At 68.3% G+C, this 57671-nt stretch carries 44 protein-coding genes (1 of these 44 running past the window's edge); 33 read left to right on the top strand and 11 right to left on the bottom strand.

The annotated features are described in order from the left end of the window. Positions 1-219: part of a prepilin-type N-terminal cleavage/methylation domain-containing protein coding region (locus DN387_RS19105; protein ID WP_254506166.1), annotated on the bottom strand (this coding region is incomplete at its 3' end). The annotated region extends 136 nt beyond the left edge of the window; the window shows 219 of its 355 annotated nt. 118 nt (positions 220-337) lie between these two features. On the opposite strand from DN387_RS19105, the gene DN387_RS19100 reads away from it, so the two are divergent. Beyond that, positions 338-769 (top strand): type II secretion system protein N, encoded by a 432-nt coding sequence (locus DN387_RS19100; RefSeq protein WP_054916091.1) that lies wholly within the window; start codon positions 338-340, stop codon positions 767-769. On the opposite strand, the gene gspI is transcribed toward DN387_RS19100, so the two are convergent. Then, complete coding sequence (gspI, locus tag DN387_RS19095) at positions 756-1139, bottom strand: type II secretion system minor pseudopilin GspI (protein ID WP_043860346.1); 384 nt, start codon at positions 1137-1139, stop codon at positions 756-758. The genes DN387_RS19100 and gspI overlap by 14 nt on opposite strands. 139 nt (positions 1140-1278) lie before the next feature. On the opposite strand from gspI, the gene gspG reads away from it, so the two are divergent. The 9 genes from gspG (at position 1279) to DN387_RS19050 (ending at position 23426) form a co-directional block, all read left to right on the top strand. Then, positions 1279-1722 (top strand): type II secretion system major pseudopilin GspG, encoded by a 444-nt coding sequence (gspG, locus tag DN387_RS19090; protein WP_054916090.1) that lies wholly within the window; start codon positions 1279-1281, stop codon positions 1720-1722. An 8-nt stretch (positions 1723-1730) separates the two neighbouring features. After that, positions 1731-2690 (top strand): type II secretion system minor pseudopilin GspK, encoded by a 960-nt coding sequence (gene gspK, locus DN387_RS19085; protein WP_054916089.1) that lies wholly within the window; start codon positions 1731-1733, stop codon positions 2688-2690. Then, entirely contained in the window at positions 2687-3634 is a 948-nt protein-coding gene (gene gspL, locus DN387_RS19080; RefSeq protein ID WP_054916088.1) for a type II secretion system protein GspL, read from the top strand. The genes gspK and gspL overlap by 4 nt, the downstream gene beginning before the upstream one ends. Next, positions 3624-4142 (top strand): type II secretion system protein GspM, encoded by a 519-nt coding sequence (gene gspM / locus DN387_RS19075; protein ID WP_054916087.1) that lies wholly within the window; start codon positions 3624-3626, stop codon positions 4140-4142. Before gspL ends, gspM begins: the two co-directional genes overlap by 11 nt. Further along, on the top strand, positions 4139-6490 hold the full coding sequence (gene gspD, locus DN387_RS19070; protein WP_054916086.1) for a type II secretion system secretin GspD: 2352 nt from the start codon (positions 4139-4141) through the stop codon (positions 6488-6490). The genes gspM and gspD overlap by 4 nt, the downstream gene beginning before the upstream one ends. Continuing rightward, complete coding sequence (gspE, locus tag DN387_RS19065; RefSeq protein WP_043860340.1) at positions 6487-7905, top strand: type II secretion system ATPase GspE; 1419 nt, start codon at positions 6487-6489, stop codon at positions 7903-7905. The genes gspD and gspE overlap by 4 nt, the downstream gene beginning before the upstream one ends. Then, positions 7905-9110: a type II secretion system inner membrane protein GspF gene (gene gspF, locus DN387_RS19060; RefSeq protein ID WP_054916085.1), complete on the top strand. Its 1206-nt coding sequence runs from the start codon at positions 7905-7907 to the stop codon at positions 9108-9110. The genes gspE and gspF overlap by 1 nt, the downstream gene beginning before the upstream one ends. A 335-nt stretch (positions 9111-9445) precedes the next feature. Beyond that, positions 9446-10588, top strand: coding sequence for a substrate-binding domain-containing protein (locus DN387_RS19055; protein WP_054916084.1), 1143 nt, complete (start codon positions 9446-9448; stop codon positions 10586-10588). 205 nt (positions 10589-10793) lie between these two features. Next, a complete protein-coding gene (locus DN387_RS19050) occupies positions 10794-23426 on the top strand; it encodes a filamentous hemagglutinin family protein (RefSeq protein WP_254506165.1) in 12633 nt (4210 codons plus the stop codon). A gap of 48 nt (positions 23427-23474) precedes the next feature. Here the strand turns inward: DN387_RS19050 and DN387_RS19045 are convergent, their stop codons facing one another. Next, positions 23475-23972, bottom strand: a complete 498-nt coding sequence (locus DN387_RS19045) for an Lrp/AsnC family transcriptional regulator (protein WP_054916082.1) — start codon at positions 23970-23972, stop codon at positions 23475-23477. Positions 23973-24107: 135 nt separating this feature from the next. Between DN387_RS19045 and DN387_RS19040 the strand changes: the two genes are divergently transcribed. The 11 genes from DN387_RS19040 to DN387_RS18990 all read left to right on the top strand — a co-directional run bounded on the left by DN387_RS19040 (position 24108) and on the right by DN387_RS18990 (position 35054). Next, on the top strand, positions 24108-24734 hold the full coding sequence (locus DN387_RS19040; RefSeq protein WP_054916081.1) for a LysE family translocator: 627 nt from the start codon (positions 24108-24110) through the stop codon (positions 24732-24734). 231 nt (positions 24735-24965) lie between these two features. Beyond that, on the top strand, positions 24966-25583 hold the full coding sequence (locus DN387_RS19035; RefSeq protein WP_173925066.1) for a transposase: 618 nt from the start codon (positions 24966-24968) through the stop codon (positions 25581-25583). A gap of 87 nt (positions 25584-25670) precedes the next feature. After that, a complete protein-coding gene (locus DN387_RS19030) occupies positions 25671-27209 on the top strand; it encodes a ShlB/FhaC/HecB family hemolysin secretion/activation protein (RefSeq protein WP_088515468.1) in 1539 nt (512 codons plus the stop codon). Positions 27210-27239: 30 nt separating this feature from the next. Beyond that, the gene (locus DN387_RS19025; RefSeq protein WP_054916079.1) at positions 27240-29045 is read left to right on the top strand and encodes a DUF2341 domain-containing protein; all 1806 of its coding nucleotides are present in this window, start codon (positions 27240-27242) and stop codon (positions 29043-29045) included. 10 nt (positions 29046-29055) lie between these two features. Continuing rightward, entirely contained in the window at positions 29056-29481 is a 426-nt protein-coding gene (locus DN387_RS19020) for a biopolymer transporter ExbD (RefSeq protein WP_043860333.1), read from the top strand. A gap of 8 nt (positions 29482-29489) precedes the next feature. Further along, positions 29490-30164 (top strand): energy transducer TonB, encoded by a 675-nt coding sequence (locus tag DN387_RS19015; protein WP_240619904.1) that lies wholly within the window; start codon positions 29490-29492, stop codon positions 30162-30164. Between the two features lie 53 nt (positions 30165-30217). Then, complete coding sequence (locus DN387_RS19010) at positions 30218-31900, top strand: putative porin (RefSeq protein ID WP_054916077.1); 1683 nt, start codon at positions 30218-30220, stop codon at positions 31898-31900. A 24-nt stretch (positions 31901-31924) separates the two neighbouring features. Continuing rightward, complete coding sequence (locus DN387_RS19005; protein ID WP_043860179.1) at positions 31925-32584, top strand: hypothetical protein; 660 nt, start codon at positions 31925-31927, stop codon at positions 32582-32584. A gap of 17 nt (positions 32585-32601) precedes the next feature. After that, complete coding sequence (locus DN387_RS19000) at positions 32602-33078, top strand: YbjN domain-containing protein (protein ID WP_043860180.1); 477 nt, start codon at positions 32602-32604, stop codon at positions 33076-33078. Then, a complete protein-coding gene (locus tag DN387_RS18995; protein ID WP_054916076.1) occupies positions 33075-34031 on the top strand; it encodes a peptidylprolyl isomerase in 957 nt (318 codons plus the stop codon). The genes DN387_RS19000 and DN387_RS18995 overlap by 4 nt, the downstream gene beginning before the upstream one ends. Before the next feature lie 54 nt (positions 34032-34085). After that, positions 34086-35054: a LysR family transcriptional regulator gene (locus tag DN387_RS18990; RefSeq protein WP_054916075.1), complete on the top strand. Its 969-nt coding sequence runs from the start codon at positions 34086-34088 to the stop codon at positions 35052-35054. A 53-nt stretch (positions 35055-35107) separates the two neighbouring features. On the opposite strand, the gene DN387_RS18985 is transcribed toward DN387_RS18990, so the two are convergent. Then, positions 35108-36733, bottom strand: coding sequence for a methyl-accepting chemotaxis protein (locus tag DN387_RS18985; RefSeq protein ID WP_043860182.1), 1626 nt, complete (start codon positions 36731-36733; stop codon positions 35108-35110). 127 nt (positions 36734-36860) lie between these two features. Continuing rightward, complete coding sequence (locus DN387_RS18980; RefSeq protein ID WP_043860183.1) at positions 36861-37772, bottom strand: AraC family transcriptional regulator; 912 nt, start codon at positions 37770-37772, stop codon at positions 36861-36863. Positions 37773-37878: 106 nt separating this feature from the next. Between DN387_RS18980 and DN387_RS18975 the strand changes: the two genes are divergently transcribed. The 5 genes from DN387_RS18975 to DN387_RS18955 are packed head-to-tail and all read left to right on the top strand — an operon-like array spanning position 37879 to position 42320. Beyond that, positions 37879-38439, top strand: a complete 561-nt coding sequence (locus DN387_RS18975; protein ID WP_043860184.1) for a carboxymuconolactone decarboxylase family protein — start codon at positions 37879-37881, stop codon at positions 38437-38439. A 51-nt stretch (positions 38440-38490) separates the two neighbouring features. Continuing rightward, positions 38491-39558 carry an acyl-CoA dehydrogenase family protein gene (locus DN387_RS18970; protein WP_054916074.1) on the top strand — a complete coding sequence of 356 codons (1068 nt, stop codon included), beginning with the start codon at positions 38491-38493 and terminating at the stop codon, positions 39556-39558. Then, the gene (locus DN387_RS18965; protein ID WP_043860186.1) at positions 39555-40403 is read left to right on the top strand and encodes an ABC transporter ATP-binding protein; all 849 of its coding nucleotides are present in this window, start codon (positions 39555-39557) and stop codon (positions 40401-40403) included. The genes DN387_RS18970 and DN387_RS18965 overlap by 4 nt, the downstream gene beginning before the upstream one ends. Then, positions 40369-41568: an ABC transporter substrate-binding protein gene (locus DN387_RS18960; RefSeq protein ID WP_054916073.1), complete on the top strand. Its 1200-nt coding sequence runs from the start codon at positions 40369-40371 to the stop codon at positions 41566-41568. Before DN387_RS18965 ends, DN387_RS18960 begins: the two co-directional genes overlap by 35 nt. Then, positions 41568-42320, top strand: coding sequence for an ABC transporter permease (locus DN387_RS18955; protein ID WP_054916072.1), 753 nt, complete (start codon positions 41568-41570; stop codon positions 42318-42320). Before DN387_RS18960 ends, DN387_RS18955 begins: the two co-directional genes overlap by 1 nt. Before the next feature lie 69 nt (positions 42321-42389). Here DN387_RS18955 and DN387_RS18950 read toward each other — a convergent pair whose 3' ends face one another. The 5 genes from DN387_RS18950 to DN387_RS18930 all read right to left on the bottom strand — a co-directional run bounded on the left by DN387_RS18950 (position 42390) and on the right by DN387_RS18930 (position 45995). Beyond that, a complete protein-coding gene (locus DN387_RS18950) occupies positions 42390-43220 on the bottom strand; it encodes an AraC family transcriptional regulator (protein WP_054916071.1) in 831 nt (276 codons plus the stop codon). After that, complete coding sequence (locus DN387_RS18945; protein WP_054916070.1) at positions 43217-43540, bottom strand: AzlD domain-containing protein; 324 nt, start codon at positions 43538-43540, stop codon at positions 43217-43219. The genes DN387_RS18950 and DN387_RS18945 overlap by 4 nt, the downstream gene beginning before the upstream one ends. Next, positions 43537-44235, bottom strand: a complete 699-nt coding sequence (locus tag DN387_RS18940) for an AzlC family ABC transporter permease (protein ID WP_043860191.1) — start codon at positions 44233-44235, stop codon at positions 43537-43539. The genes DN387_RS18945 and DN387_RS18940 overlap by 4 nt, the downstream gene beginning before the upstream one ends. Positions 44236-44318: 83 nt before the next feature. Then, positions 44319-45005, bottom strand: a complete 687-nt coding sequence (locus DN387_RS18935) for a hypothetical protein (RefSeq protein WP_043860192.1) — start codon at positions 45003-45005, stop codon at positions 44319-44321. Between the two features lie 36 nt (positions 45006-45041). Then, the gene (locus DN387_RS18930) at positions 45042-45995 is read right to left on the bottom strand and encodes a LysR family transcriptional regulator (RefSeq protein ID WP_080922829.1); all 954 of its coding nucleotides are present in this window, start codon (positions 45993-45995) and stop codon (positions 45042-45044) included. 117 nt (positions 45996-46112) lie between these two features. Between DN387_RS18930 and DN387_RS18925 the strand changes: the two genes are divergently transcribed. The 3 genes from DN387_RS18925 (at position 46113) to DN387_RS18915 (ending at position 50537) form a co-directional block, all read left to right on the top strand. Then, entirely contained in the window at positions 46113-47327 is a 1215-nt protein-coding gene (locus DN387_RS18925; protein ID WP_054916069.1) for an MFS transporter, read from the top strand. Positions 47328-47381: 54 nt separating this feature from the next. Then, the gene (locus DN387_RS18920) at positions 47382-49742 is read left to right on the top strand and encodes a DNA polymerase II (protein ID WP_054916068.1); all 2361 of its coding nucleotides are present in this window, start codon (positions 47382-47384) and stop codon (positions 49740-49742) included. A 243-nt stretch (positions 49743-49985) separates the two neighbouring features. Beyond that, entirely contained in the window at positions 49986-50537 is a 552-nt protein-coding gene (locus DN387_RS18915) for a DUF4174 domain-containing protein (protein WP_043860195.1), read from the top strand. Between the two features lie 79 nt (positions 50538-50616). On the opposite strand, the gene DN387_RS18910 is transcribed toward DN387_RS18915, so the two are convergent. Further along, on the bottom strand, positions 50617-51063 hold the full coding sequence (locus tag DN387_RS18910) for a GNAT family N-acetyltransferase (protein ID WP_043860196.1): 447 nt from the start codon (positions 51061-51063) through the stop codon (positions 50617-50619). A 132-nt stretch (positions 51064-51195) separates the two neighbouring features. Between DN387_RS18910 and DN387_RS18905 the strand changes: the two genes are divergently transcribed. From DN387_RS18905 to DN387_RS18890, 4 genes are all read left to right on the top strand, one after another. Beyond that, the gene (locus tag DN387_RS18905; RefSeq protein ID WP_043860201.1) at positions 51196-51702 is read left to right on the top strand and encodes a sigma-70 family RNA polymerase sigma factor; all 507 of its coding nucleotides are present in this window, start codon (positions 51196-51198) and stop codon (positions 51700-51702) included. Continuing rightward, positions 51699-52673, top strand: a complete 975-nt coding sequence (locus tag DN387_RS18900) for a FecR domain-containing protein (RefSeq protein WP_054916066.1) — start codon at positions 51699-51701, stop codon at positions 52671-52673. Before DN387_RS18905 ends, DN387_RS18900 begins: the two co-directional genes overlap by 4 nt. Positions 52674-52757: 84 nt before the next feature. Then, positions 52758-55196 (top strand): TonB-dependent siderophore receptor, encoded by a 2439-nt coding sequence (locus DN387_RS18895; protein ID WP_054916132.1) that lies wholly within the window; start codon positions 52758-52760, stop codon positions 55194-55196. A 240-nt stretch (positions 55197-55436) separates the two neighbouring features. Further along, entirely contained in the window at positions 55437-57659 is a 2223-nt protein-coding gene (locus DN387_RS18890; RefSeq protein ID WP_236171662.1) for a TonB-dependent receptor, read from the top strand. The last annotated feature ends 12 nt before the right edge of the window (positions 57660-57671 follow it).

Below are 57671 nucleotides of genomic sequence, written 5' to 3'. Positions count from 1 at the left end.
GTCGCGGTCGGCCTGCCAGAGCAGGGCGCGGCCATCGGCCTGCACCTCGCTCTGGGCCACCAGCAGCAATTGCGCCAGGCGCTCGGCGTCTTCGCGCAAGGCCCTGGCCGGGTCGGGGCGGATGTTCAGGCTGATGGCGGCGCTGGCGATGCCGACGATCACCAGCACCACCATCAGTTCGATCAGGGTAAAGCCCTGTTGTGGATGGCTGCGTTGCATGGGGCGATGCCTCCTTGGCTGGTGACAGCGTGCACGGCGAAGATGATCGTCGTGTGAAACAAAAGCGTGAGAATCGGCGCGTATGCTCGGGCCAGGAACCACACGGAGACCGTTCCCCATGGCACTAGCATTCAAACCCGTGGCTGCCCCGCAACTGGTCCAGGGCGCGGCGCTGCTCGCGGCGCTGGCCGGGCTCGCGACCTGGGGCACGTTGCTCTGGACGCCCACCCCCCAACCGGTGCCGGCTGCCATGGAGCAGACCCTATCGGCCCCCCCGGCCCCCGCCGGGCTGTGGTTCGCCAACCTGCCGGCGCAGGTCGACATCAGCCTCAGCGGGCTGCTGGCCGGCAGTGCCGGTGCGGTGGCCATCGTCTCGCTCAACGGCGGCGCGCCACAGGCCGTGCGGGTGGGCGAGCAACTGGCGCAGGGGGTGCAACTGGTGGCCATAGAAGCCGATGCGCTGGTGATCGAGCGCGCCGGGGAGCGCAGCCGCATCGGCATCGCGCGACTGCCCGAAGGCCCCGCGCTGCCGCGCCTCATTCGCCCCTAGGCGCCTGGCCCAGCCAGCTCTCCAGGCGCGCCAGCGGCGGGCCTTCACGGTCACGCTCGAACACCTCCAGGCGCACCTGCAGCAGCCCACCGGGGCGGCTGTCGACCTGCTGCTCGCAGCGCAGGCGCAGGCGCCCCTGGTCGCACTCCAAGCGGCGCAGGCCCGGGGTTGCCTGGCCTTCCAGGCGCAGTTCGGCAAGGCGCGCCTGGGCCGAGAGCAGGGCCAGCGACTTGTCGCGCAGCAGGCCATTGCCCTGGGTCATCAGCCCGGCCGCGCGCACTGCAGCGGCCATCGCCACGGCCACGATGGCCAGCGCCACCAGCACTTCGATCAGGGTAAAACCGGCCTGTTGCGGGCGGCGTCTGCGCATGGGCATCTCGGTGTGGGCAAAGCTGCATCCTAGGGGGTCTGTCTGACCGATTGGCGACCGGAACTCCCGAGGATTTTCAATACCACTGACATATGCCCTTGCCACAATCGGCCCCCGAATCCCGCCAAGGAATGCCGAGATGTCGCTTACCTGCCCACGCCGTTCTGCCCCCCGTCGCCAACGCGGCTTCACCCTGATCGAGATCATGGTGGTGGTGGTCATCCTCGGGATCCTGGCAGCGATGGTGGTGCCCAAGGTGCTCGACCGCCCCGACCAGGCGCGTGCCACCGCCGCCCGCCAGGACATCGCCGGGCTGATGCAGGCGCTCAAGCTCTACCGCCTGGACAACGGCAGCTACCCCAGCGCCGCCCAGGGCCTCAAGGTACTGGTGGAAAAACCCGCCTCGGCCAAGCCCGGCACCTGGCGCGCCTACCTGGAGCGCCTGCCCAACGACCCCTGGGGCCGCCCCTACCACTACCTCAACCCCGGTGCCAACGGCGAGATCGACGTGTTCTCGCTGGGCGCCGATGGCGAGCCTGACGGCGACGGCGTGAACGCCGATATCGGCTCCTGGCAGCTGTAGGCGCCGTGATGAGACCGTCCGCGCAGCAACGCGGAATGGCGATCATCAGTGCCTTGCTGATAGCCGCCGTGGTGGCGGTGATCGCAGCGGGCATGATCAGCCGCCAGAGCGTATTCACCCGTGAGCTGGAAAGCCTGCAGCAGCGTGCCCAGGGGCAGGGCGTGCTGCAGGCGGGCCTGGCCTGGAGCCGTGAGGTACTGGCCGAGCAGCGCCGCGTCGACCCGCTGGTACGCCTCGACCAGGGCTGGGCGCGCCCCATCGCCGGCCTGCCGGTGGGCGAGCACGGCGCGGTGTTTCAGGGCCGGCTGGAAGACGAGCAGGGCAAGTTCAACCTGCGCAACCTGGTGGTCGAGGAGCAACCCGACGCGCAGGCCCTGGCCACCTTCGAGCGCCTGTGTGCACTGATCGGCCTGGCCGCGCCGGTGGCGCAGGCGATCGCGGCGCGGGTGGTCGACGGCTACCCGCGCCGGCAGGCGCCCGTGGCCGAGGCGGTGCACGGCTTCGACAGTGGTCGCGCAACCTCGCCGGGTGCCGCTTCGCGCCCGGTGCCGGCACGCCGGCCGATGCTGCGCAGCCTCGACCAGCTGGCCGTGCCGGGGCTGGATGCCGAAGGGCTGGCGCGCCTGCGCCGAGTGGCCACAGTGCTGCCGGCCAACACCTGGATCAATGGCAACACCGCGTCGGCCGAGGTGCTGGCGGCGCAGGTGCCGGGCTTGAGCGTAGACAAGGCGCGCCAGCTGATCGCCGAGCGCGACGGCGGGCGCTGGTTCGTCAACCGCGGGGATTTCGTCAACCGCCTGCAGATGCCCCACGTGGTGCTCGAAAGCGTGCCGGTGGGCATTACCAGCGACTGGTTTCGCCTGCACGGCGTGGCCCGCAGCGGCTCGCGCGAGGTGCGCCTGGAGGCGCTGCTGCTGCGCGGGCAGGCGCCCCTGGCACAGGTTGTCTGGGCACGGGTGGGCGCATGAAGGCACAACTGCACATGGCATTGCCGCGGCTCGCGGCGCTTGAGGGCGGGGCGCGGGTCGGCTATCGGCAACTGGACCGCCAGGGCCGGACCGAGGCCGAGGGCGAGGCGGCGCAGGCGCAGCTCAAGAGCCTGGCGCGCGGCCGCGAGGTGCTGGCGTGGCTGCACCCGGACGACAGCCTGTGCACCGAGCTGGTACTGCCGCCGTTGCCGGCGGCGCGCCTGGGGGCGGCGGTGCAGTGCGCGGCGCAGGGCCTGATACTGGGCGATGTGCGCGCCGTGCATATCGCCCACGGGCCACGGGCAGCGGACGGGAAGGTGGCGGTGGCATGGCTGGGGCAGGCGGCATTGCAGAGCCTGGCGCAGTGGCTGTCGAATGCCGGCCTCAAACCCAGGGGCCTGTACCCGACCCCGGCAAGGGCCGGCGCATGCCCGGTGGCGAGCCTGCACAGCGGCCTGCGCGCCCCTGCCGCCGCACAGCACGGCTGGCCACGGGCACTCGCCCTGTGCGCCAGCGCCGCCATGATCTGGACCCTGGGCCTGAACCTCTACGCCGCGCGGCTGGCCGACACCGGCCAGCAACTGCGCCAGCACATGCACCAGCAGGTACGCGCTGCCTACCCGCAGTTGCAGGTGATCCTCAACCCGCTGCAACAGGTACGCCAGCAGCTCGCCGCCGGCGACAATGGCGCGGTCGCACCCTTCAACCACCTGCTGCAGGCCGCCGGCAGCGCCATGCCGTTTCTGGCCGGCGCAGTCGAGCAACTGACCTACCACGACGGCGTGCTCGACCTGCAGCCACTGCCCGGCGCCGCGCGGCCCCCGGCTGACAATGCCTGGCAAACACGGCTGGCGGCACAGGGCATCGAGGCCAGCAGCAGCGACCACGGCTGGACCCTGCGCCCGGCGACCGCCACGGGCGAGGAGGTGGCCAATGTTGAATAAGGCACGGCACCCCCTGCGCCGCCTGCGCCCCTGGTGGCACGGCCTGAGTGCGCGCGAGCGCCGCGCCGTGGCCCTGACCGCACTGCTGCTGGGCACCACGCTGTGGTGGCTGGTGCTGGTGCAGCCGGCACTGGCGCGCATCGCCCACTGGGAGGCCGAAACGCCCAGGCTGCGCAGCCAGGCGCAGACCCTCGACGGCCTGCTCGCCCACGCCCCCTCACTGCCGGGCGCCGCGCAACAGGCGCCGGCCCTGCGCCAGAGCCTGGAGCACGCCGGGCTGAGCGGCCATTACCAGCTTCAGGCGGTGGAGGGCGGCTGGCAGCTCGATCTTGCCCAGGCCCCCGCCGAGGCCGCCACCGCCTGGCTGCTGCAGGCCCCCGCACAACTGGGCCTGACGGTGGTGCACAGCCGCCTGCAACGCGACCCGCTGGCCGACCCCTCGGCCACGGCGTCGTTCTCCGGAATCGTTCGCTTGGACCAGGCGCAAGGCGCTAAGGAATCGTCATGATGTGCACCCAACTGCCGCGCCGACTGGCCGGCCTGGCTCCCCTGGTGCTGGCACTGGCCCTGGCCGGTTGCAGCCAGCAGCCTGCGCAGCCACTGGCCAGCAGCGAGCTGGGCCGACCGCTGGCCAACGTGCAGCCCGGGCCGACCAGCCTGGAACGCCACGGCCTGCAGGCGCGGGTCGAGCCACAGCGCCCGACCCCGCGTGCCCCCGCCCACCGCGCCAGGCCCCACAGCGATGGCAGCGCCAGTGCTGCACCGGGCAACCCGCTGGGCGACCAGCCGGTGCAGCTGAACTTCGTCGACGCCGACATCCAGGCCGTGGTGCGCGCACTGTCGCGGGCCACCGGGCGCCAGTTTCTGGTCGACCCGCGGGTCAAGGGCCAGCTGACCCTGGTGTCCGAAGGCGAGGTGCCGGCCACACGTGCCTATGCCATGCTGCTGGCGGCCCTGCGCATGCAGGGCTTCAGCGTGGTCGACGTGGGTGGCGTCAGCCAGGTGGTGCCCGAGGCCGACGCCAAGCTGCTGGGCGGGCCGATCAACAGCAAGGATGCCAGCACCGGCATGCTCACCCGCACCTTCCGCCTGCAATACGAGAACGCGGTCAACGTGATCCCGGTGCTGCGCCCCATCGTGTCGCCCAACAACCCGATCAACGCCTACCCCGGCAACAACACCGTGGTGGTCACCGACTATGCCGAGAACCTCGAGCGTGTGGCCCGGCTGCTCGACAGCATCGACATCCCCAGCGCCATCGACACCGACGTGGTGGCGATCCAGAACGGCATCGCCAGCGACATCGCGGCCATGGTCTCGGAGCTGCTCGAAACCCAGGGCAACGACCCCACCCAGAAGATCAGCGTGATCGGCGACCCACGCTCCAACAGCGTGGTGATCCGCGCCGGCAGCCCCGAGCGCACGCAACTGGCCCGCGACCTGATCTACAAGCTCGACAACGCACAGAACAATCCCAGCAACCTGCACGTGGTGTACCTGCGCAACGCCCAGGCCGGCAAGCTGGCCCAGGCCCTGCGCGGGCTGCTCACCGGCGAGAGCGACAGTAGCAGCGGTGACGACGCCCGCGCCAGGCTCAGCGGCGGTGGCCTGCTGGCAGGCAAGCAGAACGGCAGCGGCGCGGCGGCGAACACCGCGCAGACCACCAGCGCCACCCCGCCAGCCGCCACCTACGGGGCCAGCCTCGGCCAGGCCGGCAACGCCTATGGCAACGGTTCGCAGGGCAGCGAGCAGAACACCGCGTTTTCCGCCGGCGGGGTGACCATCCAGGCCGACGCCACCACCAACACCCTGCTGATTTCGGCACCCGACCCGCTGTACCGCAACCTGCGCGAGGTGATCGACCTGCTCGACCAGCGCCGCGCCCAGGTGGTGATCGAAAGCCTGATCGTCGAGGTCAGCGAAGACGACGCCAACGAATTCGGCATCCAGTGGCAGGCCGGCAACCTGGGCAAGAACGGCGTGTTCGGCGGCGCCAACCTGGGCGGTGCCGGGTTCAATCGCGGTGCCAGGAACAGCATCGACGCGCTGCCCCCCGGCCTGAGCGTGGGCGTGGTGGACGGCACGGTGAACATCCCCGGCATCGGCGAGGTGCTCGACCTCAAGGTGCTGGCCCGCGCCCTGACCAGCAAGGGCGGCAGCAACGTGCTGTCCACGCCCAACCTGCTGACCCTGGACAACGAGGCGGCGAGCATCTTCGTCGGCCAGACCATCCCCTTTGTCAGCGGCCAGTACGTCACCGATGGCGGCGGCACCAGCAACAACCCGTTCCAGACCATCCAGCGCGAAGAGGTGGGGCTCAAGCTCAACGTGCGGCCGCAGATCTCCGAAGGCGGCACGGTCAAGCTCGACATCTACCAGGAGGTCAGCAGCGTCGACGAACGCGCCTCCAGTGCCGCCGGCACGGTCACCAACAAGCGTGCCATCGACACCAGCATCCTGCTCGACGACGGCCAGATCATGGTGCTCGGCGGCCTGCTGCAGGACGGCTACACCCAGGCCAACGACGGCATTCCGTTTCTTTCCAGCCTGCCGGGGGTGGGCGTGCTGTTTCGCAACGAGCGCCGCGCCACCAGCAAGACCAACCTGATGGTGTTCCTGCGCCCCTACATCATTCGCGATGCCGAGGTGGGGCGCAGCATCACCCTCAACCGCTACGATTTCATCCGCCGTGCCCAGGGCGGGCTCAAGCCGGCCCATTCCTGGGCACTGCCGGACGCGCAGATGCCGCTGCTGCCCAGCGCCGAGCAGGGCGTACCGCGCGCGGGCGCGGCCATCGGCACCCCGCGTGCGGCGATCCGCGCCGTGCCGCTGGATGAAGTCGGGGTTGCCCGGTGAGCCGCCTGCCGTACGCCTGGGCCAAGGCCCAGCGCGTGGTGCTGCTGGCCGGCGAGCACGCCGCGCCGCTGCGCCTGTGCCCCTCGACCCCGGCCTGGGCGTTGGGCGAGGTGCGCCGCCAGTTCGGCGAGCAGGCCGCCGAGCAGGTCAGCGAAGACGAGCTCGACCGCCTGCTGACCAGCGCCTACAGCGACAACGGCGGCGCCGCAGCGGCGGTCGGCGCGGCCGAGAACGACGTCGACCTCGACCGCCTGATGCAGGACATGCCCGAGATCACCGACCTGCTCGACACCCAGGACGGCGCGCCGGTGATCCGCATGATCAACGCGCTGCTGACCCAGGCTGCCGGCGACGAGGCCAGCGACATCCACATCGAACCCTTCGAGACCCACTCGGTGGTGCGCTACCGGGTCGACGGCACCCTGCGCGACGTGGTCTCGCCGCGCAAGGCGCTGCACGCGGCGCTGGTGTCGCGGATCAAGATCATGGCGCAGCTGGACATCGCCGAAAAGCGCCTGCCCCAGGACGGGCGCATCGCCCTGCGCGTGGCTGGCCGGCCCATCGATATCCGTGTGTCCACCGTGCCCACCGGGCATGGCGAGCGGGTGGTGATGCGCCTGCTGGACAAGCAGGCCGGGCGTCTGCAACTGGAAACCCTGGGCATGGCCCCGGCGCTGCTGGCCCGCCTGGACGTGCTGATTCGCCAGCCCCACGGCATCGTGCTGGTCACCGGGCCCACCGGCAGCGGCAAGACCACCAGCCTGTACGCGGCGCTGGCGCGGCTCGATGCCAGCGTCAGCAACATCCTCACCGTCGAGGACCCGGTGGAATACGACCTGCCGGGCATCAGCCAGATCCAGGTGAATGCGCGCATCGACATGACCTTTGCGGTGGCCCTGCGCGCGATCCTGCGCCAGGACCCGGACATCATCATGATCGGCGAGATCCGCGACCTGGAGACTGCGCAGATCGCGGTGCAGGCCTCGCTCACCGGGCACCTGGTGCTGGCCACGCTGCACACCAACGACGCCGTGTCGGCGGTCAACCGCCTGCTCGACATGGGCGTGGAACCCTTTCTGCTGGCCTCGGCGCTGCTCGGCGTGCTGGCCCAGCGCCTGGTACGGCGGCTGTGCCCGCACTGCCGTCAGCCCGACCCGAACGCCCCCGGCCAGTTTCGCCCCCATGGCTGCGCCAGCTGCAACCACACCGGCTACAGCGGGCGTACCGGGATCCACGAGCTGTTCTGCATCGATGACCCGATTCGCGGCCTGATCCACCAGGGCGCCGACGAACAGGCCCTGCGCGCCGCAGCGCGCCAGGCCGGCATGCTGAGCATGCGCGAGGACGGCCAGCGCTGGGTCGACAGCGGCAGTACCGCCGTGGAAGAAATCCTGCGTGTGACCCGGGACGCCTGATGAGCCGATACCGTTATGAAGCCGCCGATGCCCAGGGGCGCATCAGCCGTGGCCAGCTGGAGGCCGACAGCCCGGCGGCGGTGATCGGGCAATTGCGCGGGCTGGGCCTGAGCGCCTTGCAGGTCGAGCCGGAGCCTGCCGCCAGTGCCGGCGGCGGGTTGTTCGCCAGCAAGCTGTCGGATGCGGACCTGGCCTGGACCACGCGCCAGCTGGCCAGCCTGCTGGCCGCCGGGCTGCCGCTGGAGGGCGCCCTGAGCGCGACCCTGGAGCAGGCCGAACGCAAGCACATCGCCCAGGTGCTGGGCGCGGTGCGCGGCGACGTGCGCAGCGGCATGCGCCTGGCCGACGCACTGGCGGCGCGCCCGCGGGACTTTCCCGAGATCTACCGCGCACTGATCGCGGCGGGGGAGGAGTCCGGCGACCTGGCCCAGGTGATGGAGCGCCTGGCCGACTACATCGAAGACCGCAACACCCTGCGCGGCAAGATCCTCACCGCGTTCATCTACCCCGGCGTGGTCGGGCTGGTGTCGATCGGCATCGTGATCTTTCTGCTCAGCTACGTGGTGCCGCAGGTGGTCAGCGCCTTCACCCAGGCGCGCCAGGACCTGCCGGGGCTGACCCTGGCGATGCTTAACGCCAGCGACTTCATCCGGGCCTGGGGCTGGCTGTGTTTCATCGTGCTGGTGGCCGGGGCATGGGGCTGGCGTGTGTACCTGCGCGGCGCGTCGGCACGCCTGGCCTGGCACAGCCGGGTGCTGCGCCTGCCGTTGCTGGGGCGCTTCGTGCTGGGCCTGAACACCGCACGCTTCGCCTCGACCCTGGCGATTCTGGGCAGTGCCGGGGTGCCGTTGCTGCGGGCCCTGGAGGCGGCGCGCCAGACCCTGGCCAACGACCGCCTCGACCAGTGCGTGAGCGAGGCCACGGCGCGGGTGCGCGAAGGCGTGGGGCTGGCGTCGGCGCTGGCGGTGGAGAAGGTGTTCCCGCCCTTGCTGATCCACCTGATCGCCAGCGGCGAGAAGACCGGCAACCTGCCGCCGATGCTCGACCGCGCGGCGCAGAGCCTGGCCAAGGACATCGAGCGCCGAGCGATGGGCATGACCGCATTGCTGGAGCCGCTGATGATCGTGGTGATGGGTGCGGTGGTGCTGCTGATCGTGATGGCGGTGCTGCTGCCGATCATCGAGATCAACCAGCTGGTGCAGTGATTTTTTTTGGGGGGGTGGGCAACACCCGAGTGGGTTGCCGGGGAATCCGGGACCTCGAGGGGCCGCCCCATCGGTGGTGAAGCCATCGCGGGTCAAGCCCGCTCCCACACTGACCTGTGTGGGAGCGGCTTGACCCGCGATGAGGCCACCCGAAACACCCGAGAAATTACCCGCCAAGCTCCCGATGTTTTTTCCTCTGACTGTCACCGCGCACTGCCAACCTAAGCCTCGTGGATCGGCCAGCAAGCCCTCTGGATCAAGGCGCTGCGCCACGCCACCGTGACATGCAAGCGCGACTCACCTCAACGTACGAACACGACGAAAGGAGCTTCTTCATGTTTAAGCGCACTATGATCGCAGCCTCGCTGGCTGTTGCCGCACTGGCTTCGGCTCAATCGATGGCAGCGGTTGTCGGTGGCGGTGCCACCCTGCCACAAGGCCTGTACACCACCCCAGGCGTACTGGGCGCCGGTTTCGACACCTACACCGGTGTTGGCAGCGGTAAAGGCAAGTCGGCTTTCCTGTTCAACCGTGCCGCCGATATCAACAAGCCCGCCGGTGTGACCGTCGATTTCGCAGGCAGCGACTCGATCCTTTCCGATGCGGAAATCAACACCTACAACCTGGACCACAACAGCGCCGGCAACGACGTCGCCAACAAGTGGGGCCCGCTGATCCAGGTTCCGTCGGCAGCCACCTCGGTCACCATCCCGTACAACCTCAAGCTGGCCAACGGCACTGCCGTCAACGACCTGAACCTGACCAGCGCCCAGCTGTGCGGGATCTTCTCGGGTTCGATCAGCAACTGGAACCAGATCGACGCCAGCTACCCGAACAAGGCCATCAAGGTGTTCTACCGCAGCGGCAGCAGCGGCACCTCCGAGATCTTCACCCGTCACCTGAACAGCCAGTGCCCGACCCAGTTCGGCGTCAGCAGCACCTTCACCACCGCTCAGGTCGGTGCAGAGCCTGCCACGTTCCAGGGTGTTGCCCTGAGCGGCGATATCGTGACCTCGGTGTACGGCACCGAAGACGCCATCGGCTATGTAGGCCCTGAAGACGTGGATGCCACCAACAACGCCAAGGTCGCTCGCGTCAACAACCTGCTGCCAACCGTCGGCAACGTGCAGACTGCACTGGCCAACGCCGCGCCACCGGCCACCGCCGCCGCACGCGCGATTCCGCAGAACTGGGCCCCGGTGCTGGCCAACCCGGCCACCGGCTACTCCATCGTTGCCTACACCAACCTGATCTTCGGTCAGTGCTACAAGGACGCCGCAGACGGCACCGCCGTCGTCGCCTTCCTGAACCGTCATTACGGCGCCACCACCAACAACGATGCGGCCATCATCGCGCAGAAGCTGATCCCGTTGAGCTCAGCCTGGAAAAACGCCGTTCGCCTGCAGTTCGCCAACCAGTCCGGCGCACTGGGCGTGAACAACCTCAGCGTGTGCAACACCCAGGGCCGCCCGGCCTAAGCCGCGTCGACGCCTGTCGCTGTACCCCGTCGGTAACGGCTCGCGCCGTTACCGGCTTTTGCGTTTCAGAACGCCACCGATCACATGAACTTTGCGTGACAAAGGTTCGGTCTGCCGCCCGTGCAACCGCCTATGTCATAGGTCACCGGCCGCACCGGCGTGTGGCATCCCATTACCGCGATGGACCAGAAAAGGATTGATTGCAATGCGCCTTGGCACTGCTGCTTCGCCCTCCCACCGTACCCACCGTCAGGCCGATATGCCCCTGCTGCGGCTCAAGCCGCTGGCCCAGGTGATTGCGCTGCTGGCCCTGGCCGGCAGCGTGCAGGCGGCGCCTGCGGCGTTCAGTTCGGCCTGGTTCGCGGCCAAGGGCAGCGCGCCGCAGGCCGGCGGTACGGGCGGGCAGGGCGGTGCGGTGCAGTTGCCGGGGCTGCCACCGCCGCTGGCCCAGCAGCAGCGTGCCAATGCCCAGTTGCAGCGTTCGCTGCAAAACCTCAACAACACCGTGGCCGCCATCGCCGCGCAACAGGCTGCCCAGGCGGCCGGCCGCGCCGCCGCGCTGGCGGCGCCCTCGAGCATCCACAACGGCCTGGGCGGCAATGGCCTGAACCCGCTGCTCGATGCCAATGGCAAGCCGTTGTTCACCAACGCCGAGGCTCCGGTACAGACGCAGAAGGGCGGCACCACCCAGGTGACGATCAAGCAGACCGCCGACAAGGCGATTCTCAACTGGGAAACCTTCAACGTCGGCCGCGACACCCAGCTGACCTTCCAGCAGGACGCCAACTGGGCACTGCTCAACCGCGTCGGCAACAGCGTCGCGCCCAGCCAGATCCAGGGCACGATCAAGGCCGACGGTACGCTGATGATCGTCAACCGCAACGGCATCGTGTTCAGCGGCAGCAGCCAGATCAACGTGCGCAACCTGACGGCGGCCGCCGCCACCATCAGCGACCAGCAGTTCACCGAGCGCGGCCTGTACGTGGACAGCCTGGGCAGCCAGCCGACCTTCACCGATGCCGCCGGCAAGGTCATGGTCGAGCGCGGCGCGCTGATCCAGACCCACGCCCCGGCCAGCTCCACCCAGGGCGGTGGCTACACCCTGCTGCTGGGCCACGAGGTGGAGAACGCCGGCCAGTTGATCAACGCCAAGGGCCAGGCGACCCTGGCGGCGGGCGATACCTTCTACATCCGCAAGGGCGTCGGCACGGCGGGCAACCCGTACTCCACCACCCGCGGCAACGAGGTGGCCACCACGCTGAAGGCCGGCAGCACGGCCGGCACGGTGAGCAACAGCGGGCTGATCCAGGCCAGCCAGGGCGACATCACCCTGACCGGGCATCAGGTGCGCCAGCAGGGCGTGGCCGTGGCCACCAGCTCGATCGACAACCGCGGCACCATCCACCTGCTCAACGCGGCCAGCGACCGCACCGGCAACGTGACCCTGGCCGCCGGCAGCACCACTGCCATCGTCATCGACGCCAACCCCGGCAGCGCACTGGACAGCCAGCGCGAGGCGGTGCGCAAGGACCTGGGCGGGCAGGTCAACCAGCGCAACGGCGCGTTCGACAACCTCAGCGCGGTGGCCGATGACCGCAGCCTGTCGCGGGTGGAGATCGTCAGTGGCGGCACGGTGGACTTCCAGGGCGGCTCGCTGACCCTGGCCACCGGCGGCCAGGTGGCGGTGAGTGCCGGCCAGCGCAGCCTGCTGCGCGACGGCGCGGTGCTGGACGTGGCGGGCGCGGTCGGGGTCAAGCTGGCCATGGACAGCAACAGCATCAAGGTCAACATCCAGGGCAACGAGCAGCGCGACGCGGCGGGCAACCGCGACAGCGGCGCGCTCAACAGCACCGATGTGTGGGTCGACATCCGCGAGCTGGTGCACGTGGCCGCCGGCACCAACGGCTACGAGGGTGAGCGCTGGTACACCGCCGGCGGCCTGCTGGAAGTGGGCGGCTACCTCGGCACGCGCAGCCACGGGCTGGGCGAGTGGCTGGCCCAGGGCGGCACGGTGAGCTTCACCGGGGGCGACCTGGTGACCCAGGCCGGCTCGCTGGTCAACCTCTCGGGCGGCACGCTGGACGTGGCCACCGGCTACCTCAAGCAAACCTGGCTCAAGGGCGCCGACGGGCGCCTGTACAACCTCTCGCGTGCCCCTGGCGATGTGCTGTACCAGGGCGTGTACAAGGGCTACGAGCAGCACAGCGCACGCTGGGGCCAGACCCGCTACTTCTACAGCCCGCTGTTCGCCCCGCGCGAGCGCCTGGAGAACGGCTACACCGTTGGCCGCGATGCCGGGCGGCTGGTGGTCGGCACCGCCAATGCGCAGCTGGGCGGTGAGATCCTGGGTGAAACCTTCAAGGGCGACCACCAGCTGCAGGCCCCGCAGGCCGGCCTCGACGGCTACCGGCAAAGCCAGCTGAGCCAGGCCCGCGGCGCGCAGCTGATCGTTGGCGACTACCGGCCCACCGCCACGGGCAGCGTGCTCAACGCCGGCGCGGGCAACCTGCACCAGGTGGTGATCGGCTCGCAGGTGCAGGGCGGCTCACTGACCCTCGACGCCCCGGTCGAGGCCGAGCGCGAAGGCGTCCTGCGCCTGGAAGCCGAGCGCCTGCGCGAGCTTGGCGGCCTGCAGGTGGCCGCGTATGAGGGCATCCGCCTGGAGCAGGCGCTGAACCTGGCCGACGGCGCCGGCCTGAGCCTGCTGGCGCCACAGGTGCAGATAAACGCCGACCTGGTCAGCCACGGCGGCGACCTGCTGCTGGGCAACCTGCAACGCGGCTCGGACAGCCTGCGGGTCGGCAATGCCGGCCTGGCCGCGCGTATCGAGGTGGCCGACGGGGTTCGCGTGGAGGCCAGCGGCCGGCGCCAGGACGGCGTCAATGCGCAGCCCGCCGACCTGTCGGCCTGGCTGGACGGCGGTTCGCTGGCCCTGCGTGGCACCGGCGACATTCGCCTGGGCCAGGGCAGTGTGCTGAGTGTGGAAAGCGGCGCGGCGCGCACCCCCGACGGCAACTGGCGCGGGGGTGCCGGTGGCGACCTGAGCCTGGCCAGCCTGACCTCGGGCGGGGCCGGTGGGCAGTTGCTGCTGGGCGGCGAGCTGCGCGGGTACGGCACCACGGGCGCCGGCACGCTGGCCCTGCGCGGCGACACCGTGAGCATCGGCGCCGACACCCCGGCGGCCAGCCTGAACCTGGGCAGCGATTTCTTCGCCAAGGGCTTTGCCCGCTACGAGGTGGTGGGCAACCAGCGCCTGGAGGTGGCGGCCGACAGCCAGGTGCAGGTGACGCGGCCGGTGTATCGCCTGCGTGGCGATGCCCGTTCGGCGGCCGAGGCGCTGGAGCTGTGGACGCCACCGCAGTACCTGGAGAACGCCGCCAAGGGCGTCCTGACCCAGCGCGCCGGTGCCAGCCTGCTGCTGCAGGCGGGCAGCGAGTTGGACCAGTCGGCCCAGCAGGTGGCGTCACGCTGGCTGCAGGTAGCCAGCGGCAGCCGTATCCAGGTCGATGACGGGCAGTCCATCACGTTGCGCAGCCCCGGTGGCCTGCAGGTTGACGGCAGCCTGGTGGCACACGGCGGGCAGATCACCCTGGCTGACACTGTTGTGCAGGAGGCCTTGACCAGTGCGGTGCGGTTCGAGCCGCATCAACGGGCGATCCGGGTCGGCGCCGGGGCGCTGCTCGACGTATCGGCCCGTGCCGTCACCGCCGTGGACGCGCGTGGCGAGCGCTATGGCGAGCTGCGCCAGGGCGGCAGTATCGTCATCGGCAGCACCTTCGACCCCAACCTGGGTGGCGCGCTGGCCCCCGACCTGTTCGTGGTGGTCGAGCGTGGCGCTGTACTGGATGCGTCCGGCAGCCAGATGAGCGTCGATGTACCCGGGGTTGGCGCGACTCGGCTGGCCAGCCAGGGCGGCAGCATCAGCCTGAGTTCGATCAATGGCTTGTACGTGGACGGCGAGTTGCGTGCAGCGGCGGGTGGCGCTGGCGTGGCGGGCGGCAGCCTGACCCTTGCGCTGGAGAGCGGTACCTACCCGATCACCCCGGCCTATGCCGAGGCCATCCGCCAGCGCGAGCTGCGTATCAGCCCGCGCGGGGAAGCCTTCGCCAACCAGGCCGGTAAGCTGGAACATGGCCATGGCCACCTCAGCGTGGCCCAGGTGGCGCAGGGCGGGTTCGATGCACTGACGCTGTTCAGCCGCGGCGTGATCAGCTTTACCGACGACGTGACGCTGCAACCGGCGCGCAGCCTGCACCTGTATGCCGGTGCACTGGGGCTGGCCGAAGGGGCTCGCGCCGATACCCGGGTGCGCCTGTCGGCTGCGCATGTGCGTCTGGCCGGGTACACCAGCCTGCCGCCGGCCGGGCCGGGCCTCACCAACAATCAGATCGGTATCGCGCTTTCGTCGCAAGCCGATCAGGCCATGCTGCAGGTGGATGCGGCGCTGATCGACGTACGCAATACCCTGAAGTTCGGCACGGGGGTGAGTGAAGCGCTGAGCATCGATCGACGCGGCTTCCATCAGGTCAGCCTGAACAGCAGCGGCGATCTGCGCCTGCTCAAGACACTGGGCGGTAACGACACGCGGCTGGTGGCGCCGGGCACGCTGACCCTGAGCGCGGCGCAGATCTACCCTGGCACCAATGCCGTGGCAGTGATCAAGGCCGAGCATGTGAAGATTGCGCGCAGCAGCGCGGCCACGCCTGCCCAGCCCTATTCGCTGTTTGGCGCGCTGTCGATACAGGCCGACACCATCGACCAGCAGGGCGTGCTGCGCGCGCCCCTCGGCGCCCTGGTACTGGGCACCGCCAGCACCCGCGAAGTGACCCTGCGCCCTGGCAGCCTGACTTCGGTCAGTGCCGCCGGCCTGGTGATGCCTTATGGCGGCACCGTAGATGGCCTGGTGTACAACTTCGCCGGCCAGTCGCTGAACAGCACGGTGCTGGGCCAGAGCCTGCCCAACGGCTGGCTCAACGTGACCCTGGGCGGTGGCAGCATCGCGGTCGAACCCGGTGCGGTAATCGACCTGTCCGGCGGTGGCGATGTGCGCGGCGCCGGCTTCATCTCCGGGCGCGGCGGCTCCACCGATGCCCGCTATCACCCGCTGGTGCGCAACAACCCCGATGGCAGCTTCAGCCTGCCGGGCCTGGCGAACAACCCGGTGTACGCCATCGTGCCCGGTGTGCAGGCCAGCGTGGCGCCTGAAGCGGTGGCGGGCGAGCCATCGGGTTCGATGCCGTTGGTGGGCCAGCAGATCACCCTGGACGCCGGGATCCCAGGCCTGCCCGCCGGCACCTACACCTTGCTGCCGGCCAGTTATGCGCTGTTGCCGGGGGCCTACCGTGTCGAGGTCAACGGCCAGGCCAGGGTCGGCGCGCCGCAGGCAGGTGCCATGGCGCTGCGCAATGGCTCATGGGGCCTGACCGGCAAGCGCTCGATCGCCGGCAGCGGGCTGGGCGATGCCCTGTCGCAGCACCTGATACTGACCGGTGCCGACACCTTGCGTCGGTACTCGCAGTACAACGAAACCAGTTTCAGCCAGTTCCTGCTCAACGATGCCGCACGCCTGGGTATCCCGCGTGCCGCGCTGCCCATCGATGCCAAGGGCCTGACCCTGGACCTGGGCCATAACGACACCACGCGGCCCGGCTTCAGCATGCAGGGCGTGCTGTTGAACAAACCGGCGGACAAGGGCCAAGGCAGCATCGCCACGGTGCTGTTCGGCGACACCCTGGTGATCCACGGCGACAACGCGCCCGCCACACCGGGTGCCGGCGAAACCGCCATTGCCGCGTCGCAGCTCAACGCCCTGGGTGCCAGCAGCCTGCGTATCGGCCATGCCGGGCAGCGGGTGTACGGGCAGGGTGGCAACCAGCTGCTGTTCGGTGATGCCAGGGGCACCAGCATCGTGCTCAAGGATGGCGCGCACCTGAAGGCCGCCGAAGTGCTGATGGTTACCGGGCGCATCGCCGGCGCCATCAACATAGAGCAAGGCGCGAGCATCGATACGCTCGGGCAGGGCGCACCCGCCTACGACAGCCGCGACGGCTACCTCTACAACCCGCACAACAGCAGCCTGCTGATCGTGTCCAATGGCTGGGTCGACGTGCTGGCGCCGCAAGCGCCCAGCGGGACGATCACCGGGCCGGGCAGCATCCTGATCGGCGGCTGCCTGACGCGGTGCAGCGGCCAGACCGAGCTGTATTCCGAAGGCACCATTGCCGCCGCCACCAACAACCGCTTCAGCCTCGACGACCAGGTGCGCTTCGGCACCCGCAACCTGACCCTGGCGGTGGGCGCGATCAACGTCGGCAGTGCGCAAAGCCTGGCCGCTGCCGCTGCGGCGGGCTACCTGCCCAGCGGCCTGACCCTCAACCAGCAGGTGCTCGACCGCCTGCTGCAGGGCGATACCCGCCGTGGCGCGCCAGCCCTGGAAACCTTGACGCTGACCGTGCAGGACAGCCTCAACTTCTTCGGCACCACCGCGCTCGACACCCTCGACCCGGCGACCGGCAAGTCGCGCCTGAGCAACCTGGTGCTGGGCACCCCGGCGATCTACGGGCATGGCGCGGCCACTGACGTGGCCAGCATTCGTACCGGCAACCTGATCTGGAGTGGCGCCACCCAGGCCGCGCCGGCCCTGCTCGGCAACGGTGCCGGCACCGGCAGCGGGCGGCTGCAGATCGAAGCCCGGCGCATCGAACTGGGGTATGGCCCGCAGGCGCAGAGCAGCAGCCAGCCGGCGTTCGAGCGCCTGGCGCTGGGCTTCAGCGACGTGGCGCTGCTGGCCAGCGAACGCCTGACTGCCAACCACCGTGGCAGCCTGTCGGTGTATCAGTCACGCGGCGAGTATGTGACCGGTGAAGGCTACCGCTACAGCGGCGGCAACCTGCTGGTGCGCACCCCGCTGGTGACCGGCGAAGCCGGCTCGGTCAACCAGGTGCGCGTCGGCGGTGCCCTGCAGATGCTCGCGGGGGCGGCGCCGAGCACCGCCGACGCGCAGCTCAAGGCCGGGGCGCTGGGCGCCGAATGGTCGTTCAGCGCGCAGCGCATCGACCTCGACACCCGCGTGGCACTGCCCAGCGGCAAGCTGACCCTCGACAGCCAGGGCGACCTGCGCCTGGGCCAGGCGGCGCAACTGGACCTGGCCGGGCGCAAGGTCAGCCTCAACGACCTGGACAAGTACAGCTGGGGCGGCGACGTGATCCTGCGCAGCCAGCACGGCAACATCCACCAGGCGGCCGGCTCGATCATCGACCTGCACGCCGAACACAACCAGGCCGGCAGCCTGGAGGTGGTGGCGCTGGACGCCAGTGCCGGCCAGGTCGACCTGCAAGGCCGCCTCCTGGGCGCAAGCTCCGGCCACTACGATGCCGGGGGCACCCAGGTGCCCTACGCGGGTGCGGGTTTCACCCTGCGTGCCCAAGGGCTGGCCGGTGACCTGAGCAGTGCCTTCGCCACGCTCAACCAGCGCCTGAACGACGGCGGCGTGCATGGCAGCCGGCGCTTCCAGTTCAAGCAGGGCAACCTGCAGATCGGCAACGGGGCGCGCGCCAACCAGGTGCAGGTGTCGCTGGACAACGGCCATCTGCGTGTCAACGGCCTGATCGATGCCAGCGGCGAGCGTGTCGGCAGCATTCGTCTGGCCGCCGGCAATGGCCTGACCCTGGCCCAGGGCGCGGTGCTCGATGCACATGGCAGCGTGCTGCGCGTGGACAGCTACGGCAAGATCATCGACAGCCCCAACCGGGCTACCGTGGAGCTGAATGCCGGTGCCGGGCAACTGACCCTGGCGCGTGGCGTGCGTATCGACCTGCGCCATGGCACCGACGCACCCCGCGGCGGCGCCGCCGGCCAGCACGATGGCCGCGAGCGCGGCACCCTGGCGCTGTATGCGCCGCGGCTGCGGGCCGACGACCCGACCCATGGCGACATCGCCATCGACGCCTCGCAGGCGCTGTCGATTCTTGGTGCGCAGCGCATCGACCTGTTCGCCATGGCGCGCGATCATGCGGCCCCGCAGGGCGTCGACCCGCATGTCAGCGGCAAGCCCTATGTCCAGATCGACCAGGCCTACCTCGACGCACGCCACGCGCAAAGCGTGCAGTTCATCGACAGCGCCCTGGCCAACACGGCGCTGGTCAACGGCAAGCTCGCCGGCCTGGTCAAGGGTTACGCCCAGCAGTTCCACCTGCGCCCGGGGCTTGAAGTGATCACCGACGGCGACCTGGTGGTCAGCGGCGACCTCGACCTGTCGCGCTACCGCTATGCCAGCCTCAACCCCAACGTGCACAAGACCGGCGCGGTGTACGGCTCGGGCGAGGCCGGCAGCCTGAGCCTGCGTGCCGGTGGCGACGTGGAGGTGCTGGGCAGCATCAACGACGGCTTTGCGCCGCCACCCGAGACCCAGGACGACGGCGGCTGGGTGCTGCTGGAAGGGCGCCTGGCCTATGGCGCCCAGGTGGTGGTGCCCAACGGCGGGGTCGAGCTGCACGAGGGCACCGGTTTTCTGGCCGGCCAGGTGCTCAACTACGACCTGCCGATACAGGCGCGCGTGCTGGCCTCGGGCGCTGTGCTGCCAGTGCGTGCAACCCTTTCGGCCGCGATCGAGCTGCCGGCTGGCACCGTGCTCTCGGCGGCGCTCTACAACGCCGACGGCAGCCAGGCACTGGCGGCGGGCACCCGCCTGGAGGCCCCGCTGCGCCTGGAGGCCGGCATGCAACTGGGTGCCGGCACGCGGCTGGTGGTCAACACGCCCGTCACGGCCATGACCTGGCCAAAAGGCGTGGCACTGCCGTCCGATCCGGGCCACCTGCTGAACGGTGGCGCCGATGACCTGGTGCTGCTGGCGGGCAACCTGGTGCTGCAACGCGGCGCGATCATTCCGCCGCGCACCGATATCAAGCTGGGGGGCGTGGGCTCGGTGGCGCTGCGCAGCGAGGGCAAGGGCACCAACTGGGCGGTCGCCAGCATGCTGCCGGCCGGTTCGCAGTCGTGGAACCTGCGCGTGGTGGCCGGTGCCGATACCACGGCGGCCGACCCGCGCCTGGCCGACCCGAACGCCAGCGGGCGCCTGCGCCTGGCCGACCACCACGTGGGCATGCTGGCGGTAGGCGCCAGTGCCGGCTGGGTGTGGACCCAGGAAGGCATCGATGGGTTTGGTGTGGACGCCAAGCCCGGCGACCCGATCGACTTCGATGCCATCGGCTACCCCACGCTGTGCGACGAGTTCCCCACCTGGTGCGCCAGGGCACCGGCTGCCGGCGGCGGCCTGGTGTGGACCCAGGAAGGCATCGACGGCTTTGGCGTGGACGCCAGGCCCGGTGACCTGATCGATTTCGACGCCATCGGCTACCCCACGCTGTGCGACGAGTTCCCCACCTGGTGCGCCAGGGCACCGGCCGCCGGCGGTGGCCTGGCCTGGACCCAGGAAGGCATCGACGGGTTTGGCGCAGATGCCAGGCCGGGCGATCTGATCGACTTCGATGCGATTGGCTACCCCACCCTGTGCGATGAGTTCCCCACCTGGTGCGTGATGACCGCGCCGGGCAACACCGAGCACGACACGGTGCCCGGCGGCGCCTCGCGTTACAGCGTGCTGCGTACCGGTACCGGTGACCTGGACCTGATCGCCGCCGGCAACCTGGACATGACCACGCTGTTCGGCGTGTACACCGCCGGTACGGCGACCCCGGTGCCCGCCGCCTATCAACTGGCACGCGGGCAGGCCAATGACGGGCAGGTGCTGCCGGAGTTTCTCGGCGGCTACGAGGCGTTGGTCGATGGCGGCGCGCAGAGCCTGTACCAGGCCTGGTACCCGGAGCAGGGCGGCAACCTGCTGTTGACGGTGGGGGGCAACCTGACGGGCAACTCCCTCAGCCGCGAATATGGCAGCCTGACCCGCCTGGCCTACCAGTTGCCCACTGCACAGGTCGGCAACTGGCTGTGGCGCCAGGGCAGTGGCAAAGCGCTGGCGGCAGACGAGCAGATACCCACGGCCTGGTGGATCAACTTCGGCACCTATGTGCGCTACCAGCGCAACAGTGTGGTGGCCGGCTTCACCGGCTTCGGCACCCTGGGCGGGGGCAACCTCGATGTCACGGTGGGCGGGCAGGCCGGCACCCTCGATGTGATCGGCAATACCGCTGACCAGTACCGCACGCAGTGGGACGACAGCGCACGTACCCAGGCCCTGCAGCTGGCGGTGGGCAGCACCGGCCGCGTGGGCCGCGATGGCAGCCTGACGCTGGGCGGTGGCGGCGACCTGAACCTGAAGGTCGGCGGCGCCGTCAACCCCACCCAGGCGGCCCTGGGGCGTGGCGACAACGCCGATGTACTGGGCGTGGCCGCCCATGACCTGCAGGGTACCCTGGTCAACCTGCGCGGCAACCTGCAGGTGTCGGCAGCGGCCCTGGGCGGTATCGACCGTGCCTACGGCGCGCTCGGGATACAGCAGGACAGCCACGAAACCCGCGCCTACGACCCGTTCCAGGCCACCCTGGCCAGCGCCAAAGGCGGCCTGGTGGTGGTGCCCGGCGACGCCACGGTGCAACTGAGCACCCGGGGCGACCTGGTGCTGGGGGCGGCGGCCGACCCGGGCCGTGTGCCCACGCTCAACACCACGCCGTTCGGAACGGCGGCGGGGGGCGGCAACAGCTGGTTCAGCCTGTGGACGGCGAACACCGCCATCGACCTGTTCTCGGCGGGCGGTGACCTGACCCCCAGCACCCAGCTGATCGAATTGACCCAGCCGGTCAGCGGTGATGCGCTGTCCGGCCTGGATACCTCGCCCACCGACGGGCGCTTTGTCTACCCGTCGATCCTGCGTGCGGTGGCGGCTTCCGGCAACCTGTACTACGGGAACTCCGCGCAGTACCGGGAGAAGAACCGGCTGCAGGGCGCGAGTGGCTACTCGTTGCTGCTGGCACCTTCGGCCAATGCCCAGTTGCAGCTGGTGGCGCAGGGTTCGATCTACGCCGGTGGCTATGCGATCAACCAGTCCGGCGCCGCACCGTCGGCCCTGGCCACGCCGTTCAACCCGGGTTTCATCGGCAGCTACAACGGCCACAGCGTCAGCAACCAGAGGCCAGACGGGATTGCGGCAGACCTGGAAGCGGGTCGCTTCCCGCTGTTCGCCTTTGGCAGCACCAGCACCGCCAATGCCTACGGGCAGTTGCAGCCGGCGCGCATCTACGCCGTGAGCGGCGACCTGGTGGGGGTGCGTTCGGGCGAGGTCCTGAACTTCGGCAATGCGCGCAATGGGGCCGTCTGGTACGAGGGCGCCGCACCGGTGTGGATGATGGCGGGGCGCGACATCGTGTACAGCGGTACCGGCCTTGGCGAGACCACCTACGTGCCGGCGATGATGTCGGACATCGTCGGTGCGCTGGCGCTGTCCAGCGGCAACCTGTTCGTGCACAACCACGCCACCGATCACTCGCAGGTGGTGGCTGGGCGCGACATCCTGTTCAGTGGCCTGAACGTGGCAGGCCCCGGCACGCTCACCGTCAGTGCCGGGCGTGACCTGCGCCAGGAGGACCGTGCAGCCATCAACAGCCTGGGCGCCATCGTCACCGGCGACAACCGCCCCGGCGCAAGCCTGGTGTTGCAGGCCGGTGTGGGCGCCCAGGGGCCAGGGTATGCGCGCTTTGCCGAGCTGTACCTGAACCCGGCCAACCTTGCCGACAGCAACCAGAGCCTGGCGGCGCAGCCGGGCAAGGTGGCCAAGACCTACGCCGAGGAGTTGCGTCAATGGCTGGCCGAGCGCTACGCCTTCGAGGGCGATGCGGCCCAGGCGCGGGCGCGGTTCGCCAGCCTGCCGGCGACCGAGCAGGCGGTGTTTGCGCGCCAGGTGTACTTTGCCGAGCTGCGTGCCGGCGGCCTGGAGTACAACACCGTGGGCGGGCCGCGCCAGGGCAGTTACCTGCGCGGGCGCAATGCGATCGCGGCGCTGTTCCCCGAGCAGGACGTGGCCGGCAACCCGATCCGCTACGACGGCGACATCCTGATGTTCGGCGGGGCCGGGGTGCGTACCCAGGTGGGGGGCGCGATCCAGATGCTCACCCCCGGTGGCCAGCAGGTGTTCGGCGTGGAGGGCGAGGCGCCGCCGGCCGGTGCCGGGGTGATCACCCAGGGCAACGGCGATATCCAGCTGTACGCGCGCGGCAGCATCCTGCTGGGGCAGAGCCGCATCATGACCACCTTTGGCGGCTCGATTCTGGGCTGGTCGGCCGAGGGCGATATCAACGCCGGGCGTGGTTCCAAGACCACGGTGGTCTACACCCCGCCGCGCCGGCTGTACGACACCTGGGGCAACAGCAGCCTGTCGCCCACGGTGCCGAGTACCGGTGCGGGTATCGCCACCCTGGCGCCGGTGGTGGAAGTGCCGCCAGGGGACATCGACCTGATTGCGCCGCTGGGCACCATCGATGCGGGGGAGGCGGGCATCCGGGTGTCGGGCAACGTCAACATTGCCGCGTTGCAGGTGGTGAACGCGGCCAACATCCAGGTGCAGGGTGATGCCAAGGGCATGCCGGTGGTGGCGGCGGTGAACACCGGCGCGATCTCGTCGGCGAGTGCGGCGGCGTCGTCGGCGACCCAGGCCGCCGAAGATGCGGTGCGCCAGCAGCAGGCCGCGGCCCGCCAGCGTCAGCCGTCGGTGATCACCGTGCAGGTGCTGGGGTTTGGTACCGAGCGCCTGGTGCCGGGCAAGGAGGGCGCGAGCCTGGGGCCGCAGTACAACCCGCAGAGCCCGGTGCAGGTGCTGGGGGCCGGGGCGCTGGATGAGCAGGCGCGGGGGCGGTTGACGGAGGAGGAGCGCGGGAATCTGGTGCTGTAGGGTTGCCAGGTTCGGTTCGGGGCGGGTGGGCCGGTCGTTGCTACCCGCTTACCGCCCCAGGTGCCCCAGCGGCAGCGCCCCCTGCGGCTTGATCGTCTTGATTGCGAAGTTGCTGCGGATATCCCGGATCCCCGGCAGCTTGAGCAGCGTATCGGTCAGGAACCGCTCATAGCCGCGCAGATCCGGCACCACCACATGCAACAGGAAATCCGACTCGCCCGACACCAGAAAGGCGCTGACCACCTCGGGCAGGGCCAGCACGGCCAGGCGGAAGTTTTCCGCTTCGACCTCATGGTGCCGCTCGACCTTCACCCCCACGAACACCGTCAACCCCAGGCCGACTGCCTCGGCTTCGAGACTGGCATGGTAGCCGCGGATCACCCCGGCTTCTTCCAGCAGCCTCACCCGTCGCAGGCACGGCGAAGCCGACAGCCCGATCTCTTCAGCCAGTTGCACGTTGGTGAGGCGCCCGTCGCGCTGCAGTGCGCCAAGGATGCGTTGGTCGTAACCGTCCAGCTTGGGGTAGGTTGGCTCGTGGTTTGGCATAAGTGGCCTGTGTCTAGGTATTGAATTGGTACATCCTGCCAATAATAGCCCCGTTGCGGGCGCATAACGCAAGCACCTGCCTCGACCTTCCGGCATAGAATTTTCACTCTGTTGCCCCAGCCTGAGGTCGTTGAAATGGACGAAAAACTGCTCTACCTGACTGCCCTGACGATGATCTACCTGATGCCGGGCCCGGACATGATCCTGCTGCTGCAGACCGGTGCGCGCCAGGGGCGGCGGGCGGCGCTGGCGACCGTGCTGGGGCTGGCGGTTGCCCGTGCGTGCCACGTGACCCTGGCCGCCGTCGGGCTGGCGACGCTGTTCAAGGTACTGCCCTGGACGTTCGAGGTGGTCAAGTACACCGGGGCGGCCTACCTGCTGTGGCTGGGGGTGAAGATGTTCAGGCCCGTGGCGGGTACAGTGCAGGGCCCGGGGGGTGCAGCGGTACGTGGCACGTGGAGGGCGGCGATAGCGCAGGGCTTTCTGACCAACCTGCTCAACCCCAAGGCCTTGCTGTTCTGCTCGGTGCTGTTGCCGCAGTTCATCCACCCCGCACAGGGGGCGGTGGGTGAGCAGTTCGCGCTGCTGGGGCTGGTGCTGGTGGTGATGGGGATGATGTTCGATGGGGTGTATGCACTGGCCGGCGGGTGGGTCGGGCGCCAACTGGAGCAGCGCGCGCTGGCGCAGAAGGTTCAGCAGTGGGTGTTTGGTGGGCTGCTGGTGGGGTTTGCGGTTCGGTTGGTCTGGGTGCAGCAGGGGTGAGGGGCGGGCGGTTGGGGCGGGCCCGGCAGGCGCCAGTCGATGAAGTAGTTGTGGCGCTCTTCAAACCGAGCGCCGCGCAGGCGGCGCACGACCCTGAGGGCGCTGGATAGCCCAGGCCCTGCATCTCTCTTCATGAAGCTTTGGTGACAAAAGTTCGGTAGCAAAGCGCCACCCCCGTCATGGGTATGTGCAGTCACTGCGCAGCCGCACAGGGACGAAGGGAGTGGAGCGATGGGAACCATGGAACGCTACGCAAAAGTCGGAATGCAGGAACTCGATCAACGCCTGGCGAAGATCGTCGAAGCCGCGCGCAAGCAACCGGTGTCGGTGTACCGCTACGGCGCACCCTGGGTGTGGATCGTGTCCCAGGACGACTGGCAAAGCGCGCTCAAGGAAGTCTCCAGCTGCATCCCGCCAGGCCATTCGCTGGTGATGCTCAAGCCCAGGGTCGAGGAACTGCTGGCCGCGCACGCGCAGGAGCTGGCCGACCTGGCCCGGCGCAACGCGATGAGCATCGCCCCGCACACCCTGATGCACCTGCTGCTGTTGCAGCTGCTGTATTCGGTCCCCAGCGAAAAACAACTCTACGAACAGCTCAACTACAACCTGCTGTTCCGCTGGTTCGTGGGCCTGGAACTCAAGTCGCGGGTGTGGAGCTTCAACCTGTTCAGCCACGACCTCAACGCACTGCTGGCCTGCCAGCAGGCCACGCGCCTGCTGCAGTCGATCGTCAACGAGGTGTGCAACGCGGGCCTGGCGCAGATGCCCGAGTTCAGCCTCAACCTGGCCCAGCTGCACAGCTGGCTGGCCCGCCACGCCGGTCACGGCGGCGCAGACAACCATTCATAAGACACGGCCCTGGGCCAGACGGATTTCCTTGAACGAGGGGGCGGTGTGGAGCATTTGTTTTTCAACGGGTGGCGAGCCGGCGCAGTGATGCTGCTGGCCCTGGGAACCCACCACGCAAGCGCCGAACAGGCCGAGCGTCGCGTCGATATCAACGAGTACGTGGTGCGCGGCAACACGGTGCTCGATGCCCGCGCCATCGAGGAGGCGGTGTACCCCTACCTCGGCCCGCAGAAGACCCTGGTGGATCTGGAAGGCGCCCGCGAGGCCCTGCAGAAACGCTATCAGGCGCTGGGCTATCAGTCGGTGTTCGTCGAGCTGCCCGAGCAGCAGGTCGAAGGCGGCGTGGTGTACCTGCAGGTCAGCGAAACCAGGGTCGGCCGGGTACGAGTGGTCGGCGCCAGGCATTACTCGCCCGTGGAGATCCGCGAGCAGGTGCCGGCCCTGAGCGAGGGCCAGGTGCCGGACTTTGCCAAGGTCCAGGGCGAACTGGCCGCACTCAACCGCGGCCCGGGGCGCCAGGTGATGCCACTGGTGCGCGAAGGCCAGCGCCCCGGCACCCTGGACGTCGACCTGCAGGTCGAAGACAAGCAGCCCTGGCACGCCAGCATCGGCCTGAACAACGACTACAGCGCCGACACCAGAAAGCTGCGCAGCGTGGCCACCGTGGGCTACAACAACCTCTGGCAACTGGGTCACAGCGTGTCGCTGACCTGGTTCACCGCCCCCCAGGACACCGACAACGCGCAGGTGTGGTCCGGTTCATACAGCGCGCCCCTGAACCCGCGCTGGACCCTGCAGGCCAGCGGCTACAAGTCCGACAGCAGCGTGGCCACCGTGGGCGGCAGCAACGTGCTGGGCAAGGGCCATTCCTACGGGCTGTCGGCGATCTACTCACTGGTGCCGGACGGCAACTGGGCCAACTCGTTTTCCGTGGGCATCGACTTCAAGGACTTCGACGAGCAGGTCGAACTGGGCGGCGAGCGCGATACCGTGCCGCTCAAGTACGCACCGATCACCCTGGCCTACAACGGCTTTCGCTATACCGAAGCCTCGCAGCTGGGGCTGGGCCTGAGCCTGGTGGCCGGCACACGCCGGCTGTTCGGCTACGGCAGCGACGATGAGGCCTTCGACTACAAGCGCTACCGCGCCGACTCCAGTTTCGCCGCGCTCAAGGGCGATGCGAACTACACGTTCACGTTTGCCGGCGACTGGCAGAGCGCAACCAAGCTGGGCTTTCAACTGGCCTCCGGGGCCCTGGTGTCCAACGAACAGTTCGCTGCCGGCGGCGCCACCTCGGTGCGCGGCTACCTGGCCGCCGAACGCACCGGCGACGACGGCCTGCTGTTCTCCCAGGAACTGCGCACGCCCTCGTTGGGCCGCTACGTGGGCAGCTACATCAGCGACTGGCGTTTCTATGTGTTCGCCGAAGGCGCGCAGCTGTCGCTGCAGGACCCGCTGCCCGAGCAGGACGACCACTTCAGCCTGGCCAGCGTCGGCCTGGGCACCCGCGCCACCCTCAACGACTGGCTGTCCGGCAGCCTGGACTGGGGCCTGCCGCTCAAGGACGGCGCGAACACCGAGAAAAACCACTCGCGTCTGCACTTCAGCGTACAGGCAACCTTCTGACCCCATCGGCATCGACCCTGGAGACATTCCATGCAACGCCTCATCTTGACCCTGCTCATTTGCCTGGGCTTTGCCCTGCCGGGCAGCGCCAGTGCCTGGTGGCAGGACGACTGGCAGTTCCGCAAGCAGATTTCCGTCGACACCACGCCCCAGGGCGCGGCGCTGACCCAGTCGCTGGGCCGCACGGCACTGCTGGTACGCCTGCACACCGGCAATTTCAGCTTTGACGGGGTCAATGAAAACGGCGCGGACATCCGCTTCGTGGCCAGCGACGACAAGACCGTGCTCAACCATCAGATCGAAAGCTTCGACCCGCTGATGGGCATGGCGCTGATCTGGGTCGACGTGCCGGACGTGCAGGGCGGCCAGCGCCAGGACCTGTGGATGTACTACGGCAACCCCAAGGCGCAGCCGGCCAATGCGCAACCGGCCTTCGATGCCGACTACACCCTGCTGATGCACTTCGACGGCGCCGCACCGCGTGACGCCAGCCCCTACGGCAACCAGGCCCAGGGCAGTGCGGCGAGCATCGAGGGCATCATCGGTCGCGCCATCCAGTTCAACGGCCAGCCGCTGCTGCTGGCACCCAGCCCGTCGCTGCAACTGCCAGCTGGCGCCGCCTTCACCTTCAGCGCCTGGGTACGCCAGGACCAGCTGCTGGGCGATCAGTTGCTGCTGGCCCGCCATGAAGGTGAAAACCGCCTGCTGCTGGGTGTGAGCCAGGGCCTGCCGTTCGTCGAGGTCAACGGCCTGCGCAGCGCTGCCGGCCAGGTGCTCGATGCCGGCCAGTGGCAACACCTGGCGCTGGTGGGCGAGGGCGGTACGCTCAGCCTGCTGGTGGACGGGCGCCAGGTCGCCAGCCTGACCGCGGCGGTGCCGGCGTTCAATTCGACCCTGGCCATCGGCGCCGACCTGCCGCCGGCCGAGGGTCAGCCGGCCGGCGCCTATGTGCCGTTCGTGGGGGCGATGGACGAGCTGCGCCTGTCGCGCATCGCCCGCGCCGTGCCGGTGCTGCAGGCCGACGCGCTGGCCCAGGGCGCCGAGTCGCGCCTGGTGGTGTACGGGGTGGATGAAGAGCAGTCCGGTTTCGGTTTCGGCAGCCTGGGCTTTCTGCTCAAGGCCGTGCCGCTGGACGCCTGGATCATCATCGCGGTGCTGGTGCTGATGATGGTGCAGTCGTGGGTGATCATGCTGCGCAAGAACCGCACCCTCAACCACGTCAGCCAGGCCAACCGGCTGTTTCGCGAGCAGTTCGCCAACATCGGCACGCGCCTTGAGATGTTCGCCGACGACACCGCCCTGGGCGAGCGCCTGACGCACTCGTCGCTGTGGCGCCTGTACCTGGTGGCGGTCAAGGAGATCCGTACCCGCCGCGCCCAGGGCTTCGACACCTCGGCGGTGTCGGCGGCCACCATCGAGGCCATTCGCTGCTCCATGGACGGGGTGCGCACCCGCGAGAACCAGGCGCTGGGCTCGAAGCTGTCGAGCCTGTCCAACGCGATTGCCGGCGGCCCTTACATCGGCCTGCTGGGTACCGTGCTGGGGATCATGGTGGTGTTCCTGGGCACCGCGATGGCCGGTGACGTGAACATCAACGCCATCGCCCCCGGCATGGCCGCGGCGTTGCTGGCCACTGCCATGGGCCTGTTCGTCGCGATCCCCGCGCTGTTTGGCTACAACCGCCTGATCACCCGCAACAAGGAGGTCAGCGCCGACATGCGCGTGTTCGTCGACGAGTTCATCACGCGCCTGGCCGAGCTGCATGGCGAAGGCCAGGCCGGCGAGGCCAGCCACCGGCGTGCTGCCCACGCTGCCCACCCGTCCGTACCGGCCTGAGGAGAGCGCCATGGCAGCCATGAATGCTTCCCACGACGATGACGACGACGCGGCTGTCGACAGCATCAACGTCACCCCGCTGGTGGATGTGCTGATGGTGGTGCTGGTGATGTTCATCCTCACCGCCACCGCGCAGGTGTCGGGCATCCAGATCCAGCTGCCCAAGGCCAGTGCCTCGGTGTCGCTGTCCCAGCCCAAGACCAAGGCGATCTCGGTCAACGATGCCGGGCAGGTGTTTCTCGACGCCTACCCGGTGACCCTGGCCGAACTGGAAGAGCGCCTGCGCAGCGAGAAGGCGCGCAGCCCGGACTTCCCGATCATCGTGCGCGGCGACGCGGCGGTGCAGTACCAGAAGGTGGTCGAGGTGCTCGACCTGTTGCGTCGGCTGGAGCTGGCCCAGGTCGGGCTGGTGACCGGCAAGCCGAACCAGGGTTGAGGATGCCCATGAACCAGAAGTTCGATAGCCGGCGCCTGCTCAAGTGGGGCGTCGTGGCACTGGTGGGCGCGGGCCTGGCCTGGTTGCTGTGGCAGTGGGCCAACGACATGAGCGGGGTGCGCCGCGAGGCACCGAAGATCCCCGCGATCATTCCGCTGCCGCCCCCCCCACCGCCGCCGCCCCCCGAGCCCCCCAAGGAACCGGAGCCGCCCGTGGAAGAGAAGATTGTCGAGCCGCAGCCGGTGCCCGAGGCCGAGGAGGTCAAGCCGGCCGAGGAGGCGCCGCCGAGCCCGGCCGATGACATGGCCAACCCGATGCAGATCGACGGCGATGCACAGGCGGGCGGGGACGCTTTCAACATCGGTGCCGGCAAGGGCGGCGGCATGGCCGGCGGCGGTGGCGGGCTGGGCAGCGGCAGCTACGGCCAGTTCCTGGCGTATGCCTTCCAGCGCCTGCTGCGCGACAACCCCGAGCTGCGCAACCTGACCTTCAACCTGCAGGGCGATGTTTGGCTCAGCGAAACCGGCGAGGTGACCCGCGTCGAGCTGGTGCGCTCCAGCGGCGATGCCGCGGTGGACGCCCAGGTGCTGGCCGCGTTGCGCGCCGCCCCGGCCATGACCCAGCGCCCGCCGGCGAGCCTGACCCTGCCGGTGCGCATCGCCTTGCAGGGGCGCCGCGGATGAACCCGGCGCCCGATCCCTACGACGCACGACTTACCAACAGGAGCGGTAAATCCATGATGTGCTCAGTGAACCGATTGACCCTGGCAGTCGGCCTGGTGGTCGCCGCGGCGGTCGGTCCGGCCGTGGCGCAGACCCCGGCGCCGTCGCAGAACGCGACGATCAACCTGATCCGCCTGCTGGTGCAGCAGGGTGTGCTCAAGCAGGACCAGGCCCAGGCCCTGATCGACCAGGCCGAAAGCGAGGCGGTGCAGGCCCGCGCCAGCGTGGCGGCGGTGCCGGCGGCCAATGGCGAGGTGCGCGTGCAGTATGTGCCGGCCATCGTGCGCGACCAGATCCGCGACGAGGTCAAGGCCGAGGTGATGGCCCAGGCCAGGCAGGAGAACTGGGCCGCGCCCAACACCTTCCCCGACTGGGCCTCGCGCATCAGCTTCGATGGCGACGTGCGCCTGCGCGACGAGTCGCGCTACTTCTCGGGCAACAACAGCAACCAGATCATCGATTTCGCCAAGCTCAACGCCGACGGCCCCTACGACGTCAACCCCAACAACGGACGCAACCTGCCGCCGCTGCTCAATACCCGCGAAGACCGCGAGAACCTGCTGCGCCTGCGCGCGCGCCTGGGCCTGAAGGCGGTGCTGTCGCCGAGCTGGACGGCGGGTATCCGCATCGGCACCGGCAGCGACAACGGCCCGGTGTCCACCACCCAGACCCTGGGCGGCGGCTTCGGCAAGAAGGACCTGTGGCTCGACCAGGGCTACCTGAGCTGGGTGGCCAGCGAGCGCGTGACCCTGACCGGCGGGCGTATCGCCAACCCGTTCATGTCCACCGACATGCTGTATTCCAACGACCTCAACTTCGACGGCGTGGCGGCCCTGTTCAACCAGCCGCTGAGCGACAGCCTGAGCCTGTTCGGGACCCTCGGCGCGTTCCCGGTGGAGTACAGCGCCGACACCGCCAGCAGCAACGGGCTGGACAAGGAAAGCAGCGACAACAAGTGGCTGTACGGCGCGCAGCTGGGCGCCAACTGGCAGATCAACGACAGCAACCGGCTCAAGGGCGCGCTGGCCTACTACCGCTTCGACGACATTGCCGGCGAGCGCTCCGGGGCATGCGAGCCGTGGAACGGCGACCCCGGCTGCGACAGTGACGGCAGCCGCCCGACCTTCATGCAGAAGGGCAACACGCTGTTCCTGCTGCGCGACATCACGCCCAACCCGGCCAACCCGGCCGCCACCCCGCAGCCGCAGTTCGTGGGGCTGGCGTCGGAGTTCAACCTGCTGGACCTGAACGCGGTATGGGACACCGAGCTGCCGCACGACTTCAAGCTGCGCAGCCAGGCCAACTACATCCACAACCTGGCCTACGACGAAGGCGAGATGCGCAAGCGTTCGGCCGGCCAGTTGGCCAACAACCTCGACAGCGACGGCAACATCAAGAGCGGTGCCAATGCGTGGATGGTGCAGTTCACCCTGGGCAACGCGCTGGAGCTGAAAAAGCAGGGCGACTGGAACCTGTTCGCCGGCTACAAGCACATCCAGCCCGATGCCTTGCCCGACGGCTTCAACGATTCCTCGTTCCACCTGGGCGGCACCAACGCCAAGGGCTACATCCTCGGTGCCAACTACGGCCTGGACCAGAACGTGTACGCCACGGCGCGCTGGATGAGTACCGAGGCGGTCTACGGCGCGCCGTTCGATATCGATGTGCTACAACTTGAAGTCAACACGCGCTTCTAGCAGGCGCGCACAGGGAGAAAGAGCATGAACAAGCGAGCCTATCGGGCCTGTTGTTCGTACCTGCTGGTGGCGTTGGGCGTGAGCTGGGCGGGGGTGGCTGCGGCCGAAGGCATGGAAGAGCGCCTGCGCACCCAGCTGCGCAGTACCACCCAGCAGTTGCAGGCGCTGCAGAGCGAACAGGCGCAGGCTTCGGCGGCGCGCCAGAGCGCCGAGCAGCAACGCGATGCGGCCCAGGCCCAGGTGCAGCAACTGACCGCGCAACTGGCCCAGGCCCGTGGCCAGGCCGAGCAGCTGCTGGGCCAGCAGCAGGCCCTACACGGCCAGGCGCAGGCGCTGGTGGCCAGCAGCAACGCGCAACTGGGCAAGTACAAGCAGGCCTACGACGAGCTGCTGGGCATGGCCAAGGCCAAGGAAGCCGAGCGTGCGCGCCTGGCCGCCAGCCTGGCCGAGCGCGAGCAGCAGGTGCTGGCGTGTTCGGCAAAGAATCAGCAGATGTACGGGGTCGCCAAGGGGATTCTTGCGGCCTACGAAAAGATCGATGTGGCGGATGTGATGAAGATGCGCCAACCCTTTGCCGGGGGCGCCCGGGTGAAGTTCGAGGAACTTGCCCAGGCCTACGGCGATCAGCTGTACCAGACCCAGTTCGATGCCGCGCAGGGCGGCAGCAAACCGCAAGTCAATTGACACAAGGAAGCGAAGCCATGAGCGACAACCAACTGATCGAAACCGTCAGCGCCGACTCTCTGACCACCCTGTTGCAGGATGCAGGTTGCCGAGTCAATCGCAGCGAGCAGAATGCCGTGGTGCAACTGCTCAGTGCCAGCCAGGGCGTGGGCTATGCGGTGCGCTTTGGCAACCGTGCCGAGCGCGAGGGCGAGTTCCTCGACTTCACCTACAGCTGCGCCCTGCGCATCCAGGGCGAGCTGCCGGCCGGGCTGGCCGAACGCTGGAACGTGTCGCGCCGCTTCGCGCGGCTGTCGGTGCAGGGCGAGTTCCTGGTGATGGAGATGGACGTGATGGTGGCCGACGGCGTCAGCCACAAGCACCTGCTGGGCAGCCTGGTGCTGTGGGACCGCCTGCTGCAGGAGTTCATCGTGTACCTGCGCGACTACAGCCGCAACGTGGCCCAGGTGCAGGACGAGGCGGTGGCCGGGGCTGAAGCGGTGAGCGCTTCGTGACTCGACGTACGCTGTGGGCCGGCGCGGGCGCGCTGGCCGTTCTGGGCGTGGCAGTGGTGTTGGCACTGCGCACGGGGGATGACCCGGTGGCAGCCAGCGCGAAAGCGCCGGCGGTTGCCGCTGTGGCGAGCGATGCGGGGCCGGCGCTGGCGCGCCTGGGCGACCAGCAGGTCAGCGTGGAGGAGCTCAAGGCGCTGTTCGCCAAGCTGCCGGCGCCGGCGCGCGAGGAACTGAGCGGCAATCGCCAGGCCCTGGAGGGCTGGATTCGCTCGCGCCTGGCGGAAAAGGCGCTGTACCAGCAGGCCCAGGCCCAGGGCTGGTCGGAGCGTCCCGATGTACAGGCGCAGACCCATGCGGTGGTGGAGCAGATCGTGCTGCGCGACTACCTGAACTCGGTCAGCCAGGTACCGGCCGACTACCCCAGCGAGGCTGAACTGCAGGCGGCCTACGAGAACGGCAAGGCCAGCCTGCAACTGCCCACGCGCTATCACCTGAGCCAGATCTTCCTGGCCGTGCCGGACGAGCAGTCGGTGGCACGCGTGCGCAAGCAGGCGCTGGCCCTGAGCAAGCAGGCCCAGGCTGCCAATGCCGACTTTGCCGCGCTGGCCAGGGCCAACTCGCAGGACCGCGAGAGTGCGCAGCGTGGCGGCGACAGTGGTTTGCAGCCGCTGAGTCAGTTGCTGCCGCAGGTGCGCGATGCGGTGCCGCAGCTCAAGGAAGGGGCGGTGAGCGAGCCGTTGCAGAGTGCGGCGGGCTTTCACATCGTCAAGCTCATCGAGGTGCAGCCGCCGCGTGTGGCCAGCCTGGACGAGGTGCGCGACAGCCTGCGTGAGCTGTTGCGCGCCCAGCGCCAGGAACAGGTGGCCCGGGCCTACGTGGACGGCATGTTCAACAGCGCGACGCTGAGTATCGATGGCGCTGCGCTCAATCAGGTCATGGACGCCAGCCGCTAGGCGGCGTCGATCAAGGAAGAGCGGGCCCTGGCCGGGGCCCGGCAGGAGGCGAGGATGCCGATGTTCGATATGCCGCACTACGTGCCCGATTATCCGCCGGCCGAGCCGCTGGCCAAGGTGCGGGCCGGGCTGGGCTGGGTGCAGGACGAGCAGATGCTCAGCTGTTTTCTGGCCAGTGCGCGGTGCGGCTGCTTCATGCAGGCTGCGCGCAGCCTCAACCTCAAGTCCACCCTGTTGCGCAAGAAGCTGGCGCAGTTGGAAGCGCGGGTGGGGTATCCATTGTTCGTCAACCGCGGCCATGCCCTGGTGCTCAGCCGCGAGGGGCGCCAGTTGCAGGCGTTGCTGCAGTCGAGCCTGAGCAGCAAGCCACAGGCCATGACCGCGCTGGATGCGCCGGTGCTGGTGCGCCTGGCGGTGGCCGAGCCGATCATGCAGGACATTCTGGCGCGCAACCTGGTGGCCTTCGTGCGCCAGAACGCCGGGATCCGCCTGGACGTCAGCGGCCTGGATGCACAGGGATTGGCGCAGGCCGATGTGGTGCTGTGGCTCGATGACGAGGCGGGCAGCGTGCCGCTGCCGGGGTTTGCCGGCGAGGCGCCGACGCGCCTGGCGCAGCTGGAGTATCACCCGCACATTGCCAAGCGCTATTCGCGCGAGAGCAACCGGCCGGTGTGCCGGGACGACCTGCGCGACTACATGCTGGTGCAGTGGCAGGGCGAGGCCCAGGTGGCGGCGCTGGCGCCGTGGAACCGCCTGTTGAGCGAGCGCGAGGCGGGGGTGACGCGGGTGCCGGGCTACGACCTGTTCAGCCAGTTGATCAAGTGCAGCGCGTGCATCGGCTTGCTGCCGCATTATGCGGCGCAGCTGGACCGTGGCTTGCTGGCATTGCCGGGGTTGCTGGAGGCGCCGATGCGCCGCACGGCGTGGCTGGCGGTGCATGAGCGTGCGGCGCAGGCGGCGTTGGTGCAGGTGCTGGTGACCATGATCCGGGCCGCGTTCGAGGAGCGTCGGGAGTGGTTCTGAAGGGGCGCGGTGCCCTGTAGGCGCCGGCTTTGCCGGCGAACCGGCGCCGCACCTCAGACGATAAAACGCGTGACCAGCGTGGTCAGTTGCGTGGCCAGCTGCGACAGCGCATGGCTGGCGACGCGGGTCTGCTCGGCGCCCGCCGCCGAGCGGCCCGACAATTCACGAATGTTCAGCAGGTTGCGATCCACCTCGCGGGCCACCTGGGCCTGCTCCTCTGCCGCGCTGGCAATCACCAGGTTGCGCTCGTTGATCTGGCCGATGGCCGTGTAGATGCCCTCCAGCACCTGGCCTGACGCCTGGGTGATGCCCAGCGTGGACTGCGCGCGGCCGGTACTGGCCTGCATCGAGTCCACCGCCGCCTGGGTGCCCTGTTGCACGCTGTTGATCATCTGCTCGATTTCCTGGGTCGATTGCTGCGTGCGGTAGGCCAGAGTCCTGACCTCATCGGCCACCACCGCAAACCCGCGCCCGGCCTCGCCGGCACGCGCCGCCTCGATGGCGGCATTGAGCGCCAGCAGGTTGGTCTGCTCCGACACTGAACGGATCACCTCCAGCACCGTGCCGATCTCGCGGATCTGCACCGCCAGCTGTTGCAGGCGCTCGCCGCTGATCGCCACTTCGCGAGCCATGGCCTGGGTGCCGTCGATGTTGTCGGCCACCTGCTGGCGGCTCTGTTCGGCCAAGGCATTGGAGGCACTGGCCGCCTGGGAGGTGGACACCGCATTGCGCGCCACTTCCTCGACCGCCGTGGTCATCTCGGTAACCGCCGTGGCGGCCTGTTCCAGCTCCTGGTCCTGCTGGCGCAGGCTCTGGGTGCTCTGCTCGGTCACGCTGTCCAGGGCCTGGGCGGCGCTGGACAGCTGCGTGGCGCAGGCGGTGATCTGCCCCAGGGTATCGCGCTGGCTGTGCTGCATGCGCTCCAGTTCGGCGAACAGCTGGCCGATCTCGTTGTGGCTGCGTACCGTCACCGGCACGCTCAGGTCGCCCCCGGCAATGCGCTGAAAATGCACGCCGGCCTCGCGCAGCGGGCGCAGCACACGGGCGACGATAAAGGCCCAGCACACGGCGGCCAGCACCAGGGTCAACAGCCCCAGCAGCACGCTCAGCCACTGGGCCGTGGCCAGGCGCTGGTCGGACTCGGCCATGATCTGCCGGCTGCGCTCGGCCAGGGCTGCCACCAGTTGCTGGCGCAGCGCCTGCAGGGCACGCATGGCGTTGCCGGCATCCACGTTGACGGTGAAGTAGTCGTCCAGCGAGCCCTTGAGCGTGGCGGCGCGCTGCCCGGCCACGGCGTTGGCGTAGTCGGCGAAGGTGCGCTGCAGGTCCTGGGCCAGGGCCTTTTGCGCCGGCTCATGGGTGTTGGTGACGAAGGCGTCGACCAGCGCCTGGCTGTCGCCCAGCAGCTTTTGCGACATGGCCAGGCGCGCCTTGGCACTGTCGAGGTGGCCGCCTTGCTGCTCGATAAAGCCCGACGACACGTTGGCACTGGCGCGAATCGCCATCAGCAGCGCGTTGTTGAGGCGGTCGGACTGCTGGGCGGTCTGGTCCAGCTCGTTGATCTGCGCGTCGCTGCCCACCGCCGCCCGCCAGGCGCTGACGGTGGAAAACAGCAGGGTGGCGCTGAACAGCAGCAGCACCCAGAACATTCCGGTGCGGATCTTGAGGTCGGCAAGCATGCGGGCATTACTCCTGGCAGTAAAAAATACCCCCACTCTGTGCGGTGGGTAGGCTGCTATCGGAGGCGCGGCGCATGACTTTAGGGGGCGACGACGGGTTCTGTTCGATTACCGCACAGCCTTTGTTTCAGCGGCCCTCGTGCTGGCGGCGGTAGGCGCCGGGCTGCACGCCGATGGCCTTGCCGAACGCCCGGGTGAAGGCGGCGATGGACTGATAGCCCACCGCTGCGCAGACCTGCTCGACGGTGTTGTTGGCCTTGAGCAACTGGCAGGCGTGACGCATGCGCAGCGCCAGCAGCACCTGGCCCGGCGACTGGCCGGCCAGCTCGTTGAAACGCTTGAAGAAGGCCGAGCGCGACAGCCCTGTGCAGGCGGCCATGCTCTCCAGCGACCAGGGCTGTTCGGGGTGTTCGATCAACTGCTCCAGCAGCGGGGCGAACGCCGGGTGACGGGCCAGGGCGACCAGGCCGCCAAGGTCCTGGTTGTCGCTCACCTGCTGGCGCAGCACGTACAAGAACAGCAACTGGCTCAGGCGCTCCAGCAGGGTGGAGGAGGGTGCGGGGGTGCGCTGGCATTCCTCCAGGATCAGCTCGAACAGCGCCCGCGCCGCCTGCAGCGACGGGTCGCCGGTGCGCAGGATGATCCAGTCGGCCAGCGACTCGGCCATCAGCGACGACAGCCCCGGCTGGAAGTGAAAGAACCCGCACACCAGCCCCACGCCATCCGCCGCCTGGCTGTCGAGCGCCTGCATCGGGATGCGCGGCTGGCAGCGCGCGGTGTCGCTGTCGGCGCTGTCGGACAGGCGATAGGGCAGGTCGCGCAGCAGGAACACCGCCTCGCCGGCCTCCAGCCGCTGCGGCTCGGGCTGGCCGTCGATGTGCAGCCAGCAGTGGCCCTGCACCACCACGTGAAAGCTGGCCCGGGCCAGGCCCTGGGTGCTGGCGTGCCAGCCACCGCAGTAGCGCCCCACATGGAACAGGCTGGCGTCCAGTTCCAGACGCTCTAATAACCAATCGACCAAAACGCTGGAAGAAATCATCTAATGGAAACACTCTGGAGCAAGTAATCGCGACTGTAGAATATGGATCGGTTTTCTTATAACCAACAGACTTGGCGAACACCTTCAGTATGCAGGAGACCACGCCATGTCACGCATCACTCTACACACCGTGCAAAGCGCCCCGGAAGCCGCGCGCCCGTTCCTGGAGAACGCGCAGAAGAATTCCGGCTTCATTCCCAACCTGCTGGGCGTGCTGGCCAACGCGCCGGCCGCGCTGGAAACCTATGTGACGGTTTCGGCGCTCAATGGCAAGGCCGAGCTGAGCCTGGCCGAGCGCGAAGTGGTGCAGCTCATTGCCGCCACCCAGCACGGCTGCGACTTCTGCGTGGCCGGCCATACGGCGGTGGCGCTGAACAAGGCCAAGCTGCCCGAAGAAGTGGTGCAGGCCCTGCGTGCGCGCGGCGAGTTACCATCGCCCAGGCTCGAAACCCTGGCGAAGTTTGCCCGCGAAGTGATTGCCACCCGTGGCAATGTGAGCGATGCCACCTACGCTGAGTTTCGCGAGGCCGGTTACACCGAAGGCCATGCCCTGGAAGTTATCCTGGGGGTGAGCCTGGCCACGCTGTGCAATTTCGCCAACGTGTTTGCGCGCACGCCGCTCAATGACGAGCTGGCCAAGTACCGCTGGCAGGCCGACGCTCAGTGAGCCCCGTGGCGCCAGTGTGTGGCTGGCGCCCTGTTCTAAGGAGGAAAGAACATGCTTGATCCCGTATTGCAGCACTGGCTGGAGGCCAATGCCGAGGCGCTCGACCAGGGCCGGTGCGACCCGCAGCAGGTGCTGGGGCAACTGGCCGCAGCCAAGGTGCTGGGTGTGGGTGTGGACCCGCTTCAGGGCGGCAGCGGCGCCAGTGTGGCCGACGCCGTGGAAACCGTGGCCAGCGTTGCCAGCTATTCGCTGGCCGCCGCCTTCGTGTTCTGGGGCCAGCGGGCCTTTATCGAATACCTGCTGCACAGCCCCAACAGCGCCCTGCGCGAGCGCCTGCTGCCGTCGTTGCTCAGCGGTGAGCTGGCCGGTGCCACCGGGCTCTCCAACGCAATGAAGTTTCTGTCCGGCATCGAGTCGCTGCAGGTCAGCGCCACGGCGCGCGGCGAGCAGGGCTGGGCGCTCAACGGGCGCCTGCACTGGGTCACCAACCTGCGCAAGGGCGGCTTCGTGGTGGCCGCCGCCATCGACCGCGCCGAAGGCGGTGCACCGTTCGTGGTGGCGATCCCCGACGGCATCGCGGGGGTGCAGCGCTCCCCCGACCTGCAACTGATGGGCCTGCAGTCGAGCAATACCGCCGCGCTGGATTTCGATCAGGTGGCCCTGGGCCGCGACTGGCTGCTGCATGAGGATGCCCGGCAGTTCCTGCCGGCGGTGCGCCCGGCGTTCCTGGGCCTGCAGTGCGGCATGGCCATCGGCCTGGCGCGGCGCGCCTTGCAGGAAGCGCAGGGGCACCTGCAGGGGGTGCGTTCGGTGCTGGCTGAAACCCTCGAGGCGCAGCGCGAGCTGCTGGCCGATGTGGTGAGCGAGCTCAAGGCCGGCCTGCTCGACGGGCGCTTCCTGGGCAACCCGGCGTCGCTGTTCAAGGTGCGCATCAGCCTGGCCGAGATTGTTGGCGAGGCGCTGCAACTGGAGCTGCAGGCCAGCGGCGGCAAGGCCTATCTGAGCGAGTACGGCGCAGGCTTTGCGCGGCGCTGGCGCGAGTCGGCGTTCGTGCCGATCGTGACCCCGAGCCTGGTGCAACTGCGCGCCGAGCTGCAACGCCAGGCACGCGCAGCATGAGCAAGGTGGTACTGCAGGCCCGCGGTATCAGCCTGGGCTACGCCCGCGAACAGGGCTGGCAAACCCTGCTCGAAGGCTTCGACCTGGACCTGGCGCCGGGCGAAGTGGTGTCGATCCTGGGCCCCAGCGGGGTGGGCAAGTCCAGCCTGCTGCGGGTACTGGCCGGCTTGCAGGCGGCGCGCGATGGTCGCGTGAGCCTGCTCGGCGAGCCGCTGGACGGCCCGCATCCACGGGTGGCGGTGGCGTTCCAGGACCCCAGCCTGCTGCCCTGGCTGAGCCTGGAAAGCAACGTCGCCTTCGGCCTGGATTTCGCTCGCCAGCCGCGATTGGCCAAGGCCGAGCGCGAGGCGCGCATCGACCATGCGATCGCCGCCGTGGGCCTGCAGCATGCACGCCAGCATTACCCGGCGCAGTTGTCCGGCGGCATGGCCCAGCGCACCGCGCTGGCGCGCTGCCTGGCGCGCCAGCCCCATGTACTGCTGCTGGACGAGCCCTTTGGCGCGCTGGACGAAGTGACCCGCGCCGACATGCAGCAACTGCTGCTGAGCGTGATCGCCGAACACGGCACCGCTGCGGTGCTGATCACCCACGATATCGACGAGGCCCTGCTGTTGTCCGACCGCATCCTGCTACTGGGCGACCACCCGGCGCGGACCCTCGGCCAATGGCCCATCGACCTGGCGCACCCGCGTGAGCAGCAGGTCGAGGCGCTGGGCGCGTTGCGCATCGAGATTCTCAAGACCCTTCGGCGGGCGAGCCGCACCCACACTTCCCCAACCGATTCTTTGCCTACGCCGTCGGAGACTGCCCATGTGCCTGGACGACTTCACCCACACTCGTCGTGATTTTCTCAAACTCAGCGCGGTGCTCAGTGCCGCCGGTGCGATGCCGCTGCTGAGCAGCCTGCAGGCGCGTGCCGCCGCCGAGCCGGATGCGCCGGTGCGCATCGGCTACCTGCCGATCACCGACGCCACGCCGTTGCTGGTGGCGCACAACAACGGCCTGTTCGAGGCCGAGGGCATCAAGGCCGAGCGCCCGGTGCTGCTGCGCAGCTGGGCGCAGGTGATCGAGGCGTTCATTTCCGGGCAGGTCAACGTGATCCACCTGCTGTCGCCGATGACCGTGTGGGCGCGTTACGGCAGCAAGGTGCCGGCCAAGGTGGTGGCCTGGAACCACGTGGGCGGCTCGGGGCTGACCGTGGCCCCGGACATCACCGAGGTGAAGCAGCTGGGCGGCAAGACGGTGGCGATCCCGTTCTGGTACTCCATTCACAACGTGGTGGTGCAGCAACTGTTCCGTGATAACGGCTTGGAGCCGGTGTCGCGGGCGGCTACGGCTGCGGTGGCGGCCAACGAGGTCAACCTGGTGGTACTGCCGCCTTCGGACATGCCGCCGGCGTTGGCCAGCAAGCGCATTGCCGGCTACATCGTCGCCGAGCCGTTCAATGCCCTGGCCGAGGAACTCAAGGTCGGGCGCGTGCAGCGCTTTACCGGGGACGTGTGGCGCAACCATGCATGCTGCGTGGTGTTCATGCACGAGCACGACCTGAACAACCGCCCCGAGTGGTCGCAGAAGGTGGTCAACGCCATCGTCAAGGCCCAGCTGTGGACCCGCGACCACCGCGCCGAGGCGGCGCAGCTGCTGTCCAAGAGTGGCGCCAATCGCTATACCCCGCATGCCCCCGAGGTGCTGGGCCGGGTGCTCACGCCGGCTGCCGACAGCCGCGAACAGTATGTGCAGAGCGGGGCGATCCGGCATGCGCAGTGGGACGAGCAGCGCATCGACTTCCAGCCGTACCCGTTCCCCAGCTACACCGAGGAACTGGTGCGCCGCCTCAAGGACACCCTGATCGAAGGCGACAAGGGCTTCCTGGCCGCACTGGACCCGCAACAGACCGCCCGCGACCTGGTGGATGACCGCTTCGTGCGCAACGCCATCGGTGCCGTCGGCGGGCTCAAGGCCTTCGGCTTGCCCGACAGCTTCGAGCGCAGCGAGGAGTTCGCGGTCTGATGGTCAAGCCAGTCAAACACGCGGCCCTGGGTATCGCCGGGCTGCTGGTGCTGTTGTTGCTGTGGTGGGGTGGGATCGTGCTGTTCGGCGGTGACGGGCTGGCCTTGCGGTTTGCGCCGCAGGCCACCTTTGCCAGCCTGCTGGAGCTTTTGGGGCATGCCGAGCTGTACGAGCATGTGGCGGTGAGCCTCAAGCGCATTCTGGTGGGGTTGGTGCTGGCGTTGCTGGTGGGCGTGCCGCTGGGTTTGCTGGTGGGCAGCTACCGGCGCCTGGACGCGGCGACCACCCCGGCGTTCCAGTTCCTGCGCATGATCTCGCCGCTGTCGTGGATGCCGGTGGTGGTGATGCTGATGGGGGTGGGTGATGCGCCGATCTACTTCCTGCTGGCGTTTGCCGCGTTGTGGCCGATCTTGCTCAACACGGCGGCGGGTGTGCGTCAGCTCGACCCGCGCTGGTTGCAGTTGAGCCGCAGCCTGAGCGCCACGCGCTGGGAGACCTTGCGCAAGGTGATCCTGCCGGGGGTGGTGGGGCATGTGCTGACCGGCGTGCGGCTGGCCATCGGCATATTGTGGATCGTGCTGGTGCCGTGCGAGATGCTCGGGGTGAGTGCGGGGCTGGGGTATTTCATTCTGGATACCCGCGACCGGCTGGCGTACTCGGAGCTGATGGCGATGGTGCTGGTGATCGGGGTGCTGGGCTTCATGCTGGATGCACTGGCGCGAGGGCTGCATCGGCGCTGGGTGCATGGGTGAGGGGCTGATCCCTTCGCCGGCAAGGCCGGCTCCTGCATTGGCTCCAGGTCGTGGGGGCAGCCCGGCACCTCACACCGAACACGCCCGCCGATACTCCCCCGGCGTCACGCCATACGCCTGCTTGAATTGCCGGTTCAGATGACTCTGGTCCGAATACCCCAGCGCAAACGCAACGTTGAACGGCAGGCAATCAGCCTTGAGCAGTTCCCGCGCACGGCTCAGCCGGCGCTGCTTGAGCCAGGCATGCGGCGGCAGGCCGGTAGCCTGGCGAAACACCCGGGCAAAATGAAACGGCGACAAGCCCACCGCAACCGCCAACTCCTCCAGCGACGGCGGGTAGGCCAGCCGGCTTTCCATCAGCTCCTTGGCCCTGGCCACCGACTGCGGCTCCTGCCCCGGTGCCCGCGCCTCGCGCGCCCCGGCATGACGCTGCACCAGCAGCAACACCGCCTCGCGCCACGCGGTCTGCTGCTCCAGCGCACTGGCGCCATGCTCGGCCAGGCTGTGCAAGCCACTGAAGGCACGCGCCAGCTGCGGGTCGTGCAGCACGCTGGCCTTGAAGATGGGCAGGCCGCCGCGCTTGAGCTCCAGCTCGTCCAGCACCGAGGTGATGCGCTCCTGCTCGGGGTAGTAGCCACGGTAGCGCCAGCCATGGGCATGCGCCTTGGCACCGGTGTGCAGCTCGTCCGGGTTGATCAGCACCATGCTGCCCTCGGGCGCCAGGTGCTCGCTGCCACGGTGCCAGAAGCGCTGTGCACCGGACTCGATGATGGTGATCACGTAGCCTTCGTGCACATGCGGGGCGAAGCGCTGCTGCACGTAGCGCGCATGCAGCATCTCGATGTCGCCCAGCGCCTGGGCCTGCCACAGGCGGGTCTGTTCACGCAGCACGGTTTTCATGGGGCGCCGTTCAACCACCAGCGCAGCACGAAGAACAACCCCATGCTCAGCAACATGCTCAGCAGCACGCTGCGGGTCCACAGCACCAGCACGACGGCCACGACCGCGCCCAGCAGGTAGGGGTTGGCCAGGCTCAGGTCGAGCTGGTGGTCAGGCATGAACACGATCGGCCCGCAGATGGCGGTGAGCATGCCCGGCACGGCAAACCCCAGGAACTGCCGCGCATTGGAACTCAGGCGCAACGGCAGGCGGGGTTCGAGAAAGGCGTAGCGGTTGAGAAACACCAGCAGGCCCATGGCAACGATCAGCAGCATGATCATGTGCGTGCTCCGGTCAGTTTCTGGCAGATGAAGCCTGCGCTCATGCCCAGCAGCCCGGCCAGCACCAGCGCGGTTTCCCAGTGCCAGTAGCTGAACAGCACCGAGCTGAACAGGGCCACGGCCACGCACACCACGGTGGCCAGGTTGCGTACCAGCGGCGCTATCAGCGCCACGAAGGTGGCGACGATGGAGAAGTCCAGGCCCAGCTGGTCCAGGTGCGGGATGTTGCGCCCCAGCACGATGCCGGCCAGGGTGAACAGGTTCCAGGCAATGTAGAAGGTCAGGCCCACGCCCAGCGCGTACCAGCGGTTGAACTGCTGGCGGTCGTACTGGCTGGTGAGGGCGAAGAATTCGTCGGTCAGCAGAAAGCCCAGGCCCAGCCGCCAGCGCAGCGGCAGGTCGGCGATCACCGGGCGCATCGACAGGCCGTACAGCAGGTGCTGGGAGGTCAGCAGCAGGGTGGTGAGCAGGATCGAGAACAGGTTGGCGCCGCCCTTGAGCATGCCGATGGCCACCAGTTGCGCGGCGCCGGCGAACACGATGGCCGACAGGCCCTGGCCTTCGAGCGGGGTGAGGTTGGCCTCGATGGCCATGGAACCGGCCAGCAGCCCCCAGGGGGCCACCGCCAGCGACAGCGGCAGGCAGGCGATCGAGCCTTGGATGTAGGCAGTGCGGGCAACGGCAGAACGGGACATGACAACACACGCTTGGGGTCGGTTGCACAGGATGCCAGAGCCGTGGGCGCTTGCCTTGTACGATCTTGCGGTGCCCGCGTACTTCAGCGCTGGCTGGTGAGGCGTCGCTGCGCCGGCAGGCAGCCGTTGATGTCGACGGCCTTCTGGTAGTAGGTAAGGCGCTGGCCCGGGTCGATGGTGCCCAGCAGGCGGTAGACCTCGGCCTGGAAGTCACGCTGGCGCCCCCACTGCATGTTCAGCCCCTGGGGCTGCTGGCGATTGCATTCCAGGCGCACCGCCGGCTGCGGGTAATAGGGGGCGTACAGGGTGTTGTTCAGCGGTATGCGTTCCAGCGCCTGGCGGTAGTCGGCGCTGTCGCTGAAGGCCGGGCACCAGGTGGTGATGCCCAGGGCGGCCGGGGCGAAGCCCTGGCGAATGCTGGCTTCGAGCAGCGGGCAGGCGGACCTGGCGATGTCGTTCTGCGGCAGGTAGGTGATGTAGAACAGCGCCAGGCGGTACTGCGCCACCGGGTGGTCGAGTTCGGCCGCCTTGCGCAGCAGCGCCACCGCCGGTTCCAGGATGCGCCCCAGCGCCTCGACCTCGCCGATCAGCTCCTGGTCGCCGGGCTCGGGGGTCAGTGGCAGGGCACGGCTGCGTGCATCGGCCTGCTCCAGAAACGGCAGGGCCTGGCGGTACAGCAGGTCGGCGTGGGGGTCGATGCGCACCTCATCGGCCAGGGCCAGGGCGGGCAGCAGACAGAGCAGGCTGATGTAGCGACAGGCAGAAAACACGTTAACGTTCCATCCGCGAAAAAAGGGCAGCGCTGGTCATGTCGGTATCCGGCTATCCATGGTTGGGTGGGGCTCCTGGGTCGGCATTCTAGCGGTTGGCGGCACCGGGGCAAACAGCCGTTGCTCCATGAAGTCGATGAATACCCGCAGCTTGGGCGACATCTGTCGCCCCGATGGCCACAACAGGTACAGACAACCGCCGTGGTCCAGGTGTTCATCCAGTACCGTCACCAATTCGCCGCGTTCCAGTTGCTGGGTGATGGTGAAGTCCGGCAGGCAGGCGATACCGTGGCCGCGCATGGCAAAGCAGATGCGTGTTTCCAGGTGGTTGCACACCATCGACACCGGCACCTCGTGGTCGGCGCCGTTGTCGGCGCGGCGCAGTGGCCAGCGCTGGAGTTTGCCGGTGGTCAGGAAGCGGTAGTGCAGCCCGGCGTGACGGGCCAGCTCGCTGGGATGGCGCGGTGTGCCGTGCTCGGCGAAGTAGGCCGGCGAGCCCACCAGCACATGCCGGAAGTCGCCCAGGCGGCGGGCATTGAGACGCGAATCGGAGGGTTCGCCGGCGCGCAGTACCACGTCGAAACCTTCGCCGACGATATCCACCATGCGGTCGCTGAAGTCCAGGTCCAGTTCGATCTGCGGGTACTGCCCGATGAAGTCGCTGAGCAGCGGCACGATCATGCTGCTGACCTGGGGCAGGCTCACCCGCAGCTTGCCGCGCGGGGCCTGGCTGGCCTGGGACAGCTCGGCTTCGGTGGCTTCGATTTCGGCCAGGATGCGCCGGCTGCGCTCCAGAAACAGCGCGCCCTCGGCAGTGAGGGTGATGCTGCGGGTGCTGCGGTGGAACAGGCGTACCGCCAGCCGGCTCTCCAGCCGTGCCACGCGCTTGCCCACCGCCGAGGCGCTGACCCCCAGGGCCTTGCCGGCGGCCACGAAACTGCGGGTTTCGGCCACTTTCACAAACACCACGAAGCCGCTGAGGCTGTCCATGGTCGTTCTCCGATTGCGGACAGGTGTGTCCGGATTGTGCGGAATTCTACCCGTCTTTTTCCGCAGTGGCGGGAAGGATTACCGTGCAGTTACTTTTTTATTTCAGGAGTTTGCACCATGTCCCAGAGCAGTTGCCCGGCCCAGGCCGCAGCAGGGGTGGAGGCCGAACCGGCGTTCCCGTTGTCCGGCCTGCTGGCGTTGTCGATGGCCGGTTTCATCGCGATTCTCACCGAGACCCTGCCGGCCGGCCTGCTGGGGCACATCGCCAGCGGCCTGCAGGTCAGCGAGGCGATGGCCGGGCAACTGGTCACGGCCTATGCGCTGGGCTCGCTGCTGGCGGCGATCCCGCTGGTGACCCTGACCCAGGGCTGGCGCCGACGCAGGGTGCTGATGCTGGCGGTGCTCGGCTTCGGCGTGTTCAACACGGTGACGGCGGTGTCCGAGCACTACAGCCTGACCCTGGCGGCGCGCTTCATGTGCGGGGTGGCGGCCGGCCTGGCGTGGGGCGTGATCGCCGGGTACGCACGGCGCATGGTCAGCGTGAGCCAGCAGGGCCGGGCGATGGCGGTGGCCATGATCGGCGCGCCCCTGGCGCTGTCGCTGGGGGTGCCGGCGGGCACCTGGCTGGGCGACCTGCTGGGCTGGCGCAGCACCTTCGTGCTGGTGTCGCTGGCGACCCTGGTGCTGATGGGCTGGGTGCTGCTCAGCGTGCCGGACTTCGACGGCCTGCCGGCCGGCAGGCGTGCCGCCATCGGTCAGGTGCTGACCACCCCCGGGGTGAGCGCGGTGCTGGCGGTGATCTTCACCTGGGTGCTGGCGCACAACGTGCTGTACACCTACATCGTGCCGTTTCTGCAGGCCGGCGGCATGGCCGGCAGCACCGGCCCGGTACTGCTGCTGTTCGGCTGCGCCGCGCTGGTGGGGATTGGCGTGGTGGGCGTGCTGATCGACCGCCACCTGCGCCGGCTGGTGCTGGGCAGCCTGGTCGGTTTCGGCGTGGCGTCGGTGCTGCTGGGCCTGGCTACCGGTGCGCCGCTGCTGGTGTACTTCAGTGTGGCGCTGTGGGGCCTGAGCTTCGGCGGCGCCGGCACCCTGCTGCAGACCGCCAGTGCCGATGCGGCGGGCGAGGGCGCGGACGTGGCGCAGTCGATGATCGTCACCGTGTGGAACCTGGCCATCGCCGTGGCCGGGCTGGTGGGCGGCGTGCTGCTGAGCCACTGGGGCGTGCAGAGTTTCCCGTGGCTGCTGCTGGCGCTGGTGGGGCTGGCGTTGACCCTGACCCTGCGTTCGCACCGGCACGGTTTTCCGCTGGGGCGGCGCAATGCCGGGTAAGCCCGGCACTATCAGGTAGAATCGGCGCATTGACAGGGGTACGAGGTTGCAGCGGTGGAGGTTCAACAGGGCTTTGTCCTGACCCGGCACTGGCGGGATACGCCAGAGGGCACATGCGTGGAGTTCTGGCTGGCGACCGACCAGGGCCCGCGCCAGTTGCGCCTGCCCGTGCAGACGTCGGTGGCGTTCGTCGCCGCCACCCAGCGTGCCCATGTCGAGGCGGTGCTGCGCACCGAACGCGACGTCGAGCTGCGCGAGCTGGCGCTGTGCGACTTCCGCCACCGACCGGTGCTGGGCCTGTACTGCCGCCAGCATCGCCAGCTGATGCAGCTGGAAAAACGCCTGCGCGCCGCGGGCGTCGACCTGCTGGAAGCCGACATCCGCCCGCCCGAGCGCTACCTGATGGAGCGCTTCATCACTGCCCCGGTGACGTTCAGCGGCCGCCCCGATGCCGACGGCCTGCTGCTCGACGCCCAGCTCAAGCCGGCCCCGGACTACCGGCCGAACCTGCGCCTGGTGTCGCTGGACATCGAGACCACCGAGCGCGGCGAGCTGTATTCGATTGCCCTGGAAGGTTGTGGCCAGCGCCAGGTGTACATGCTCGGCCCGGCCAACGGCGACGCCAGTGGCGTGGACTTCGACCTGGAGTACTGCGCCAGCCGTGCCCAGCTGCTGGAGCGCCTGAACGACTGGATGGCCCGGCACGACCCCGACGCGATCATCGGCTGGAACCTGGTGCAGTTCGACCTGCGCGTGCTGCACGCCCATGCCCAGCAGTTGCAGGTGCCGCTGCGCCTGGGGCGCGGCGGCGAGGTGATGGAATGGCGCGAGCACGGCAGCCGCACGCACTTTTTTGCCGCCGCTGCAGGGCGCCTGATCATCGACGGCATCGAGGCGCTGCGGTCGGCGACCTGGAGCTTCCCCTCGTTCAGCCTGGAGAACGTCGCCCAGACCCTGCTCGGCGAAGGCAAGGCCATCGATACGCCGTACCAGCGCATGGACGAAATCAACCGCATGTTCGCCGAGGACAAGCCGGCCCTGGCGCGCTACAACCTCAAGGACTGCGAGCTGGTCACGCGCATCTTCGCCAGGACCGAGCTGCTGACCTTTCTGCTCGAACGCGCCACGGTCACCGGCCTGCCGGCCGACCGCAGCGGCGGTTCGGTGGCGGCGTTCTGTCACCTGTACATACCGCTGATGCACCGCCAGGGCTTCGTCGCCCCAAGCCTGGGCGGGCGCCCGGACGAGGCCAGCCCCGGCGGCTTCGTGATGGATTCGCGCCCCGGCCTGTACGAGTCGGTGCTGGTGCTGGACTACAAGAGCCTGTACCCGTCGATCATCCGCACCTTTCTGATCGACCCCATCGGCCTGGTCGAGGGCCTGCGCGAGCCGGATGACGAACACTCGGTGCCGGGTTTTCGCGGCGCACGCTTCTCGCGCACCCGGCATTGCCTGCCGGCCATCGTCGAGCGCGTGTGGCAGGGCCGCGAGCAGGCCAAGCGCGAGCACAATGCGCCGCTGTCGCAGGCGCTGAAGATCATCATGAACGCCTTCTACGGGGTGCTTGGTTCCAGTGGCTGCCGCTTTTTCGACCCGCGCCTGGCGTCGTCGATCACAATGCGCGGGCACGCGATCATGCGCCGTACCCGCGAGCTGATCGAGGCCCAGGGCTACACGGTGATCTACGGCGATACCGACTCGACCTTCGTGTGGCTCAAGCGGGCCCATGACGAGGCGCAGGCCGGGGAGATCGGGCGTGCCCTGGTGCAGCAGGTCAACCAGTGGTGGCGCGAGCACCTGCGCGATGAGTACGGCCTGGACAGTGCGCTGGAGCTGCAGTACGAAACCCACTACAAGCGCTTTCTGATGCCCACCATCCGCGGTGCCGAGGAGGGCAGCAAGAAGCGCTATGCGGGCCTGGTGCACCGCGAGGGCGGGCCCGACGAGATGGTCTACAAGGGCCTGGAGGCCGTGCGTACCGACTGGTCGCCGCTGGCCCAGCACTTTCAGCAGGAGCTGTACCAGCGCATTTTCGAGCGCAGGCCGCACCAGGCCTATGTGAAGGACTACGTGCAGCGCACCCTGGCCGGGGAGCTGGACGATCAGCTGGTCTACCGCAAGCGCCTGCGCCGGCCCCTGGACGACTACCAGCGCAACGTGCCGCCGCATGTGCGGGCGGCGCGCATGGCCGACGAGTTCAACGACAGCCAGGGGCGGCCACGCCAGTACCAGAATGGCGGGTGGATCAGCTACGTGATGACCCTGGCCGGGCCCGAGCCTTTGGAAAACCGGCGCAACGGCATCGACTACGAGCATTACCTGACCCGGCAACTGCAGCCGGTGGCCGATGCGATACTGCCGTTTGTGGGGGATGACTTCAGCACCCTGATCGATCGGCAGATGGGGTTGTTCTGATGGGGCTGTTGCGCCCCTGCACACCACCATTGAGCGAACCTGCAGGAGCCGGCCTGGCCGGCGAAGGGGCCAGTAGCCCGACACATCCCTGACCTTCAGCTATCCTCTGCACATGCACAGCTACCCTTGAAACCGAAAGTTACTTTTGTAAACGTCCACACACGCGGGCAGTCGTTTAGGCTCGCTCGGATCTTTCGCTTTGATCTGTAGTCTTTGGTGCATGGAAACAAGAAGGAGATGCACATGCTTGTTCGGTCACTGACCTTCGCCACCCTGCTGGCAGTCGCCAGCCCGCTGCTCGCCGATGACGCGCCCCTGGCCGTTGACCTGGGCAAGTCCAGACCCCTGATCGTGATTGCCCCCAGCACCGCCGACCCGACCTTGCGCACCTTGAACGAGGCCCTCAAGGACCCGGCGACCAAGAGCAAGTTCGAGGAGCGCAACCTGGTGCTCTACAGTGTGGCGGGCATGGTCGGCAAGCGTGACGACAAGAACCTCGAGCAGCAGACCACCATGGCGCTGATTCGCGAACTCAGCCTGGGCGCGCGCAAGGGCACCCAGGTGGTACTGGTGGGCAAGGACGGCGAGAAGCACATCATCGAGCATGACGGCACGGTGGAGCCGGAGCAGATCTTCGCGGCGGTCGACCAGTTGCCGGCCAGTGAAAAGGCCATTGTGGCGCCGACGGTCGCAGCGCCCGCCGCCGAGCCTGCGCCAGAGGGCAAGCCGGGCAAGCATGCCAAACCGGCCAAGCCCGCCAAGCCGGCTGCGCCGCCCAAGCCGCTGGAAGACTGAGACCACCCTTCGCCGGCAAGGCCGGCGCCTACAGGTTCAGCGCTACGCCTGTAGGCGTCGGCCTTGCCGGCCAGGCACTTCAGTCGCCCAGCCGCTTCTCCATGAACACCCGCCGAAACCCCGCCTGCTCGGCCCTGTGGGTTTCGCGATAACCCAGCCGCTCATACAGCCCCAGGTTTTCGCTCATCGCTTCATTGGTGTACAGCCGCACCACCTCCAGCCCCAGCTGCCGGGCCCGCGCTTCGGCATGCGCCATCAGTTGTCGCCCCAGCCCGCGGCCCTGAGCGGCCGGGCTTACCGCGACATTGTCGAGCAACAGGCCATCGGCCTGGGCGATCAGCACCAGCACACCGAGCACCTGACCTTGCTCTTCGAACACCTCGACCCGACCCTGGGCGATCAGCGCGGCGTAATCCTCCAGCATCGGCCCCGGCCTGGCACCGATGCGTGGAATGTACAGCGCATAGGCAGCCTCGATCAGTGCCTGTACAGGTGCAACGTCGTGGGCGGTGGCGGGGCGGATCATCGGCAGGCTCCTGGTGGGTGGCAGCAAGCGCCTACCTTAAATCAAGGCGTTGTCGCAGGGCAGCATTGCTTTCACGGCAAAACATCAACATGATAATGAGACAAATTACCATTCGTGTCGGATTTGCCCAGCGTGCCCACGCCTTCAGACCCCAACGCCCTGTTCACCGCGCTCTACAGCGACAACTACCGCTGGCTGCGCGGCTGGCTGTATCGCCAGTTGCACTGCCCGCAGGATGCCGCCGACCTGACCCAGGACACGTTCGTGCGCGCTCTGGGCTCGCAGCAGTTGCCACAGCTGGAGCAGCCCCGGGCCTTCCTGGCCACCGTGGCGCGCCATCTGCTGCGTAACCTGTGGCGCCGCCGTAGCCTGGAGCGCGCCTACCTGGAGCAGCTGGCTTTGCTGCCCGACAGCTTCAGCCCCTCTGAAGAAGACCTGGCCCTGGTGCGCGAGGCCATCGAGAGCATCGACCGTCTGCTGGCGGGCCTGCCGCTGCGGGTGCGCCAGGCGTTCGTGCTGCATCGTCTGGAAGGCCTGTCGCAGCCGGCAATAGCCGAGCAACTGGGCGTGTCGCTGGCGACGGTGGAGCGCGATCTGCGCCGCGCCTTTGTGCATTGCCTGAGCGTGGTGGGCCCATGAGCGTGCCCAAGGTAGATTCGGCCACCCAGGCGGCGGTCGACTGGTTGCTGCGGCTGGAGTCGGTACCGCCCGGCGATGCGCGGCATCAGGCCTTCGAAGCCTGGCTGTCGGCCAGCCCGTCCAACCGCCACGCCTGGCAGCGGGTCAATGCACTGCTCAGCCAGCCGCTGGCCAGCCTCGAAGAAGCCGAGGCGCGCAGCCCCGGCCAGCGCCAGGCCGCCAGTCGCAGCTTGCTGGCGGCGCCCGTGCACGGCCGGCGCAAGGTGCTGGGTGGCGGCCTGGCGATGCTGCTGCTGGGGCTGGGTGCAGGCGGCATCGCCAACCGTCTGACACCGCTCGAAGGCCTGTTTGCCGATCTGCACAGTGCCACGGGTGAGCGCAAGCGCGTGACCCTGGCCGATGGCAGCGAACTGTTGCTCAACGCGCGCAGCGCCGTGGACATTCGCTTCGACGCTGCGCAGCGCCGTGTGCTGATACGTGAAGGTGAGGTGCTGGTAAGGGTGGCGGCCGATGCCGCGAGGCCCTTCGTGATTGCCACGGCGCACGGCGAGGCGCGTGCCTTGGGTACGCAGTTCCTGGTGCGCCAGAGCCGTGACCACAGCCTGGTGGCAGTGCAGCAGCACAGCGTGCGACTGACCACCCGTGGGGGCGCCAGCAGCGTTGTCGAAGAGGGCCAGGCGGCGCGTTTCGATGCGCAGGGTATCCACCCCGAAGCAGTGTCGCTGCGCAGCCGCGCCGACTGGCAGAGCGGGCAACTGGTGGTACACGACGAGCCCTTGGGCGAGGTGGTCGAAGTGCTGCGCCGCTATCGTCCGGGGCTGCTGCGCACAAGCCCGCAGGCGGCGCAGGTGCGGGTGTTCGGGGTGTTCAGCCTGGATGACAGCGATGCCACCCTGCACGCATTGGCCGAGACCTTGCCGATTCGCCTGGAGCAGTACGGCGGCTGGCTGACCCGAATAGAGGCGCGCTGATTTTTTTGCACCCGGTGTGAGGGGGTTGGCGTTTTCGTCGGTCTTGCTCGTTGAATGCCAACCTACAACGAGCACCTTGCCACCATGTCACACATGACTTTCCGCCCAGGGCTGCTGGCCCTGGCCATCGCCCTTGGCCCGCTGTCGACGATGCCTGCGCAGGCCGACAACGCCATCGCGGCCAGCAGTGTCGTGCACCGTTTCGACCTGCCGGCCGGGCCGCTGGGCGAGACGCTCAGCCGTATCTCTCGCGAAGGCGGGCACACCCTGTCGGTAAGCCCGGCGCTGCTGGAGGGCAAGCGTGCCGCTGCGGTACGCGGTAATTTCACTGCCGAACAGGCCGCGCGCCAGGCGCTGACCGGCACTGGCCTGGGGCTGGGCAGCACCCGCGGCGGCACCTGGAGCCTGTACCCGTTGAGCGATGGCGCCGCGCTCAACCTGGCGCCCACCGCCATCGATGGCCGCAGCCTGGAAGACGCGCGCGGCCCGGTGGAAGGTTACGTGGCCACCCGCAGCGCCACGGCCACCAAGACCGACACGCCGATCCTCGAAATCCCCCAGGCAGTCAACGTGGTCACCGCCGCCCAAGTGCAGACCCAGGGCGCTCGCAACCTGACCCAGGCGTTGCGCTATACGCCGGGGCTGAGTACCAACGGCTACACCGACCGCAACACCATCGCCGACGAGATCGGCAGCCGCGGCTTTGCGCCGACCCTGCTGTACCTGGATGGCGCCTACCTGCCGTATGCCGGCAGCCTGGGCGGCGCGCCGCAGATCGACCCCTACCTGCTTGAACGCATCGAAGTGCTCAAGGGCCCGGCTTCGGTGCTGTACGGCCAGAACCAGCCGGGCGGCATGATCAACCTGGTGTCCAAGCGCCCGGGCACCGAGGACCATCATCAGGTCAAGCTCAGCTATGGCAGCTATGACCGGGTCAAGGGTGCCTTCGATGTGGGCGGTGCGCTGGACGCCGACAAGACCCTGAGCTACCGCCTGGTGGGCCTGGCCAAGAGCGGCAACGAGCAGGTCGAGCATGCCGACGAGTCGCGCACGTTGATCGCGCCGAGCCTGACCTGGGCGCCAAACGAGCAGACCGAGTTCACCGCCTACGCGCAGATCCAGCGCGACAAGGGCGCGGCGGACTATCAGGCGCTGCCGGTCATCGGCACGCTGTATCGCAACAGCCGCGGCCAGCATATCGACCGCGACGTGTTCCTGGGCGACAGCGACTGGAACGCCTACACCCGCGACCAGCAGGTGTTCGGCTACGACCTGTCGCACGTGTTCAACGACAACCTGAAGTTTCGTCAGAGTGCACGCTACATCGACGTCAACGATCGCTACCGCGGCTTCTACCTGAACCGCTTCGTCACCGATGCCAACGGCGTGGTCGACGATACCCGCGCCACCCGCACCAAGCTGGACTGGCGCCAGCACAACACCACCTACAGCATCGATAACAACCTGGAGGGCACGTTCAGCACCGGGGCGCTGGAGCACACCTTGCTGGGCGGCGTGGACTACCGCAAGTTCACCCGTCGCTACCAGGGCTACAACCTCTACAACGCCGAGATCATCGACCTGTACAACCCCACCAACTACCACACCGACGGCGTGCCGACCCTGACCACCAAGTGGGACAACACGGTGAAGCAGACCGGCCTGTACGTGCAGGACCAGATCCGCTTCGACCGCTTCATCCTGACCCTGGGCGGGCGCCAGGACTGGGCCGAGGTCGAGAACCGCGACCTGCTGGCGCAAAGCCCGGCAGAGCGCAAGGTGCCGCAGAAGGACAAGAAGTTCACCAAGCGAGTGGGCCTGACCTACGTCACCGAGTTCGGCCTGGCGCCCTATGTGAGCTATGCCGAATCGTTCATGCCGTCGGTGGGCAAGAGCTCACCGGCGCGTGGTGCCAGTTCGTTCAAGCCGATCGAGGGCGAGCAGTATGAAGTGGGGGTCAAGTACCAGCCGCAGGACAACACCCTGATCACGGCGTCGGTGTACCAGATCAAGCAGAAGAACGTGCTGACCACCGACCGCGACGACCCGATGTACCAGACCCAGGATGGCGAGATTCGCTCGCGCGGTATCGAACTGGAGGCCAAGAGCAGCGTGGGGCAGGTGGACCTGCTGCTGGCGCTGTCGTACCTGGATTCGTTCCGCACCAAGAGCGCCGACGGCGACGAGGGCAACCGCAACGCGGCGCAGGCACCGTGGTCGGCCAGCAGTTGGGTGGCCTGGCATTTCGACGACAGCCTGGCCGGGCTGACAGTAGGGGCAGGGGCCAGGTACACCGGCAAGAACTACGGGGACTCGGCGAACACCTTCAAGACACCGTCGTTCGTGGTGTATGACGCAACGATCAACTACGACCTGGCGCAGCTGGGGTTGAAAGGCCTGCAGGCGAGCCTGAACGTGCAGAATCTGTTCGACCGGGAGTATGTGTCGACGTGCGTATATGCGTTTGGCTGCTATTACGGTCAGGAGCGTACGGCGGCGCTTGAGTTGACCTACGACTGGTAAAAGCTTCGCGGGTCAAGCCCGCTCTTGCAGGGTGGCGGTGATCACTTTGGGAGCGGGCTTGAACCTCGATGGGCTGCGCAGCAGCCCTGATGCCCAGCACACAACCCGCTGCTGCCACACTGTTGCCTGGTCAGCAGCCGCTGTTCGAATAATTCATAAAATTCATATAATTCAACTACATAAAGCATTGGCACGCTGCTTGCGATAGTCCGCTTACCCTGACTTATCGGAACCCCCGCCATGCCTGCCCCTACCGCCTATCTACCCCTTGCCCTGGCCATTGCCGCCACGTTGCACGGCGCCGCTGCGCTTGCCGCCGCACCGCCCGCCGACGCCTTGCCCACCGTCACCGTGACCGCGCAGAAGCGCGAAGAGTCGGTACAGGACGTACCCTCGGCGATCTCGGTGGTCAGTGACCGCCAGATCGACCGCAGCGGCGGCGGCTTCAGTGCCGGCAAGGCCCTGCAGAACGTGCCCAACGCCATCGCCCCCGAGTTCGCCGGGCACCAGCGCCCGCGCTGGTACATCCGCGGCATGGGCTCGGGCGACATGGCCTCGACCACCGTGTACCCGGTGGGCATCTATACCGATGACGTGTACATCGACCCGCACGTGGCCACCGGTTTCCCGCTCTACGACATGGAGCGCGTCGAGGTGCTGCGCGGCCCGCAAGGCACGCTGTGGCGCAAGAACACCACCGGTGGCGCGATCAACTTCGTGTCGCGCAAGCCAAGCTTCGAAGACGGCGCCAACGGCTACTTCAAGCTCGACCTGGGCAACTACAATTCGCGCCTGTACGAAGGTGCCTACGGCGATACCCTGGTCAAGGACCGCCTGGCCGCGCGGGTGGCGTTCATCGACCAGAGCAGCGACGGCCAGCTCAAGAACGAGGTCGATGGCCACACTGCCGGCGACATCCACGACCAGGCCCTGCGCCTGCAACTGCTGGCCCAGGTCAACGACGACCTGCAGGCCACCCTGCAGCTGCACGCCCGTGACTACAAGGGGCAAGGTATCGTGGCCCGCGCCTGGGGTGCCGGGCCGGGCGGCAGCACGCTGTTCGGGCCCGCGCCCAAGCCTGCCTCCGACAAGGTCGCCTTCACCGGCAAGGCCGATGACCGCATCGAGCACAACGGCCTGCAACTGGCGCTCAAGTGGGACCTGGGCGAGCTGCAGCTGGACTCGATCACCGCCTTCGACGACGTGCACGAAAAGGCCCAGAGCCCGAACATGAGCATCTACGAGTTCGGCCGTGGCTATAACGACGACCGCTGGAAGCAGGTATCGCAGGAGCTGCGCCTGTCGTCGGCGAAGAACCAGCCGGTGAGCTGGATCGTCGGCACCCACCTGTTCCACGAACAGCTCGACAGCCACAACAGCAATGCGCTGTTCCCCGAAGCCTACAACCAGGCCTTCGGCGTGGCCGACTTCGGGCGTACCGACATCGACCAGAAGACCGACAGCTTCGCGCTGTTCGGCAGCAGCACCTGGCAGGCCACCGACGACCTGAGCTTCACCGCCGGCCTGCGCTGGACCCGCGAAACCAAGGACATCGACCTGCGCCGGGTGGCCGCGCCGGATGCTGCCAGTGTCGACTTCAGCAACCGCAACGACTGGTGGAAGCATTACAGCGGGCCGCTGGCGACCACGGTGGTGCAGGACGAGAAACGCACCTGGAACAAGCTGACCTACGACTTCACCCCCGAATACCAGCTCAACGACAACGCGCGGGTGTACTTTCGTTATGCCAAGGGCTTTCGTTCCGGCGGCTTCAGCGGCGGGGCGCAGGTGCAGGCCGAGGCCTCGGTGGTGGCCCCGGAGAACGTCGACGCCTACGAACTGGGGGTCAAGAGCGAGTGGTTCGACGAGCGCCTGATCGCCAATGCCAACGTGTTCTACTACGACTATTCGGACATCCAGGTGAACGCGGTGTCGGTGCGCAACGGGCAGGTGGTGTCGTTGCTGACCAACAGCGGCCAGGGCGTGATACGCGGTGCCGAGTTCGAGTTGCAGGCGCTGCCCTTGGCCAACCTGGAACTGCATGGCTCGCTGGGGCTGCTGCATACCGAGTTGCAGGACTTCGAGTCGGGGGGTGTGGACTACTCGGGCAACCGCATTGCACGTTCGCCGTCGCGCACGCTGGCGGTGGGGGGCAGTTATCGCATTGCGCTGGAGAACGGCGACGACATCACCCTGGGCACCGACTGGCGCTACCAGAGCCGGATCTTCTTTCTGCCCACCGCGCAGGCCGACCACAGCGTGTCGCAGGGTGGCTACACATTGGGCAATGCCAGCGCCACGTACCATGTGGGCGGGCAGTATGACCTGGACTTCACCGCCTACGTGAACAACCTCACCGACAAGCAGTACAAGACCGACAGCGTGCCGCTGCCGTTCGATGTGGCGTGGGATGCGCGGGGGGATCGCAGGACGTTCGGGGTGAGTGCCACGACGCGGTTCTGAGGTCGCTCTTGC

Source organism: Pseudomonas sp. FBF18 (assembly GCF_024261405.1).
Taxonomy (GTDB): Bacteria; Pseudomonadota; Gammaproteobacteria; order Pseudomonadales; family Pseudomonadaceae; genus Aquipseudomonas; species Aquipseudomonas palmensis.
This window is presented reverse-complemented; position numbering and strand designations above follow the sequence as displayed.

Coding starts and splice junctions, on each gene's coding strand:
- gspF (WP_054916085.1), top strand. CDS start 7,905: ATGAGCCGATACCGTTATGAAGCCGCCGATGCCCAGGGGCGCATCAGC.
- DN387_RS19035 (WP_173925066.1), top strand. CDS start 24,966: ATGGGAACCATGGAACGCTACGCAAAAGTCGGAATGCAGGAACTCGAT.
- DN387_RS18985 (WP_043860182.1), bottom strand. CDS start 36,733: ATGCTTGCCGACCTCAAGATCCGCACCGGAATGTTCTGGGTGCTGCTG.
- gspK (WP_054916089.1), top strand. CDS start 1,731: ATGAGACCGTCCGCGCAGCAACGCGGAATGGCGATCATCAGTGCCTTG.
- DN387_RS19020 (WP_043860333.1), top strand. CDS start 29,056: ATGGCAGCCATGAATGCTTCCCACGACGATGACGACGACGCGGCTGTC.
- DN387_RS18955 (WP_054916072.1), top strand. CDS start 41,568: ATGGTCAAGCCAGTCAAACACGCGGCCCTGGGTATCGCCGGGCTGCTG.
- gspG (WP_054916090.1), top strand. CDS start 1,279: ATGTCGCTTACCTGCCCACGCCGTTCTGCCCCCCGTCGCCAACGCGGC.
- DN387_RS19015 (WP_240619904.1), top strand. CDS start 29,490: ATGAACCAGAAGTTCGATAGCCGGCGCCTGCTCAAGTGGGGCGTCGTG.
- DN387_RS18945 (WP_054916070.1), bottom strand. CDS start 43,540: ATGATCATGCTGCTGATCGTTGCCATGGGCCTGCTGGTGTTTCTCAAC.
- DN387_RS19025 (WP_054916079.1), top strand. CDS start 27,240: ATGCAACGCCTCATCTTGACCCTGCTCATTTGCCTGGGCTTTGCCCTG.
- gspM (WP_054916087.1), top strand. CDS start 3,624: ATGTTGAATAAGGCACGGCACCCCCTGCGCCGCCTGCGCCCCTGGTGG.
- DN387_RS19010 (WP_054916077.1), top strand. CDS start 30,218: ATGATGTGCTCAGTGAACCGATTGACCCTGGCAGTCGGCCTGGTGGTC.
- gspI (WP_043860346.1), bottom strand. CDS start 1,139: ATGCGCAGACGCCGCCCGCAACAGGCCGGTTTTACCCTGATCGAAGTG.
- DN387_RS18895 (WP_054916132.1), top strand. CDS start 52,758: ATGTCACACATGACTTTCCGCCCAGGGCTGCTGGCCCTGGCCATCGCC.
- gspL (WP_054916088.1), top strand. CDS start 2,687: ATGAAGGCACAACTGCACATGGCATTGCCGCGGCTCGCGGCGCTTGAG.
- DN387_RS18960 (WP_054916073.1), top strand. CDS start 40,369: ATGTGCCTGGACGACTTCACCCACACTCGTCGTGATTTTCTCAAACTC.
- DN387_RS18890 (WP_236171662.1), top strand. CDS start 55,437: ATGCCTGCCCCTACCGCCTATCTACCCCTTGCCCTGGCCATTGCCGCC.
- DN387_RS18910 (WP_043860196.1), bottom strand. CDS start 51,063: ATGATCCGCCCCGCCACCGCCCACGACGTTGCACCTGTACAGGCACTG.
- DN387_RS19040 (WP_054916081.1), top strand. CDS start 24,108: ATGGACGAAAAACTGCTCTACCTGACTGCCCTGACGATGATCTACCTG.
- DN387_RS18940 (WP_043860191.1), bottom strand. CDS start 44,235: ATGTCCCGTTCTGCCGTTGCCCGCACTGCCTACATCCAAGGCTCGATC.
- DN387_RS18930 (WP_080922829.1), bottom strand. CDS start 45,995: ATGGACAGCCTCAGCGGCTTCGTGGTGTTTGTGAAAGTGGCCGAAACC.
- DN387_RS18965 (WP_043860186.1), top strand. CDS start 39,555: ATGAGCAAGGTGGTACTGCAGGCCCGCGGTATCAGCCTGGGCTACGCC.
- DN387_RS18915 (WP_043860195.1), top strand. CDS start 49,986: ATGCTTGTTCGGTCACTGACCTTCGCCACCCTGCTGGCAGTCGCCAGC.
- DN387_RS18980 (WP_043860183.1), bottom strand. CDS start 37,772: ATGATTTCTTCCAGCGTTTTGGTCGATTGGTTATTAGAGCGTCTGGAA.
- DN387_RS19100 (WP_054916091.1), top strand. CDS start 338: ATGGCACTAGCATTCAAACCCGTGGCTGCCCCGCAACTGGTCCAGGGC.
- DN387_RS19030 (WP_088515468.1), top strand. CDS start 25,671: ATGCTGCTGGCCCTGGGAACCCACCACGCAAGCGCCGAACAGGCCGAG.
- DN387_RS19055 (WP_054916084.1), top strand. CDS start 9,446: ATGTTTAAGCGCACTATGATCGCAGCCTCGCTGGCTGTTGCCGCACTG.
- DN387_RS19045 (WP_054916082.1), bottom strand. CDS start 23,972: ATGCCAAACCACGAGCCAACCTACCCCAAGCTGGACGGTTACGACCAA.
- gspD (WP_054916086.1), top strand. CDS start 4,139: ATGATGTGCACCCAACTGCCGCGCCGACTGGCCGGCCTGGCTCCCCTG.
- DN387_RS18990 (WP_054916075.1), top strand. CDS start 34,086: ATGCCGATGTTCGATATGCCGCACTACGTGCCCGATTATCCGCCGGCC.
- DN387_RS18950 (WP_054916071.1), bottom strand. CDS start 43,220: ATGAAAACCGTGCTGCGTGAACAGACCCGCCTGTGGCAGGCCCAGGCG.
- DN387_RS18925 (WP_054916069.1), top strand. CDS start 46,113: ATGTCCCAGAGCAGTTGCCCGGCCCAGGCCGCAGCAGGGGTGGAGGCC.
- DN387_RS18970 (WP_054916074.1), top strand. CDS start 38,491: ATGCTTGATCCCGTATTGCAGCACTGGCTGGAGGCCAATGCCGAGGCG.
- DN387_RS19050 (WP_254506165.1), top strand. CDS start 10,794: ATGCGCCTTGGCACTGCTGCTTCGCCCTCCCACCGTACCCACCGTCAG.
- DN387_RS19005 (WP_043860179.1), top strand. CDS start 31,925: ATGAACAAGCGAGCCTATCGGGCCTGTTGTTCGTACCTGCTGGTGGCG.
- DN387_RS19000 (WP_043860180.1), top strand. CDS start 32,602: ATGAGCGACAACCAACTGATCGAAACCGTCAGCGCCGACTCTCTGACC.
- DN387_RS18900 (WP_054916066.1), top strand. CDS start 51,699: ATGAGCGTGCCCAAGGTAGATTCGGCCACCCAGGCGGCGGTCGACTGG.
- DN387_RS18975 (WP_043860184.1), top strand. CDS start 37,879: ATGTCACGCATCACTCTACACACCGTGCAAAGCGCCCCGGAAGCCGCG.